Below are 57,409 nucleotides of genomic sequence, written 5' to 3'. Positions count from 1 at the left end.
TCCGGTCAAGCATATACGTTTTGGCCGTACGGAGACCAAGCTGGTGAAAAGCGGCAGGAATCTGTAAAAGCCGTTTCCAATGCGCAAATAGAGAAGAGAGATCTCTGTCATCTTCCTGATCGGAACGAAGCCATGTAAACGGATTTTTGGTCATATGCGGATCTAAGTGTGCGAGAGAAGGAACGTTGGGATTTTTCAGTGAAAATCTTTTATTAAGCGTCACAGCCATCGGCACAAAATGGATCCGCGCGTATGTACTGAACTGATAAAAATGCAGCGGAAAAGACGGGGGAATCACTAAGAAAGATAATGGCAGGTGCAGTGCGGGCCACGGATAAAGGCCGTTTGCCGCAAGCATCCACTTTGTCATGAAATGTACGTTCCGCAAGCCGCCGTTAGAGATGATAAAACGTTCGGCCTGAATCATATGCGCTTCAGAACGGTTATATAAGCCGGAAGCCAGCAAGCCGACATAGCCCTGTACAGTGGCGGTCACATTTCCCTTCCGTTCATCGGGATAATTGGCAAATGTTCCGTCCGGACGCTGCTTTGCGCGGATGCCTTTTGCAAGCTCAGCGATCAGTTCTTTATCATTGTCTCCGAGAGAAGTGAGAAGGAGGATCAGAAAGGCGTTTGTCAAAATCGGGCCTTCAAAACAAAATGACCATGAGCCGTCAGCATTTTGCTTTTCTCTTAATAGGGAGATGGTTTTCTTTTGGCGGCTTCTGACTTTTTCACGAATTGTGCTCACACTCGCTCAACTCCTTCAGAAGCATATATATTCATATGCAAAAGGCGGCATGACACAAAAAAGAAACTGCTGGCAGGCAGCAGTTTCTCGTTTTATTAATCTTCCAGACTGATCCAGACGCTTTTCACTTCTGTATAATTATCCAGCGCGTAAGAGCCCATTTCCCGTCCGAGGCCGGATTGCTTATAGCCGCCGAAAGGAGAGGCCGCGTCGAATACATTGTAGCAGTTGACCCAGATGGTGCCGGCCTGGAGACGGTCAGCAATGTAATGGGCGTTTTTCACATTCTCAGTCCAAAGTCCGGCTGCAAGGCCGTATTCCGAGCGGTTCGCACGCTCAATGACTTCATCTACCGTATCATACGGAATAGCGGCTAAAACCGGGCCGAAAATTTCTTCTTTTGCGATGGCCATGCTGTCATCCACGTCCGCAAATACTGTCGGGGAGACAAAATACCCTTCTTCAAACGGACAGCTTCCGCCTGTAACGGCTTTGGCGCCTTCTGCTTTTCCTTTTTCAATATAAGAAAGCACGCGTTCATGCTGTTCCTTACTGACGAGCGGACCGATTTGCGTATCTTGGTGAAGACCGGCTCCCTGCCGAAGCGATTTCGCATATGAAACCATTTCGCTTACGACCTCATCATATTTATCTTTGTGAATGAAGACACGGGAGCCGGCACAGCATACCTGCCCCTGATTAAACATGACCCCGTTTAAAGCGCCGGGAATGGCTTTTTTCAAGTTGGCGTCAGGCAAAATGATGTTAGGTGACTTACCGCCAAGCTCCAGCGTTACGCGCTTGATACTTTTCGCGGCCTTCTCCATAATCTTTTTGCCGATTTCTGTAGAACCGGTAAAAGCGAGTTTATCGACATCGTCATGGTTGGTCAGCGCTTCCCCGGCCGTCTCGCCGAACCCGGGAACAATATTGATGACGCCGTCAGGGAAGCCCGCCTGATCAATTAATTCAGCTAAATAGAGGGCGGTCAGCGGTGTCTGCTCCGCCGGTTTCAAAACGATTGTACATCCTGTGGCAAGGGCGGCGCCCATTTTCCACATCGCCATAAGGAGCGGGAAGTTCCAAGGGATGATTTGCCCCACGACGCCGACAGGCTCATGGCGGGTGTAATTAAAATATGAGCCGGCGACAGGAATCGTTTGTCCGGTTATCTTTGTGGACCACCCGGCATAATAACGCATATGCTCAATTGCCAGCGGAATGTCTCCATTCGTCGTTTCATTAATCGGTTTTCCGTTATCAAGTGTTTCAAGCTGCGCGAGTTCAGTCTTGTGCTCTTCCATTAAATCAGCAAGCTTATACATCAGCCTGCTTCTGGAAGCGGCCGGCATTGTGCGCCATTCGCCGTGATCAAAGGCTTTGCGTGCCGCTTTCACTGCACTGTCAATGTCTTCTGCCTGTGCCTCGTAAAGCGTCATCAAAGTTTCTCCGGTTGCCGGATTCGATGTGACAAAGGTTGATCCTGAAGCGCTCGGAACAAATTTTCCGTCAATATAAAGCTTCTTCGTGCCTTGCAAAAATGTTTCCAGCCTTTTTGTGATCTGCATCGTTAAAGAACTCATTCGTAACAAACCTCCCGAAATTTTTTATGGTCTGTTTTGAGCATCTTGATGTCCGCGCAAAGTAAGCGCATACAGTCATTCTATAATACAGACCCAGGTAAAATCAATTGATAACCGTTATTGCAATTCACAAGAAAAAACGGCTACAATAAGCTTATCGATGAAGAAAAGGAGTTTTACAGATGATTCATAATAATTGGCAGACAAAAGAAAGTGTTAAAAAGGTAAAATGCGTACATACAGATGCGAAAAAATACATTGTCAAAAACGTACTGACGCCCGGCAAAGAGTATGAAGTCAAAAATGAAACAGAAGAATTTATTTTTGTCGTGGACAACACAAATAAAGTCGGCGGCTTCTACAAAGAGTATTTTGAAGAAGTCTAAAGCTGAATGAATTAATTTTGCTTCAGCATGTTCGGAAAAAGGCACAGACAAATAAGGAACAATTGAAGATACAGATCGTTGATGTTTTGTTGAAACCGCGGCATTCAGAGGCCGCGGTTTTTTACGGCGATAAGAAAAAAACTGACTTTTCGAAAAAAATATGGTTTTCTTGAAACCTTTTCTTCTGCAAAACCGTATTACTTCATAACAGAGCACCTTTCGCGAAAAGGCTTATCCGATGAACGTTCTGAAAATGTAATCTGTTCGTAATGGTTTAAATGCTGTCTATGTCGTATTCTTATATAGGGATAAAGAACTTATTTTTTTATGTATTTGATAAAATATAGTATAGAAGCAGAAAGTGGGGTTCTTCATTGGGAATTTTTTCTGTCAGCAGATCAACCGACACAAAAAAGCTGGAGGCTTTGCTCGTTGAGGGAGAACGGATTGAAACGATTTATAAACTGCGGGTTGACCAAATATGCTTTACAAATAAACGAGTGATTTTCTTTGATAATAAAATGTTCTCCAAAAAGAAAGTGCGCGTCTTCCTTCCATATAAAACAATTGAAAGCTTCGCCATTCAAGAAGCAGGGATGTTTGATCCTGATACGGGCCTCGTATTAATGACAAGGGGAAAAACATTCGAATTGGAATTTGCAAAAGAAACGGACTTGACCGAGGTTCAAGCCATTTTAACAAAATACTTATGCAGCTAAATATGACATAAAAGCCATCCGAATGCAGGCGGATGGCTTTTTTATTAGATAATGCTTGTTTTTCCGGAGTTCGAATCAATGAGATCCGGATCAGCAATAGAACTGATGGGGATATAAATCGGCGCCAAATCACCGTTTTCTTCACCGAAGCCATAGTTAATCTTATTGGATAAAAAATAATCGATTTGCTGATACGGGCCGATCGTAATGGAAGAGCCGCGGTCGACCGCATTCACTTTAAAGCCCCCTACATTTACCAAAACCGGCGAAAACATCATAATGGGTCTCCTTTCCCGGCGGGGATTTTGCCGCATGCTGACTCGAAGGTAGACGGAGCATCAATTTGATCTCTGTCATCCACTTTCCCATTCGTGCCGAAAAAGCCGCTAGCATCCCCGAAATTCTGTCCGTACCCCTGATTCTTTTTATCGGAATTCTGCCATTCCGCCAGTAAATTCTGTCCGACATTCACCGCTGAAGCATTTTCAAAGGAATTAATTTTCAACATGAAAATATTAATATTGATATATGGAGTTGGTTGAACCACAGGCAAACCTCCTTTAATACAGGTGTATGCCGGCTGTTATGACCGTATGCTTAGACAGGAGGACGATAAAAAAATGGATTTCGACAAGATGAAGCAATGGATGGAAATGGCGCAAAACATGTCTGGCGGTGATTTTTGGAAAAACATTTTTGATGATGAACAATTGAAATCATTTCAAAACGGTCATTCTCATTTTCCCTTTCAGCAGGGAGATGGGCAAATGAGAAGAAATGAGGATGCTTTTCCTCTTATAGATATAGTGGAAACCCATGATGAACTCCAATTTTTGCTGTATCTGCCCGGCTATCGGAAACAAGATGTTCAGCTTTTGTCTTACGGAGAATATATTGTCGTAAAAGGCACGAGAAAATCCTTCTTCAATGAACAGGATTTTAAACAGAAGACCGGAAAATACGGCGATTTCGAAAAAAAACTCGACCTTCCTCATTCCGCTCAGGGAACGAAGGGGATGCAGGCGGTATTCAAAGACGGAATTTTATATATATCAATTGCTAAACATTTGGGGGATGCAAGCCATATTATTATCGAAGGCTGACCTTATTTGCGGTGCCGTCTATCAGATCTGAATCATCAATACTCATGATGGGGATAGCGACAACAGTGCAATCTCCGCTTTGTTCACCATATCCTTCATTTCTTTTATTAGCGGCAGTGCGCCTCAGTATAACGGAAGAACCGGTGTTAAAAGCCGCTCCGCTGCTGATTCCGTTTATTTTTATATGCTCAAAGTTAATAACGGATGGAAAAAACATCATCATTCACCTCCTTTTTGTATACCATGTTTATATATTCGCAATACGGGACGCCTAGAACTTTCCAAGAGTGACGGGGAAAGAAGTGATTTTCTTTGAAAAAAATAATGAAAGAGCTTTTCAAAAAAGTATGTGAAGAAGAATTAGACAGGCTTCAGAAAGTGGAACAGCAGCTTGATGAGCTGCAGAATAAATGTCATTCTGAACCGCAAACGGTTGAAGGGGAAAAAACGTATGTCCATATCGAGAGCGTCAAAGTGGACAAAGTGGAATACAACATTGACTTTGAAAAGCTGAGTATAACAGAGATGAGCGGTGTGCTGAATATCGGCGCCACATACCATACGCCGGAGCACCAGCTTAAAAAAGCCGGCGCTGAAGAATTTAGGGACAACCAGGATAATGATTCTGTGAAAGAAAAAAGACAGACAAAACAGCAGACACCGAGTGTCAACATCAGGGGGAGAACACATTGAGACCCATTGTTTCAGCCGCCTTTTTCGAGGGTATGTAATAACTGAGAGCAGCAGGAATACAGACGAAAAAGGAGATGCTGAATATGTCATTATCAAAAGAACAGCGGGACAGCCTTTATCATAAATTAATCGATTTAAAGGACGGTCTTCAAGGAGAATCAAAAGAAAAACATTCAATGAGGGAAGACACGGGAGAACTGTCAAACGGAGTAGATAATCACTTAGCTGATCACGGAAGCATTTATTTGGACAGGGTTACGAACCAAACTTTGGATGAAGTCGATCAGAATCTTTTAGATGAGGTGAATGCCGCGCTTGAGCGGATGGATAAAGGAACATACGGAATATGCGAAAAAACGGGAAAAGAAATCCCTTATGAAAGGCTTGAAGCCGTTCCGTACGCCAGAATGACCGTTGATGCGCAACGGGAAGCAGAGGGGGATGTGAAAACAGACGCCCCTTCATATGAAAGGGAATTTCATGAGCAGGTGAAAGACCTCTCAAATAAAGAAACCGTTGATCAAAAAAACTCACAAACTTACGAAATTCTGGATCGCGAGCAGGATTCACAATAATATCAGCAGGTACATTCACATGTACCTGTTTTTTTATTCCATAAAAAAATCTCAGAATCGAAATAAAAACGTTGACTTTATATAAAAAAGAAAGTAACATACTATTTGTAAGTGAATATTAAAAGATTACCGGGAGGAATTTAGAATGTCTCAAGTATTATTTGTAAAATCAAGTGACCGTACGGCTGAAGAAGGCGTATCAGTAAAATTATATGAAGCGTTTCTCGCTGCTTATAAAGAAAACAATCCGAATGATGAAGTAATTGAACTTGATCTTCATAAAGAAAACCTTCCTTACCTCGGAAGAGATATGATTAACGGAACATTCAAAGCTTCAAAAGGAATTGAAATGACAGACGAAGAGAAAAAACAAGCGTCAACAGCTGACATTTACTTAAACCAATTTGTCAAAGCTGACAAAGTCGTGTTTGCATTCCCGCTTTGGAACTTCACAGTGCCTGCTGTGCTTCATACTTATGTTGATTACCTGTCTCGCGCAGGGGTTACTTTCACATACACGCCTGAAGGCCCTAAAGGTCTGATGGGAGATAAAAAAGTAGCGCTCTTAAACGCACGCGGCGGCGTATATTCTGAAGGACCGATGGCATCTCTTGAAATGTCATTAAACTTCATGAAAACTGTTCTCGGCTTCTGGGGAGTTCAAGATCTTCACACTGTTGTCGTTGAAGGCCATAATGCTGCGCCTGATAATGCTCAAGCGATCGTTGAAAAAGGATTGCAAGAAGCGAAAGATCTGGCTGCAAAATTCTAATCTAATTGCCGAAAACTCTCACACCCCTTTAGGGTGTGAGAGTTTTTTCTATTATATATAGAAGAAACTGGTGACAGCTTTCGCAGCAATCTTATATTGATATATTGATATTTTGTCGAAAAAACAACTTTTATGGAGAAAAAAGCATTTTTTGCACAGAAAAAAGGTTTTCTGTAAAAGAATTAACCCCCTTGCCAAAATACGACTGATGGTGTAGGATATAAGAGAAGCTACATTGTTCGTATTGTTAATTAAGTTTTAACCTTTAAGCTGTAATAGGGAGTTTTATATCGAAGCTGGAATGTCATGCCTCCATTGCAGAGGACGACAGGAACGCTTCTGCAAACACCCACTTTGAGGAGTGGTGGTTTAAAACTTTCTTACTTGCGTACGGCATACGTAGCGAAAGCCATTTCCCTTGCGGAGATGGCTTTTTATTTTGACCTTGAGCAGCGTACTTTATCAGTATGATAAAATAAAAGAATCAAAGACAAAGTGAGGTTTTACGACATATGCTGGATAAAGCCGAATCCCTTCTGGCGCATTATTTTGGCTACGACAGCCTTCGCGCGGGGCAAAAACAGGCGATACAATCAGTTGCAGAGGAGAGAACAAACACGGTCTGCATTATGCCGACGGGGGGCGGAAAATCAATCTGCTATCAGATTCCCGCACTGCTGTTTGAAGGAACCACAATCGTTATTTCCCCTCTTATTTCCTTAATGAAAGACCAAGTCGACGCGCTTGAAGAAGCGGGTATCGCGGCAGCTTATATTAACAGCACTCAGACAAGCCGTGACATTCATGAGCGCCTGACCGGTTTGAAGGAAGGGGCTTACCGGCTCTTTTACATCACGCCGGAGCGTTTGACTTCTCCTGAATTCATTCACATCCTGCAGAATATTACGGTTCCTCTTGTCGCCATTGACGAAGCTCACTGTATATCGCAATGGGGGCATGATTTCAGGCCGAGTTACCGGAATATCGAAATCCTTTTTAATGAATTAAAAGAGCCGCCCGTCATCATCGCATTAACGGCGACGGCTACGCCTGAGGTTCATGATGATATCTGCAAGCAGCTTCACATCAATAAAGAACAAACTGTGTATACCGGTTTTGCCAGAGAGAATTTAACATTCAAAGTCGTAAAGGGCGAAAACAAAGACCGTTTTATCGAGCAGTACCTGGAAAGAAATAAACACGAAGCCGGCATTATTTATACAGCAACAAGAAAAGAAACGGACCGTTTATATGAGAAATTAAAACGCAGCGGCATCAATGCCGGCCGTTATCACGGCGGATTGGCGGATGATGACAGAAAAGATCAGCAGGAGCGGTTTCTTAACGATCAGATACAAGTGATGGTTGCTACGTCCGCTTTTGGAATGGGAATCGATAAGAGCAACATCAGATTCGTTCTGCACGCGCAGATTCCGAAGGATATGGAGAGCTATTACCAGGAAGCCGGGCGAGCCGGACGCGACGGCCTCAATAGCGAGTGCGTGCTCTTGTTTTCGCCGCAGGATATTATGGTGCAGCGTTTTTTGATAGATCAATCGGCTGCCGGAGAAGAAAAACAAAAGCAGGATCTCAAAAAACTGAGGCAGATGGTGGATTACTGTCATACCGAAGATTGCCTGCAGCGGTTTATTCTGAAATATTTCGGCGAGAATGAGGCGGAAGCTTGCGGAGCATGCGGCAATTGCACTGATACAAGAAGCGCGCATGACGTCACTAAAGAAGCGCAGATGGTATTGTCATGCATCATCAGAATGAATGAGCGTTTCGGAAAAACGATGGTGGCGCAAGTGCTTAGCGGGTCGAAAAATAAAAAAGTGCTGGAAAACGGCTTCAGCAGCCTGTCCACTTACGGCATTATGAAGCATCAAACCGCAGCGGAAATCAGTGATTTTATCGAATTCCTTATTTCAGATGAATACATCAGAATGGCAGACGGGACTTTTCCGACGCTTATGGTCACCCAAAAAGGCAGGGACGTTCTGCTTGGAAAACGCGCAGTCGAGAGAAAAGAAGCCTTACAGGCCGCCGCCGTCACCGAAAATGATGAATTATTTGAGATTCTCCGGCGTCTCCGCAAAGAGATCGCAGCGGAACAGGGCGTGCCTCCATTTGTCGTGTTCTCGGATCAGACGTTAAAAGAAATGTCGGCGAAACTCCCGAAAACGGATCATGATCTTCTTTCCGTAAAGGGGGTAGGGGAACAAAAACGATTGAAATACGGAGCACTTTTTTTAGAAGAAATCCGAAATTATGTAAGAGAAACAGAGTGAAAAAAAGTTTTTATAGAAATTTGCACATTGTGTTTTTCATCTGCGCCGGAAAAATCAGAAGCTTGAAAACCCTTGCTGTATCAAGGTTTCAGCAAGACTTACCAAGTGAGAGAAATGTTTCATGTAAAGGAACTGTAATCTAATTCAAATCGTTTTGTTATTGAACTGACATTTTCATATGTTACGATATCACCTGTTAGCCGCCAATAAAAAGCTAACAAGGGAGGATTTACTTATGAAGAAGACGATTATGTCCTTTGTCGCAGTTGCAGCAATTTCAACAACTGCATTCGGAGCTCACGCTTCTGCTAAAGAAATCACGGTGCAAAAGGGTGACACGCTCTGGGGGATCTCGCAAAAAAACGGAGTGAACCTAAAGGACTTAAAAGAATGGAATCAGTTATCTTCTGATTTAATCATTGAAGGAGAGAAACTGACTATTTCTTCAGTAGAAACAACCACATCTGGGCAGTACACAGTGAAGCAGGGCGACAGCCTCTGGAAAATTGCTCAGAAATTCGGAACATCAGTCGGTAATCTGAAAAGCTTGAATAACTTGCAATCAGATATCATTTACGCAGGCACAACATTAAAGGTGAAAGGTCAGGCGCAGGCTGCACAGCCGGCTCAAGCCAGCCAGCCGCAACCTGAACAAAAACCAGCTGCCGAGACAGAACAGCCGAAACAAGAAGCTGTCCAAAAAGAGCAGCCTAAACAAGAACCTGTTCAAGAACAACAACCTAAACAAGAAGTGAAGGCTGTCGAAGCAAAACAGCAGCCTGTTCAATCAAATACAAACCAACAAGAGCCTAAAAAGCAGCTGACAATGACTGCAACTGCTTACTCCGCTAACGACGGCGGCATTTCCGGTGTAACGGCAACCGGTGTTGACCTAAACAAAAACCCTGATGCAAAAGTCATCGCGGTAGACCCTAGTGTCATTCCGCTTGGCTCCAAGGTTTATGTTGAAGGTTACGGAGTGGCAACAGCAGCAGATACAGGCGGCGCAATTAAAGGAAATAAAATTGACGTATTTGTTGCAAAGAAAAGTGACGCTAACAACTGGGGCGTCAGAACAGTAAATGTTAAAGTGTTAGACTAGTTTCATATAGAGATGAAGAACACAAGGCGAAATGCTTTGTGTTCTTTTTTTCTTCCCTTTTTTGTCTGTGTATAATCGTTATATGCTGAAAAAGAAAAAGCGTTTCTCTAATATAATAAGGAATGGATGTGAAAACGGAATCTGAAGGGATGTATGAATCTGATGGAGCCGGAATTTATATGTTTGTGGAATGCCTTCACAGAATCACCGATATTTCAAGCAGGAATATGCACCGCTTGCGCCATTGTGCTCGTTATCGGACTGTCTATGCCTGCTGTCAGGCTGTTTCAGGCGCTTGACAGAGGGAGAGGAAGGCCAGCCGTTATTGAAAAGGTGAGACATACCGGCGTAATGAATAATGGCAGACACGAGCTTGTACTTATTTTAAACGTAAAAAACCAAGACGGAACGCATGATAAACGTGAACTGACACACGCCGTATATAATGAAGAGATCAGCCATTTTTATGAAGGAGCTTCCGTATGGGTGACGTCAGCGGCTGGCGGACGAATTATGATCGCTCCGCGAACGCCGCGGCATAAGACACCGAAATAATAAAAGACGGGGCTGTTTTCCCGTCTTTTTGTGTTAATGCCGGTCGATCCATATCCGTCCGCCTTCTGCGCCGGCTTCTATCCTGCATGTTCCTCCGATCGGGAATGTCATCAAAGGGGAGGTATGGCCGAAATCAGCATTTGCGATAACAGGCATGGATGACAGTTCTTCTTTTGTACGGATGACGGCACGCAGAGCCTCCTTAGACACATTTGAAGCATGCTGGAACCGTCCGATGACAATTCCTTTCACGGCTGAAAAAGCGGGAAGATGAATGAGTGACTGCAAATCCCGATCAAACATATGAATGTCAGACATATGATCATCTTCTATAAACAGAATCACTTGTTCCATCTCCGGAAAGTATTCCGTGCCTTGCAGAAGATTCAGGGTGCAGAGGTTTCCTCCGATCAGTGTTCCTTCCGCATAACCGGGTTGAATAACGAGCGGACCTGGATTCGGATAAAAACGTCTGTCCTCCTGGTTCATATACCATTTATCATCACTCCACTCGGCCGAAGGCTTTACTTCATACGGCTTATCAGAAGCGCAGCAGGCTAAGAAAGAGTCAATCGTATAGTCCAATCCTTTTTTCATGGCGAATGAAGAAAAATGGGGGCCGGAATATGTGACAAGCCCGGTTTTTTGATAAATGGCATGGCCAAGGGCGGTAATATCTGAATAGCCGCAAAGGATTTTCGGGTGCCGCTTGATGTTTCATAATCAAGATAACGGAGCAGCTGATTTGATTGGAACCCGCCGAGTGTCGTCAAAATCGCTTTGATGTCAGGATCAGCGAAAGCTTCGTGCAGATCCCGGACACGCGATTCAATGGATGATGAATCAAATTCATTTATTTCTTTCGAATGCTCTGAAAAAGAGACACAAAAACCCAGCTCCTCCAATTTTGTCTTCGCGGCATTTATATTTTCATCTGTCATAACGGACATGCTCGTTGCCGGAGAAACAATACGAATGCCGTCACCTTTTTTCAATTTTTCCGGATACAAAAAAAACCCCTCCTTATATGGTTTTATCTATTACACCATAGAAAAGGGGGTTTTTATATCACTTTTTTACAGGTCGACCCATTTAATGCCGCCTGATTGTGTATCCTTGTCAATCCAGACATCAAATTGATGCTTTTCATAAAAATGAACGAGTCTGTCGACATGATCCCAATCACGCTTAGCGATGTCGCCCGTCACTTTCGGGATATTCTGCTCCCTGGCGATATGTTTTAAAAATTTCATGCAGATCGAACCGTAGCCGTGGTTCGGCGGGCCTTTAATGTCCCCGATATGAATGGCATTTTCATAATAGGAAGCAATCAGTGAAAAACATCCTCTTCCCCGGTAGGCTGATTCACAGTCAGTCAGCATAATCTTACATGTTTGGCCATCATCAATCGAGGAAACAATGATCCAATCGTCATTGTTCGATTGATCAATACCAAGCACTCGCGCGTCTTTTGATACATCTATCAGATTCTCCCGCATTCTGAAAATCTGAAATTCAAGCTTATGAAGCTCTTTTTCCAGCTCTTTCTGATCTCTTTCTTCTGCAGTAAACAAAATCATACTCCTTTCACAGCGTAAAACGTCATAGTCAAACACAAGTATCCATTGTAGTAAATGATGTCTTGGTTTGTAAATGGGTTTTGCAAAAACTTTTTTAGAAAAGTCTGCCGTATATATGCAGATTGACGTTTTTAAGGAGGCCGGGATAGGGAAAGGAACAGGGAGAAGCGGAAAAAGGAGGAATCTATGATGGCAATTGAATCACTCATCGGCAAATTGAAGTACGTAATGACGGAATCTCCTGATAAAATGCTTTCCTTATATGTAAATACGGATATGAGAAATCCGGATCAGCAGGGGGGAGAGTGGAAAATCGCTTTAAAAACCGGTTTTCGGAGATTAAAGGAGTATCTGTCTGTCAGTGATCCAAAAGAAGAAAAATCCCTCGTCCGCATCATGGAACGTGTCTATCAATATATCGATGGGCTCGGTAAAGAAATGCCGCGAAGTCTCGTATTTTTTGCATCGGGAGAAAGCGGTATCTGGGAGACGATTGAGTTGCAGGTGCCTGTCGAAACACGGTTTTATTGGGAAGAAACGGCCGTTCTTGACCAATTGGAACTTCTCCGTGAACAATATCCGAGCACGGCTTTTATTCTCACCCAGCAAAATGAAGTGAAGATTATCGAAATCGTACTCGGAAAAATTGAAGGGGTGGAGCATTATCAATACGACGTCATCAATGAATCCTGGAAACCGCAGGATGTAAGCGAGAGCTCCGCATCAATGGCCGAAGATGCTGCCAAAGCCCACGTCGAAGAAAATCAAAACAGGCTGTATAAACGATTGGCTTCAAACCTTGATCAAAAGGCCGCATCACATAAATGGGAGCGCCTCGTAATCGCGGGAGATAAGGAAACAGCCGATATTCTCGATCAGCATATGAACAAACCGATTGATCGGGTCATTCCAAAAAATCTGTTGAATGAAAACGAACATAAGGTGATAGAAGAACTGTTGAAGGAAGCATAATATGACGAAAGGCCGGGTCTCAAACACCCGGTCTTTTTAGGGCTTAAGTTTGTCTAATTTCTGACGAAGCGGGCGAAACCGTTGACATCAAAGCTGAATTCTCATACCATTTGGATAGTCAGTAAAATTGAGAGAGGTCATAAGATGAATCAGACAGAAAACAACAAACCTAAAAGTTATACCGGTATCGTGCTGACATTGACCGTTTTGATCAACGGGTTAATTGCGGTGCTGTTTTTTATGCCGAAATCGGGTCAGGTCAGCATTGCCAATATTCATATTCTGCCGATGTTAAATGCCATTTTTAACAGCTTTACTTTTATCTTTTTGCTGGCAGCGCTCTTTATGATTAAGCAAAAAAATATTCAAGCGCATAAACGCTTTATTTTGGCGGCGTTTACGACGACTCTGCTGTTTTTGATCTGCTATGTCGTGTATCACTCAATAGCTGAGAATACTTTATTCGGCGGCCACGGCATCATTCGGGGGATTTATTTCTTTATTTTGATTACGCATATTTGCCTTTCCGCCATCATTGTGCCGCTTGCGCTGTTTACGCTGATCAGAGGTTTCAGCATGCAGGTGGAGCGCCACAAAAAAATCGCCAGATGGACGATGCCGCTCTGGCTGTATGTCAGTCTGACGGGTGTCATTGTATACTTAATGATATCGCCGTATTATTAAAAAAAAACCGTGCTTCGCGCGGTTTTTTTCTATTGAAAAAAGGCGCCTCAGACAAGGCGCCTTTTACTCTTCAAGCGTTTCAAGTGTTGTTACATTTAAGGATTGTTCAACGGTTTTTGTTTTTGCTTTTACTTTTTCTGCGTACGTGTAATCACCATAGCAGTAGGGATAACGGAAATTGCCTTTGTTCCCTCCGCAAGTGTAAAGTTTCGGATTCTTTTTGACCTGCTGCTCGGAGTATTGTTTTGCCAGTTCCTCAGTATGAGATCCTCCATGTTCAGCCACAAAATCAATATAGCCGGCTCCCATGTTGTAGCTTTGTATAATCGTATCCAAGTCTACGCCTTTTCTCTTGCCTGTTTGGTACATGAGAGTGAATTGTTTGATTCCCTGTTTGATACTGGTTTGAGGGTTTTTGATTTGATTTCGCTTTAAACCCAGAGATTCTGAAGACTGCATGGGATCATTTCCTCTTCCTTTTGACTCTTGATATATCATGCCGAGTACCAGCGATGTATATCTAGTGAGCCCTTTTTCATCCAGCTCGTCCTCCACAAGCGGTTTGTAATCCGTCAGCCGTTCAAGCACGATCGGTTTGACATCAAACGGAAGACTTTTGAGCAATTCATTATTTGAAAATAACAGGATGAGAAAGAAGGACACCATGACAAAAACACATATCATCATAAGACCCGCAGCAGCGAAACAGCCTTTTTTCTTTTTCTCCACTGTGTTTCACCCTCAATTTCAGGAGCATTATGACTTTTTCATTATGACACAGATGAATGCGCGAAACCAAGCAGAAACCCGTATTTGAAACATAAATTTAAAATAACGGTTCTTTTGTCAGGCACAGGATGTATCTGCATCAATTGACATTTGGTATAATTGGGCTACTTGAGAAAAGAAGGGTGAGGTATATGACTGAATTTCACGAATCCGGAAACATGAATGACCCCGCTGTCGATTTAGATGAGGAAACATTATTTTTGGTTGCCCAGACTTTTAAGGCGCTGTCTGATCCGACCAGAATCAGAATTCTCCATTTGCTGTCACAGGGTGAGCACGCGGTAAATGATATCGCAGAAAAGCTGAATTTACTGCAGTCTACCGTTTCTCATCAGCTGCGTTTTCTTAAAAATCTGCGCCTCGTCAAATCACGCAGAGAAGGAACATCCATCTATTATTCTCCTGAGGATGAACATGTGTTAGATGTGCTTCAGCAAATGATTCACCATACGCGGCACGATTAAAAAACATCCCTGCTTTTAGACAGGGATGTCAGCCGTATTGACTGTTATTTGTCTGGTCTCTGCTCGTTTTTAAAACATAAAAAGAGAAGCCGCTGTAATAAACAGCGATGAAATAAAAGACACTGATGGTCAGCGGATCTGCGCCGACCGTTTGGCTGTATGCCTCCGGATGGGTAAAATCCGCTGTGACCCGGTAAATTTCAATAACCCGATAAACAAATCTCGATAGGAATAACGTTAATAGAATAAGTTCAATCCACAGATGAGTCCGAAAATACATTTTTCCGCGGCGCTCTTCAAAAGAAATGTTTCGTTTGGCAAACAGAACCAGAAGCCAGCCGCAAAAAGTGCCGAATATAAGATACCCGTATAAAGCCGGGTGTGTGATGCTGAAAAACGCCAGAGCGGCGGCCAGCAATGAAAATAAAATCATTCTTGTATAAAGCCAGCGGGGTTTCAAAGGCTGAAAGCCGACGGACCGTTTCACCTTTTTATACAGAAAAAAGGCAATCATTAAGACAGGGCAGATGCTTTGAAGTGTGATATGCATGATGTGGAACTCCCCCTCCGTTGAGTAGTGTATGCTTATCCGTCTGGTTTTAGTAGTCTGATTTATTCGCAGGCTGAAAGCATCTTTTATCACAGTATGCGCGTTTCTTTTTTTGGCATGAGAGAAGCGCCCGCGTCTTTTTTAAGATTTAAACAGAAAACGCTTGATAAACTAACGGTATTAGTTATAATAAAACTAATAACATTAGTTTTAGGGGGATATTGATGAGAACCTTACAATACGGAAACGTTTGGCAGCTGACCTTTTTTCCGGTGCTTTTCCCGGTGAATTGTTATTTGGTTGAGGAGGAAGAAGGGGTAACCCTGATTGACGCCGGCCTTCCCAACAGCCATAAAGGAATCAAACAAGCTTTGCAGCAGCTTGGGAAACCGCTGAATACCATATTGCTCACCCACGCGCATGGAGATCACATCGGATCGCTTGACTCATTATCTGAGGAATTTCCGGATGCTGATGTCTGTATTTCTGAACGTGATTCTTTCTTGCTGAAAGGTGACACTTCATTATTTGAGCATGAAGCACAAACGCCGATAAAGGGAGGAGTGCCGAAAAATATTCAGACCGAACCTGATCGCCTGCTGAAAGGCGGCGAGCGGATCGGATCTTTGCTTGTCATCCCCGCTCCCGGTCATACGCCGGGGAGTCTTGCTTTTAAAGATTTGAGAGATGATATGCTGATCGTCGGAGATGCCTTTCAAGTACGGGGAGGCCTTGCGGTTTCAGGAAAGCTGAAATGGAGATTTCCGTTTCCCGCCTTTGCTACCTGGAATAAAGAAGAAGCTGTAAAAACAGCAAGAACGCTTATCGCTCATCAACCAAGCTGTCTGGCCGCCGGTCATGGAAATGTTCTCTATCATCCTGCTGAAATGATGGCTGAGGCTGCTGATGAAGCCGAACGAAGCCTGCGGGGAGGCCGATTATAATGTCACCGAGAGTCGGAATGAGCCTGGACATGATATTGAGAGCCGCAGCAGGCATCGCTGACGAAAAAGGGCTGAATGAAGTGACGCTTGCGGCCGTTGCAAAGTCCTTAAACGTAAAACCGCCTTCCCTTTATAATTTTGTCAATGGTCTTCAAGGAATTAAGACAGAGCTGGCCGTCTCCGGTTTAACCATGTTATATGAAAACATGGCGGCATCCTCAGAAGGACTGACAGGTGAAAGGGTCATGCTTTCACTTGCTGATGCCTATATCAATTTCGCTGAAGCCAATCCCGGATTATATGAAGCAACATTTCAAAAAATAAAAGACGGCCGAATGGAGAATCTGTCCAGCCAGCTTGTGAATCTTGTTGTCAGGCTGCTGACAGCAAACGGTTATGCACGTCCCGAAAACGCAATCCATGCCGCAAGAGGACTGAGAAGCCTGCTTCACGGTTTTGCTGCGCTGAGGAAACAGAGTGCATTTGAATTGACTGAATCAATTAAGGAAAGCCGGAAGTTTGCCGTTGTTGCTTTTTTAAGGGGTTTACAATTAAATAAACAATAATATTATTATGTAAACTAAAAACGAAACAGATTATCCAAAAAGGAGGGGCAAATGGATTCATTACAGAACATCGTTTGTGAGCGGCGCACTTATTCACATATTTTTGATTCCCATGTTCACACATACTGTCAAATGCTCTTTCCTCTCGAAGGACAGCTGGACTTGGAAACAGAAAGACGTGAGGTGAGATTAAAACCGGATCAAATGCTGTATATTCCGCCAGGACATGAACACCGGTTCCGTTCTTTGGAGCGAAATGAATGTCTCGTTCTTGACATGCCGGCATATTTTTTAGGAGGCTCATTTGACCCCGGTGTGATCAATAAGCTTGATTCCTTTTGGACTTCGATTCGGTTTCTGCTGACAGAAGAGGCAAAGCAGCAGTCGTCTCATTCATTGAGTCTGCTCGCAGAATATATTGCTGGAAAGATACAAGAAAGCCATACAAATGATTCAATCACGTATATCCGCCGAAATCTCTCAAAGACTTTTACTATTAAAGAGCTTGCCGCAATCGAACATTACCATCCGGCTTATTATTCAGACTGGTTTAAAAGGAAGACGGGGAAAAGCCCGCAAGCTTATATTTCCGAGCTCCGTCTGAAGAAAGCGGAACAATTGCTTATTGAAACAAAATGCCGGCTGACAGACATCAGTCATGAGGTCGGCTTTCAAAATTTGTCTTCTTTTACCAGGTGGTTTGTCAGACATAAGGGAATAACACCGCGCGCCTATCGAAACACCTTTCAAACAGATAAATAAGCCCAAAGATCGGTTAAATAAACTGTGTCTTTTTTTGGTATCATGATTGTAAAAAAGGAGTTTTTGACATGGCAGTCATCGAAGATTTTATGAAGCTTGATCTCAGAATAGGAACGGTCGTAAAAGCAGAAGAGTTTCCGGAAGCAAAGGTCCCGGCCATTAAGATGACAATAGATTTCGGCGGAGAAATCGGCATAAAGCAATCAAGCGCCCAAATTACAAAACGGTATGCGCCAGGTGATTTGACAGGCAGGCAGGTTACCGCTATTGTCAACTTTCCGTCGCGGCGGATCGCCGGATTCAAGTCAAAAGTTCTCGTTCTCGGCGGCATCCCGGAAAAAGGAGACGTCGTCCTGCTTACGCCCGAGCAGACTGTACCGAACGGAACGAAAATCGGATAATAAAAAAAGACGTTTGCAGAAGCAAACGTCTTTTGCGTATTGAGGCGATACACCACACGCCACATTCGTGTGCGCCGCAAGGGCATGTGCATCGGCTTACACAATTCAGCTCATCGCTATATGAATATAGCATGTCGGCTGTAGAAATGCAAGAGATATTTTAATATATGTTATATCTGGCTTTGTTTTGCCGATCACCATGACTACTTGGTGTAAGGTTTTGTTCAAATTCTATGATCTTGCATAAAACAGTGCGGCAAATGAAAGAGGTTCAGCTTATCTTATATCCTATGGTAAAATTTAGACGGAAAGAAGCGGAAAGAAGACGTAAATGAAGGTATTTGAAGCAGACTCGTTAATCTCAGCTGCAGAAAAGCGGGCAAAACAATACAATCAGATTAGAGAACAATTTATCAATCTCAGAAAAGCATTTCAGGGAATGGCTGATCTAGATGAAAGTGAGTTTTCAGGTAAAGGCGCTGACAACATTAAAGCTTTTTTCCAAGATCACGCTAGTGTCACAGACAGCTGGCTTGATCTGATCGATATGAAGATTGCTTTTCTTAACAGTCTTTCAGGAAAAGTAGCTGATGCCGGATTGGCCGATTCGTTTGTGGAAGAGTCATTTTTAGAACACGAGCTGATTCATGCGAAGAATAAAACACAAGCCATCATGCAGGAGCAGCGCAATGAAATGAAAGGTATCCTTGATGAAATCAGCGATATCATTCATCTTGATGTTTTCTCTACAGAAGGTGTCGATCAAAAGCTTGAGTCAGCAGATAAGAAACGGGACAATACCATACACAAGCTCGGAAAGCTTGATTATGATCTAACGAAAGAATACGCAGAAACCGAAGCGAATGAACAGTTCATTCAAGCCGACTTTCAACAGCTCCAAAATGCCACGGGTAAAGGGAAAAACGCAACACCACTTCACTATAACGCCAAGGCGTACAGAGAAAGTGGCATACATAAGAAAAAAGACGAGATTGCAAGACATTCGGATGCTTATTTGACGATTAAAAAGGAAGAAGTGAAAGAGCGGGAAATCAAGGATCTGAAGAAAAAACTCGCTGACGGTGTGACCGATCCGGAGGAATACTTGGAAATTGCGAAGAAGATCGGTTACGAGAATCTTGAACCTGCCCAGCAGCAATATGTCATTCAGCTTGAACAAGCAAAACAGATGGAAGAAGCCGGAGAAGTGACTTGGGATATTTTAAAAGGAGCTGGCGTCGGTCTTTGTGATGTCGGGAAAGACACGGTAACCGGTTTATGGGATTTCATAACCGATCCGGGAGAAACCTTGTCAGCACTGGGGAATGCAGTGCTTCATCCAGTTGAAACATACGATGCTATTGCAACAGCAATAGAAGAATCGTATCAAAAAGATATGGTGAACGGAGATGCGTATTCCAGGTCAAGATGGGTGACATATGCGGTCGGTTCAGTGGCTGTGGCCGTCGTCGGAACGAAAGGAGCAGGAGCCGTTAACAAAGCTGATGCGGCGGGGAAGGTCATAAACAAGGCAGGACAGGCAGGGAAGAAACTTAAGGATGTAAACCTTCCAGATCTGCTTCCCTATAACCCGAAGTATAAACTTGCTCTAGCTGATAACGTACCATACAATGTGGTTGACAGCCAAAACCTTAAAAATGAACTTTTGACCAATGCAAAGAAAATCCCGGATGGAACGAGAAAGCCGTTTACCGGTCAAGAAATAAACCTTCCTTGGTTAAATAAAGAAAAGTACGGTGCCTTTGAGGTTAAGGGCAAGGTAAAAGCAAAAGGAAAAGTTAAAGACATAAGCCGCAGAGTGTATACTATGAAAGATATTGATATTAACCAAAAAACAGAATTTGGCGCAACAAATCTTCAGCTTATGAAAAACGGCAATGCTCCTTATGCAAAAGATGGCACACAGATTAATTTACATCACTTGATTCAAGAAGAACCTGGCCCAATGCTTGAAATCCCAAACAGTTTACATACAAAATATAGTGATGTGATTCATAAGCTTAAGACTGATGGTGAAAGTTTTAGAAATGATAAGATTTTAAAAGCACAGTATGAAAGCTTTCGAAAGAGATATTGGAAGTGGAGAGCGAAACAATTTGAGAATGAGAATTGAGGTGTTTAAATTAAATGATTTATTCGAAGGTTGAAAACTTTATTAATGAAAACAAACAAAATGCTATATTCACAGAGGGTGCAAGCCATGAAAACATAACTCGCATTGAAGAAAAACTTCAATGCCAACTTCCTATTAGTTATAAATGGTTTTTAGAAAAATACGGTGCTGGCGGTTTATTCGGTGTTTTAGTTTTAGGCTACAACTTTGATCATGCATCAGTTGTAAATAGAACTAATGAATATAAAGAACACAATGGCCTTACTGATGGACTTGTGGTTATTGAAGATGTTGATTACTTTGCTTACTGTCTAGATACGAATAAAATGAAAGACGGAGAATGTCCTGTAGTTGAATGGGATAGGGTAATTGGTTATCAAGATACTGTTGCAGAAAGCTTTATTGAATTTTTTTATAATAAGATTCAGGAAGCGAAAGATGACTGGGAAGAAGATGAAGACTGGGACGATTAATAAAAGGAAGCTCTCTTTTAGAGAGCTTTTTTCAGGTTTTTAATTTTTTAACAGGATTTATAATGAGCAAACAGGCATTGCTCAAAATACTCGCCGCACCTATCCAAAGCAGCCATTGTGTTTCGGTCAGCCACGAGGCAGTTAGGATAAAGAGTCCAATGGCAATTGATATATAATTGCCGGCTCGGTCCAGTTTGCGTTTGCGATGAATTTTATATTTGGCATGAGAAATAAATTGATCAATTTTATCTTTCAGCTCATAGCTTTTTTCCTTTATCTTATTCTCTGCCTCTTTTACTTTTCGATAAAGCATATTATTCATCGTCTCCACTCCCGTATCGCCGTTTTGAAAATTCAGCCATGATTTTTTCCTCATAGTTATCTGAGATGAATTGAGCCTGGTCTTCAACTTTCAAATGTGCTTTTTCTTCAAAACCATCCTGTTCTTCACCATCAAAACGATAAAGTTTTTGCAATAGCCTCCAGAATGTTTCAACTTCTTCAGTTGTGAACTCATGAAACATATCCGCTAAAAAATAGGTGGATTTTTCTGAACAGGAAACTAACGCTTTTTTTCCTTCAGGGGTAATCTCAATATTGATTGCACGTTTATCCAGTTTGCTTGGCACAGTGTGAACATATCCTTTTTTCGCGAGGCTTGAAATTAGCTTGTTAGCGGTTTGTTTTGTTGTGCCCAGCTTTTTAGCGATATTCATAAGTGTGGTATCTTCCGTCGGTAAATGGGCAATAGCGATAAGAGTCATGTGCTGTCGGGAAGTCAACATTTCTAAGTATTCGTCTCCGCGAGTTTGCACCTTATTGACAACCGAAAACAGTGATGCGTAACTTTGTTGCATAAAATGCAGTTCTTTCATTAGTAAATTAATATCCATAAGTTATCTCCAATCTAAATTGTCACCATGTTGACAATTATAATATACATTGAAATGGGAAATAAGTCAATATGGTGACTAAAAGGGGGAGGTACGGCTGTTTTACAAATGTCACAGGCAGTCGGAGTGTTTTCAAAAGGTGAAATAAATATAATAAATGCGAGAAGGTGTTTGGCATGCAGAAAGTGAATTGGTCAGAACAGTATGAAAAAGACGGGCGTTTAATGGCGCTCCTTCGTCATGAGCTTGCATATGAGGAAGTCATACGGTTATATACGAAAGGGTTTTATTTGAAATCCAAAGAAGGGGATGTTTCGTTAAGTAAGAACGATATCTGTCGTATGTTTGGGGTTGAAGAGAGGCAGGGCGGCAAATCTTAATGAACGGGAAGAGGAGAACTCTCTTCCCGCTATTCACGGCAGCTGTTATTCTTTTTCCAGCATGGCAGTCAGCCATTCTCGTAATGCAGTTTTCTGTACATACCGCTTTCCGTTTCTGGTGATATGCGGAATGTCGGAAGTGTCAGGCACGATTTGTTTTGCTTCTTCCTTAGTCACTCCTAAATAATAGCCAATGTAGAAGTGAAGATCTTTTTCTTTGATGAGAATTTGGTCAGTGTGTTCATGAGGATCAGGTGATTTAAAGTTTTTTAATCCGTCTCCTATGAAATATCCGGCTAAAGCGATGCCAATGCCGGTAATAATATCCATACAGCAAACCTCCAATAAAAGTCATTATGTTTTATACGGTCAAATCCGCCGAAAGGATTCACTTTCAGTAAGACCGGGGGAGCTTATTTTTGCTTTCCGATCTTTTCCACCTGTACCTTTCCGGAGAAGAAAACAGCGCCTCCGCCCATATCTGCAAGCCGATCGGGAGTGAGTGAATTGACCAGCTGTTTTTTATCATCCGCGTCTGCCCAAAGCCCTTGGCTGACTGCAACGCCGGGAAGCACTTGTTCGCCGACTGAAGCTGTCAATTCACATTCGCCGCGGTTGTTCCAAATTCTCACGGTTTCCCCGTCTTCGATGTTCCGGCGCTCAGCATCTTTTGTATGAATAAAAAGCTTTGGCGCTTTTTCCAGTTTTACGTGTTTTTCATTATTGGAAAATGTCGAATTTAAAAAGTTATGATTCGGTCCCGGGACAAATAACAGCGGGAAATCATCATCGCTCTCAAGAGGGATGTGCGTCGGCAGCGCCGGATAACCGTCCTGTTTCATCTTTTCAGAATATAACTCAATTTTTCCGCTCGGTGTCTTGAGCTTGCCAGGAAAAAGCGGTTTTTTCCGATTGGCTCTCATGAAAGAATGAGATGAAAGCGAATCATAATCAATATCCTCGATATACGGATTGGCGGGAAAGTCCAGCGCCTGTCTGATTAATTCTTCATCGGAATCCTGAAGCTCCTGCTCGGTAAAGCCCATCGCCCCGGCAAGCAAACGGAACACTTCCGTATTCGATTTGCTGTCCCCATATGGTTCGATCACCGGTTTTTGCAGCTGAATAAAATGATGCCAGTAAGACGTGTAAAAATCCGTGTTTTCAAAGGCGGATGAAGCAGGGAGCACGATATCCGCATATTTGGCGGTTTCCGTTAAAAACAGATCGTGAACGACTGTAAATAAATCCTCCCGCTGCAGGCCTTTTCTGACTTTATTCGCTTCCGGCGCAACCACTGCGGGATTCGTACCGTAAATAAACAGGGAGCGCACGGGCGGTGTTGTTTCTAAAAGAACGCTTCCGAGCCTGTTCATATTAAATGATCTTGGCTTCCTGCCATAAAGCAGATCAGGCCGCTGGAGCGCTTGTCTGTTATAGTTTAATATCGCGCTGTTGTGCTTGATTGCGCCTCCCCCGGTGCGGAGCCACTGTCCTGTCACAGCCGGAAGGCAGGCGACGGTGCGGACGATCATTCCGCCATTGTCATGGTGCTGAATGCCGTTTCCGATCCTGATAAGGGAAGGGGAGGTTTCGCCGTATATTCTCGCAAGTCGTCTGATATCGTCTGCTTTAACGCCTGTTATAACAGAAACCGTTTCAGGATCATACTGTTTGACATGCGCTTTTAATTCTTCACTGCCTTCGGTGTACTCTGTGAGAAATGCTTCATCGTGAAGGTTCTCGGCAAATAAAACATGCATGATACCGAGAGCGAGTGCGGCATCTGTGCCGGGGCGAATGGGAATAAACCAATCGGCAAGCCGGCCTGTTTGGTTCTTATGTACATCGATAACGACAATTTTAGCTCCTTTTTTCCGGGCTTTTTGAGCAATCATGACCTGATGCATATTCGTGCTGACGGCATTGATTCCCCAGAAAATAAAGAGCTTTGCATGTATGGTCTCTTCCGGATCAGTACCTGCGCCTTCTCCCATTGTATAGTTATAGCCCTCCGATCCGGCTTTGCTGCAGATCGTCCGTTCGAGCTGGCTCGCCCCGAGTCGGTGGAAAAAACGGCGGTCCATTCCCTCTGCCGCCAGTTTTCCCATATTGCCGTAAAAGCTGTACGGGAGAATGCTTTCCGCTCCTTCTTCGGCAATAAGCTCTTTCCAGCGCGCACTGATCGTATTGATTGCTTCGTCCCATGAAATAGGCGCAAACACAGCTTTGCCTTTTTCGCCGATCCGTTTTAACGGGACGGTTAAACGTTTTTCATCATAAATGCGCTCAGCCATGTGCCGGACTTTGTTGCAAATATTCCCTGATGTGACGGGGTGATCCGGGTCTCCCTGAATGTTAACGATTTTTCCGTCTTTTTTTGTCACAAGTAAGCCGCATTGATCGGGACAGTCCAGTGAGCACACCGACTTAAAGACGCCGTTTGGCTGTTTCGCAGCAGAATTCATAGCCATTTCCCCTCTTTTTTTATATTGTAAGCATTATAACATTTCGAAATAGATCGTCAATTCAGAAAAAAAGTGTTGACATCACGGAAAGACTTATCTATGATGAGTTTATTCTTTTTAAAAGCCTGACAATTTCATCATTTTATTTTCTATCAAGAGAGGTGGAGGGACTGGCCCTATGAAACCTCGGCAACATTTATTGTGCCAATTCCAGCAAGCGTATGCTTGAAAGATAGGAAAGAATGGTCTATACATATTTGTGCGCTGCAAGCGGATAAAGACGGTATATGAATCTCTTTCCTTCTTCGGGGAAAGAGATTTTTTTGTGAAAAAATTTATGTGAAAAGGATGTTTTGCACCATGACGGTTTTAATTACCGCACCATATCACGACGAGGGGCTGAAGGAGCTGACAGATCTGTTCGGCCGGACTGTACACCTGCCGTGGAAGAAGCACGGCCGGGCCTATCGGGAAGATGAATTAATCCGGATGATTCAAGAGACAAACGCGTCGGGGCTTATTACCGAACTTGATGAGGTATCAGAGCGAGTGATTGATATATTGCCGGATTCCGCTTTTATCGGCGTCTGCAGAGGGATGCCGTCTAATGTGGATGTCGCGGCGGCGACTAAAAGAAAAATTCCTGTCTTCTATACACCGGCCCGAAATGCCCAGGCTGTTGCTGAAATGTTTATCGGAAATGTCATTTCATTTTTGCGCCACACGTATTCTTCTCATCGGTGGCTGAAGGACGGGAAGTGGAATGGTGATTATTTGCAGGCTTACGTCAAATTCAGGGGAAATGAGCTGACGGGGAAAACAGTCGGCCTTATCGGTTTCGGAGCTGTCGGACAGAGAATCGCCCGGATGTTGTCGGCTTTTGACTGCAAGGTGCTGTACTATGACCCCTTTGTTAATCATGAGAACCGGGAGTATGAAAAAACGACGATTGAACGGGTATTTTCTGAAAGTGATATTGTCTCCGTTCATTTGCCGCGCACCGAAGAAACCATCGGCCTAATCGGCGCCCGGCATTTTCAATTGATGAAGCAAGAAGCTGTTTTTGTCAATACATCAAGAGCAGCGGTTACAGACCGAAAAGAGCTGCTGCGGGTGCTGAAAGAACGGCGGATTAAAGGAGCGATCCTTGACGTGTTTTATCACGAACCGCCTGAAGCTTCTGATTATGAATTGATCTCACTGCCGAATGTGTTCGCGACTCCCCATTTAGCGGGCGCAACATTTGAGGTGGAGGATCATCATGTGAGGATTTTAAATGAGGCGCTTTTCAAATGGAAAAAAGATCAGCTCTGCTCAATACGTGAACTTTATAACAAAAGAGAACTTGAGATGGAAGGATAGAAAAAGGAGGAGGCTGTAATGGCTGAACAAAAAGGCTACCTTGTATTTGACATCGGGACAGGGAATGCGCGAGTCGCGGTTGTGACTGCCGGCGGCGACGTGACCGCACTGGAAAGGGAAGACATTGAATATGTGACGGATCCGCTTTATCCGGACGGCCGTTATTTCTCGCCGGAAAGATTATGGATGCAAATCAGCGCTATAGCAAAAAAGGCTATTGCTAAAAGCCCTCATATTACATTAATCGGAATCACCTCAACAAGCCAGAGGCAGGGAATTGTTCTGATTAATAAAGATAAAAAGGCGTTTCTCGGTCTGCCCAACATTGATAATAGAGGGCGCGAATGGGAGGGAGAGATCCAGTTAAAAGAAGAAGTGCATCAGTGCGCCGGACGCCTTCCGAGCGCTTTATTTTCCGCCATGAAACTTGTCGGGTTAAAAAAAAGACAGCCGTCATTATGGAAAGAAGTGAAGTACATCACAAGCATCAGTGACTGGGTGACATTTGAGCTGAGCGGAATTTTAAGCTATGAACCGTCACAGGCCGCTGAAACACTGCTGTTTGACGTAAGGAAAAAGGCGTGGTCAGAGAAATTATGCAGCATCTTCGGGGTGCCTTCTGCCATTCTTCCTTCACTCGTCCGATCTGGGACGGTTGTCGGAATGTTAACGTTTAAAAAAGCGGCTGTTCTCGGTCTTTCTGAAAGAGTGCCTGTGATTGCAGGCGGAGGAGACACACAGCTTGCCATTAAAAGTGCAGATGCAAAGCCGGGAGATATCGTCATCGTATCCGGTACGACGACGCCGATTACAAAGATAACAGCGGAGCCCGGAACCGAAAGTTTAGAGAATGCATGGCTGAATTGCCATACAGAAGAAGGTCAATGGCTTCTTGAAACTAATCCGGGTGTAACAGGACTCAATTATCAAAAATTAAAATCCATTTTTTATCCGAATGAATCCTACGGCGTCATGGAACGGGAAATCGCCAGTCTGCCGAAACATGATCAAGCGTGTGTTTCTGCGTTAGGCTCCTATTTATCGCCTGAAAAAAACGCACTCGCAAAAGGCGGATTTATTTTTGATGCCCCGCTATCCCAAAGTTTAAGCCGAGCGCATTTTGTCAAAGCCGCTCTGATGGAAATCGCTTTTTCAATCAAATGGAACTATGAGGCGTTAACAGAAGTGACTTCCTTTTCAAAAAATGATGTGAAGGTGTGCGGCGGCGGTTTCCAAAGTGATGCGTTGACACAGTTTCTTGCTAACCTTCTGCAAAAGAAGATTTATAAGAGAGAAGGCTTCAGCCAGGCATCCGTAATGGGGGCGGCGATGATTTGCAACGAAGCTCTCGGTGTGAAAGAAGAACTTTCGAACCGCACAAAGGTAATTGAACCGGAATCGGATCAGACGGATCTCTTCCTATATGAAGAATGGAAACATACGCAAAAATTATTTGCGCATTTTCAGCCCAGCGGTGAAAGCCTGACTTGGGGATGAGATGACAACATGAAAGATTGCTGAGGAGGAACAAAAAATGCTTAATAAAATAGGAATTCCGAAACAGCTTGCCTGGGGATTTTTAGGGGTCGTGCTGTTTATGATGGGGGACGGCCTTGAACAAGGCTGGCTCAGCCCGTTTTTAGTTGAAAACGGCTTGACGGTACAGCAATCAGCATCCTTGTTTACGGTTTACGGTATTTCTCTCGCAATAGCGTCTTGGTTTTCAGGCGTCTGTCTCGAAGCCTTCGGCGCAAAGCGGACGATGTTTATGGGGCTGTTATTTTATGTTATCGGAACAGCCGCGTTTATCGCATACGGATTTGAAAATCTTAATTTGCCGGTAATGTATGTCACGTATTTTATTAAAGGGCTGGGCTATCCGCTGTTTGCCTATTCTTTTTTGACATGGGTGATTTACCGGTCGCCGAAAAGCAAGCTCAGTACGGCGGTCGGCTGGTTCTGGATTGCTTATTGCTGCGGCATGTTTGTATTCGGTGCTTGGTATTCTAGCTGGGCCATCAAATCCTTCGGCTATTTGAATACGCTGTGGAGTTCGATTTTTTGGGTATGCCTCGGCGCGTTTTTTGCTTTGATTTTAAATAGGGACCGCTTTGAAAAGAAAAAAGCAAGTAAACAGGAAAAGGTGCAGGAATTAATGAAAGGAATCACCATCCTTGCTGAAAATCCGCGTGTGCTTTCTGGGGGGATTGTTCGGATCATCAACAGTATCGGAACATACGGATTTCCGGTATTTCTCCCAATGCATATGGCGCAGCACGGCATTTCTACAAATGTATGGCTGCAGATTTGGGGCACGATCTTTCTCGGCAATATCGTCTTTAACTTAATCTTCGGTGCAGTCGGCGATGCGTTCGGCTGGAAAAAGACTGTCATGTGGTTCGGAGGAGCGGGCTGCGGCATTTTTACCCTTTTATTATATTATGCCCCTGTTGTATCACATGGGAACTTGCTTTTCGTCAGCATTGTCGGCTTTATTTGGGGAGGGCTTCTGGCCGGATTCGTTCCGATCGGAGCTATCGTGCCGACGGCGGCCGGCAGCGATAAAGGTGCTGCCATGTCTGTGTTAAATCTGGCCGCGGGCCTGTCGGCATTTGCCGGCCCCGCGCTTGCCTGGGCGTTTATCGGGCTTGTCGGCGCACAAGGCGTAGTATGGATTTTCGCGGCGCTCTATTTCGCAAGTGCAATCCTGACAAATCAAATCAAAATACCTGAAGAAAAAACGGCAAAACACGATAAATCATTGCCTGAATATGCTTCTTAACAGAAACGCCCCGAAGGCTCGGGGCGTTTTTTACAGCTTCTGAAGAAACTCGGCAAAGCGCTGAATTTGTTCACGTAACGATTGTTTGTTTTCGTGAAATTGTTTGAAATGATGTCCGTTTGCGCCGGACGGATGCGGGAAGCCTTCCAAAATGACCGCATGATTCATCCTCCCGTTCTTCTTCAGCATGCGGCAGGCGGATTCTGCTGCTTTACCGAGAGGGACGAGCAGAATGTCCTTTTTCATTATTTCTATTTCGTCCGGAAAATATTTCAGCGCATAACGGCTGAGAAGAGCTGACCTGCTGATTAGCGGCTGATGTCCCGTATAGTTTTTCTGTTTATAAAAAACAGGGTGTTTGATAACGGATGTCGTATGAAGCAGCTCCCGTTTTGAACCAAATAAACAGGATGAATTCTCAACTCGGAGCGCGGCCGGCAGACCGCATTCATTAAGCATTTCGATCATGTGCTGCCTCATGGAACCGGAAAGCCCGGCCGCTTTTTTTGTCTCATATGCTACCACCTCAAGAGATTCGCCGTTTTTTAAAAGCTGTGCCGCTGCTTTGTAAGCCCGCTGCATCTGAAAAAAACCGGGTGTAATTCCGGAGATGACAACTGCAGCATGAGGGTTGATATACTCATTATGAGGCGAATAATACATATCCAGATCTCCGTCCTTCGCTAAATGGAACTCCGGAGTCAGCAAATCCGATTTTGTAAATTCTCCCGAAGATGATAATGCTTTAAGCTGGCGCAAAAAATGTGCAAGCCGCTCACGATTGCAAATCATATTATGCCTCCTTGAACCCGCTCATTCTCTTAGTGTCAGCAAAAACGGCGGATGACATGCAGGCTCATAAATCGCTTTTACCGGCGTTCCAGAGCATCTTCAGGACATGAGGCGTTCCTTTTGCTTCGGCAGCCGTCGTTTGCACGGCTGTTTTTTTAGTGAGAAAGTCTTCCTGCAGTTCTTTCTGCTTTTGTGATAACCGACGGGTTTCTGTTTTGATTTCTTCAACGGATGTCTGCATGGACGCTGCCGTGACGTTAATCTTCTTTATATCAGGCGCTGTGTTTCTTTTAAAACGCACGGCTGATATGGCTAAATAAACCAAGGCGGCAGCCGCAACGGCAGCACTGATATACAAAATGATAATCATCTGCTTTTCACTCCTTTTTTTCAGTTGATACCCTTTATAGAGATTGATGAATCATTTTATTTGCTAATTGTTTTTTTTCTGCTTATAATGTGAAATCGTACATAAGGACATTCAGAAAGGGTGAAAGACGTGGAAAATATACAGAACAAAACGGCTCTTATCACGGGTGCGGGCAGAGGAATCGGCCGCGCCGCCGCTATTGCTTTAGCGAAAGAAGGAGTCAATATCGGTTTAATCGGCCGCACTGAAGCAAATGTGAAAAAGGTTGCAGAAGAAGTAGAAGCCCTTGGTGTAAAGGCATCATTCGCTGCTGCCGATGTGAAAAGCCAAAAAGAGGTCGAACAAGCCGTCGCTTCTATTAAAGAAGATCTCGGTGAGATTGACATCCTGATAAACAATGCCGGAATCAGCAAATTCGGCGGATTTTTAGATCTTACGCCAGAAGAGTGGGAAGACATCATTCAAGTTAATGTAATGGGTGTATACCATGTGACACGCGCCGTTCTTCCTGAAATGATTGAGAGAAAATCAGGAGATATCATTAATATTTCCTCTACGGCCGGCCAAAGAGGCGCCGCGGCGACAAGTGCGTACAGCGCTTCGAAATTTGCCGTTCTCGGTCTGACTGAATCTCTCATGCAGGAAGTCAGAAAACACAATATCCGTGTCAGCGCAATGACTCCGAGCACGGTTGCCAGCGATATGTCAATTGAATTAAATCTGACAGACGGCAATCCGGAAAAAGTCATGCAGCCTGAGGATCTTGCAGAATATATGGTTGCTCAATTGAAATTACATCCGCGCATTTTCATCAAAACTGCCGGTTTATGGTCAACCAATCCTTAAAAAACGGGATCTGTCTTTTTAGACAGGTCTTTTTTTTGTTTCCTAAAACTGAATGAGCAGATATAAAGGATTTGTGCGAAAAAAGGAATGAAACAGAAACCGATATCAGTTATAATTAAACTAAATAAACTATGTACCAAATGTTCAATTATATTTTTTCCCGCCGCTCTAAAAAACAAATAAATACAAATTAAACTGTCCGCACAATAAAAGGGGAAACGGAATATAAAGAGAATATTTAGTACATGGAATAATTTGTTAGATGGAAGGGTGTGCACATAATGAAAGAAGAAAAAAGAAGTTCAACCGGTTTTTTAGTGAAACAAAGGGCTTTTTTAAAGCTTTACATGATTACAATGACAGAGCAGGAACGGCTTTACGGACTGAAGCTTCTCGAGGTGCTGCGCTCCGAATTTAAACCCATCGGTTTTAAGCCGAATCATACTGAGGTATACCGTTCACTCCACGAACTCTTGGATGACGGGATCTTAAAACAGGTAAAGGTCAAAAAAGAAGGAGCCAAACTCCAGGAAGTCGTTCTCTATCAATTTAAAGACTATGAAGCTGCGAAACTTTACAAAAAACAGCTTAAGACAGAGCTTGACCGCTGCAAAAAGCTGATAGAAAAAGCCCTTTCCGATAATTTTTAAATCTGTCCGGAACACACCCCGCCGCCCGGGCTCAGGCGGTGTGTTCTGTGATTCATTATACATAATAGCAGACAGGGAACAATACATATCAATAAAACCTTCAAACTTGACATTGACTCCTGACATGATAACATAAAAAACGTGTGAAAAATGCGAACAAAATACGAACAAGGGAGATGTTACCGATCTTAGATCAAAAGAAAGTTGCTTTTATAGGAGCAGGATCAATGGCTGAAGGAATGATATCAGGCATGGTCCGCGCAAAAAAAATTCCCAATCAAAACATCTGCGTGACAAACCGCCGAAATACAGAGCGACTCGCTGAATTGGAACATCAATACGGAATTCAAGGCACAGCTTTTGACAGCATGAAAACCGAAGACATTGATGTCTTTATTTTAGCTATGAAACCGAAGGATGCTGAAATCGCTCTGGAGACGCTGAAACGGCGTATTCAACCTCATCAAATCATCCTGTCTGTCTTGGCAGGCATAACAACCTCATTTATACAACAATCATTACATGAGAATCAGCCGGTTGTAAGAGTCATGCCGAACACATCCAGCATGATCGGCGAATCGGCAACAGCTGCGGCTTTCGGAGACCATATCTCTCAAAGTTCAGCACAAACTGCGGTATCCCTTCTGGAATGTCTCGGTGAAGTATATGTGATCAAAGAAGATCAGATGGACATTTTCACCGGCATCGCAGGCAGCGGACCGGCGTACTTTTATTATTTAATGGAGTTTATCGAAAAAGCAGGTGAAGAAGCCGGCTTAGATAAACAACTGTCCCGCAAAATTGGCGCGCAAACATTATTAGGCGCAGCAAAAATGCTGATGGAGACGGGGGAAAAACCGGATGTGCTGCGAGAAAACATCACCTCTCCAAACGGCACGACTGCAGCCGGCCTTGATGCGCTCAGGTCTGAAGGCGGCGGGGAAGCCATTGCCAAAGCCATTAAACATGCGACCGAACGTTCTATTGAGATCAGCAAAACAATTGAAAAAACAGCAGCACTATAAAATAAAAACAGGAGTGATACAGTGACTTCTCGGACGGAGATCAAAAGAGTCGCGGTGAAAATCGGCAGCAGCTCACTGACGAGCCTGCACGGAGAAATCAGCAGAAGAAAACTGGAGACATTGGTGGATCAAATCGCACAGCTGAAAGACAGCGGTTATGAAGTGATTTTAGTATCTTCCGGCGCAGTGGCGGCAGGTTATCGGAAGCTCGGCTTTATTCAGAAACCGGAAAGCCTCCCCGAAAAACAGGCTTCTGCTTCCATTGGGCAGGGATTATTAATGGAAGCTTATTCAAAGCTGTTTTTAGCTCACGGTTATGTCGCGTCACAAATTTTAATTACAAGAAGCGACTTTTCTGATGAATACCGCTATCATAATGTCCGCAATACGATGAATGTCCTTTTAGAACGAGGCATTATTCCGATTATTAATGAAAATGACACCGTCACAGTCAATCGGCTGAAATTCGGTGATAATGATACACTCGCGGCAAAGGTCGCAGGCTTAATTGATGCCGACATGCTTGTGATTTTATCAGATATCGACGGTTTATATGATGATAATCCGCGCAGCAACCCGGAAGCGGCACGAATCAGACATGTAAGTGACATCACCCCGGAAATAGAAGCAAGCGCGGGAGATGCCGGGAGTGAGATAGGGACCGGCGGAATGCGTTCAAAGCTGGATGCTTTTAAAATTGTGATGGCCTCCGGTATTAAAGGCTTCCTCGGGCAGGCTAACGCCCCGGACATTCTGCTTCAAGCGGTAGAAGAGGCGGCTGAAGGAACTTATTTTGAAGCGGAAGGAACCCTCCCGTTAAACCACAAAGAACAATGGCTTGCATTTAATTCCGGCCCCGAAGGCGAGATTGTGATGGAGAAGAAAAGCAGCCGCGATATAGCGAACGGAAATGTGGCGCTGTCACCGCAGGATATCGAACAGATTAACGGCAGATTCAGCAGCGGGGCGGTTGTCAGACTGCTTGATCAGCAGGGAGAGGAGCTTGGGCTCGGCATCGTCAATTATTCCTCAGCTCAGCTGAAGACATATAAAGAAACGCCGCATAAACAGACCGGCCAATCAGTCATTGATCCGGAAGCGTTTGTCTGCCACGTTGAACTGTCCATCCCGATCGGCTGAGAAAAATCAATAAAACATGGCAAAGCCCGAGGCTTCGTTTTGAAGCTCGGGTTTGTTTTTATTGATATTGTTCAAGTTTGGAGAAAAATTGAATGACAAAATGATAGAAATCATTCGCAGACGGAGCCAGTTCTCTGCCTTTTGGCTTAATAATGCCTACGGTGCGCTTCACTTGAGGGAATTCAATCGGAATTTTGACCGTGAACCGAGGTGTGGTTTCCGCAAAGGTGCTTTCAGGTAATAAAGTAACGCCCATGCCTGCGGAGACTAATCCTTTAATGGCATCTAAATCCTCGCCCTCCGTTGATACAAGCGGCGCAAAGCCAGCCTGTCTGCAAGCGTCAATCGCCATATTGCGGAGAATAAATCCTTCAGGAAATAAAACAAATTGGTCGCCGCGCAGATCAATTAAATGGATATTTTTTTGTTTGGCAAGCGGATGATGCAGCGGAACAAGCGCGTAAATCTTTTCTGTGAATAAGATATTGCCTGTTATGTCGGGAAATTCCGTCGGAACGGGGCCGAGCAGCGCCGCATCTATGTCCCTGTTTCTCACGGCTTCAATTAAAAACTTATAAGATCCTTGGCGGAGCAAAAACTCAACGTTCGGGTGCTCCTCTTTAAATGCTGAAATCACTGTCGGCAAAAGCTGACTTGCAAGGCTCGTCGGGAATCCTATTTTGACGGTTCCACGATTAGGATCAAGATATTCATCGATTTGTTCCTTCGCGTAATCAATTGCTTTCATCGCTGTTTTAACATGTTCTAAAAATTGTTTGCCGATCGGCGTTAACTTAATATTTCTGCCTTCCCGTTCAAATAAAGTGACCTTCAACTCTTCTTCAAGATTTGCAATCTGCCTGCTGATGGCGGATTGGGCGACATGAAGATGATCAGCCGCTTCTGACACATGTTCCCGTTCTGCTACCTCCATAAAATACCGAAGCTGGCGTAATTCCATTGCGTTCACACCTATCTATCTCATTTTGAGATGTATTTGATCTAAATTATATATTGTTTATATTGTTTTGAAAACTTACAATTAATTTAAAGTTGTCAGATTTTATGACCGATAATTAACGGAAACTGATCGGGGGAGAGGAATTATGACTTACAATCAAATGCCGAAAGCACAAGGTCTCTACCGTCCGGAATTTGAGCATGATGCATGCGGAATCGGCTTGTATGCCCATTTAAAAGGGAAACCTTCACATGACATTGTGAAAAAAGGACTGCAGATGCTTTGCCAGCTGGATCACAGAGGAGGACAGGGCAGTGACCCGAATACGGGAGACGGCGCCGGCCTGATGGTTCAGATCCCTGATGCTTTTTTTAAGAAGGAGTGCGGAGAAATGAAGCTGCCTGAAAAAGGCCGTTACGGGGTAGGAATGGTCTTTTTCTCGCAAAATGAAGAGGAAAGAAAAAAGATCGAGAAACAGGTGAATGCATTCATTGAGCAGGAAGGGCAGACCGTTCTCGGCTGGAGAACCGTCCCCGTTAATGTCGGAAAAATCGGAACAGTGGCACAAAGTACTTGCCCGTACGTGCGCCAAGTATTTATCGGTGCCGCAAACGATTTGAAAGACAGCCTTGCTTTTGAACGCAAACTGTATGTCATCCGGAAGCAGGCGGAAAATTGGGGCGTCCAAGAACAGCTTGATTTTTACTTCGCAAGCCTGTCAAGCCAGACTATCGTTTATAAAGGTTTGTTAACGCCTGAGCAGGTTGACGCGTTTTATTTGGATTTGCAGGATGAAACCTTCGTATCTGCATTTTCACTCGTACATTCACGGTTCAGCACAAATACCTTTCCTACTTGGGAACGTGCCCATCCGAACCGCTATCTGATCCATAACGGAGAAATCAATACGCTCCGGGGCAATATCAATTGGATGCGGGCGAGAGAGCAGCAGTTTGTTTCAGAAAGCTTCGGAGACGATCTTCATAAAGTGCTGCCGATTTTAAATGCTGAGGGCAGTGACTCATCCATTCTTGATAATGCGTTTGAATTTTTCGTGATGGCGGGACGGAAGCCGGCACATACGGCAATGATGCTGATCCCGGAACCATGGACCGAAAACACTCACATGTCTAAAGCGAAACGGGCTTTTTACGAATATCACAGCTCTTTAATGGAGCCGTGGGACGGACCGACCGCCATTTCGTTTACGGACGGTAAACAAATCGGCGCCATCCTTGACCGTAACGGCCTGCGTCCGGCACGTTACTATGTGACAAAAGATGACCATATTATTTTCTCATCTGAGGTGGGCGTTATTGAAGTGGAGCAGGAAAACATTCTTCATAAAAAACGCCTGGAACCCGGAAAAATGCTGCTCATTGACTTAGAGGAAGGCCGGATTATTTCAGATGAAGAAGTAAAAACGGAAATCGCCAATGAATTCCCGTATCAAAAATGGCTTGAAGAGGAATTGGTTCAAGTGAATCCTGATCCGGAAATCCGGGAAGAGGAACAATTCGATGATCTTCTCGTCCGGCAAAAAGCATTTGGCTATACGTATGAAGATATTCAGAAATATTTAATTCCTGTTATTAAAGAAGGCAAAGACCCGCTCGGCTCCATGGGAAATGACTCGCCGCTCGCCGTTTTATCCGACCGTGCCCAATCACTGTTTCATTATTTTAAACAGCTGTTTGCGCAAGTCACAAACCCGCCGATTGACGCGATCCGCGAGCAGCTGGTGACCTCCACGGTGACATGGCTCGGAGCTGAAGGCGATCTGCTACATCCGAGTGAAAGAAATGCCCGCCGCATTAAACTGTACACTCCTGTATTATCTAACGAACAGTTTTATGCGCTGAAAACACTTGTGCATCCTGACATTAAGAGCCAGAACATCCGCACGCTGTTTTCCGATGACCTGGAAAAAGGCCTGAAGGATTTGTTTCAGCAGGCGGAAAAAGCGATCAAGGAAGGCGTATCTCTGTTAATTTTATCTGACAGGGCAATGAGTAAAGAATTGACACCGATTCCGCCGCTTTTGGCCGTCAGTGCGCTGCATCAGCATTTAATCCGTCAAGGTCTGCGTACTAAAGCAAGCATTATCGTTGAATCAGGCGAAGCGCGTGAAGTTCATCACTTTGCGGCTCTCATCGGATATGGGGCCGATGCTGTCAATCCATATTTGACTTATGCTACGTATAAGCAGGAAATCGATGAAGGACGGCTTGATATTCCGTATGAAGAAGCTGTCAGCAAATACGGAAAGAGCGTGACAGAAGGCGTCGTGAAAGTGATGTCAAAAATGGGGATTTCAACTGTGCAAAGTTACAGAGGCGCCCAAATTTTTGAAGCGGTCGGCATCGGTGAAGACGTCATTTCCAAATACTTTACGGGAACTGCATCCCAGCTTGGCGGAATCGATATCGAAACGATCGCGCAAGAAGCAAAACAGCGTCATCAAGCGGCTTACAAGGATGATTACAGCCAAACTCTTGAACCGGGTAGTGAATTCCAATGGCGAAACGGGGGAGAGCACCACGCTTTCAATCCGAAAACCATCCATACCCTGCAATGGGCGTGCCGCAAGAATGATTACAGCCTGTTTAAGCAATATTCTCATGCAGCGGATGAAGAACGAATCGGATTTTTACGTAATCTGTTCGCCTTCAAAGAAGACCGCAAACCTTTAAAATTAGAAGAAGTCGAATCAGCTGCGTCGATCGTGAAACGTTTTAAAACAGGGGCGATGTCTTTCGGTTCATTAAGCAAGGAAGCGCATGAAGCTTTGGCAATAGCGATGAACCGGCTCGGCGGAAAAAGCAACAGCGGAGAAGGCGGAGAAGACCCGAAACGTTTTATTCCGGATGAAAATGGCGACGACAGAAGAAGTGCAATTAAACAGATCGCATCCGGCCGTTTCGGCGTAAAAAGCCATTATCTCGTCAATGCGGATGAATTGCAGATCAAAATGGCGCAAGGGGCGAAGCCGGGAGAAGGCGGCCAGCTTCCGGGCAACAAAGTATATCCTTGGGTCGCGGATGTCCGCGGTTCTACACCAGGTGTCGGGCTGATTTCACCGCCTCCTCATCATGACATTTATTCAATTGAAGATCTGGCTCAGCTGATCCATGATTTGAAAAATGCAAATCGAAACGCGCGAATCAGCGTCAAGCTCGTGTCAAAAGCCGGCGTCGGCACGATTGCGGCCGGTGTGGCAAAAGGTACGGCCGATGTCATCGTCATCAGCGGGTACGACGGCGGAACGGGTGCTTCACCGAAAACGAGTATTAAACATACAGGTCTTCCGTGGGAGCTTGGTCTTGCAGAAGCACACCAAACGCTGATGCTGAACGGTTTACGGGATCGCGTGGTATTGGAAACGGACGGTAAGCTGATGACAGGGCGCGACGTCGTGATGGCCGCCTTGCTAGGCGCGGAAGAATTCGGCTTTGCCACAGCGCCGCTCGTCGTTCTAGGCTGCGTCATGATGCGCGCCTGCCACTTAGATACATGTCCTGTAGGTGTCGCGACGCAAAATCCGGAGCTTCGCAAAAAGTTTATGGGCGATCCTGATCATATCGTAAACTACATGCTGTTTGTCGCGGAAGAAGTGCGTGAATATATGGCGCAGTTAGGTTTTAAAACGCTGGATGAAATGATCGGCCGCACAGACGTTCTTCATGTCAGCGAACGTGCAAAAGCGCATTGGAAAGCGGGACAGCTTGATTTGTCTACGTTGCTGTATCAGCCTGAAGGCGTGCGCACTTTCCGGACTGCGCAAAATCATAAAATCGGTCAGTCACTTGATATGACGGAAATTCTTCCGGCGGTGCAGGCTGCAATTGAAGCCGGTCAGGAAGCGGAAGCGGAAATCAAGATCAATAATACAAATCGCGTAGCCGGAACCGTGACGGGAAGTGAAATTTCCAAACGCTACGGAGCGGAAGGACTGCCGGATGATACGATCAGGCTCCATTTCACCGGATCAGCCGGACAGAGTTTCGGCGCATTTGTCCCTAAAGGGATGACGCTTCATTTGACCGGGGATTCAAATGACTACGTAGGAAAAGGGCTGTCAGGCGGAAAAATCATCGTGAAAGCACCTGATGCCTTCAATTGCGAAACGCATGAGAACGTTATTATCGGGAACGTCGCCTTTTACGGAGCAACAAGCGGGGAAGCATACATTAACGGGCGAGCCGGTGAACGTTTTGCGGTCCGCAACAGCGGAGTCAATGTCGTTGTAGAAGGTATCGGAGATCACGGCTGTGAATACATGACAGGCGGCCGGGTTGTCGTCCTCGGTGAAGTCGGCAAAAACTTCGGAGCGGGGATGTCAGGCGGTATCGCATACGTCCTGAGCGATGATGCCAAAGCATTTAAACGCAAATGCAACATGGAAATGATTTCATTTGAAAAACTGACGGATGAAACGGAGATCAAAGAAGTGAAAGAAATGGTCAAACGGCATGCGGCGCTGACAAACAGCAAAAAAGCCGCAGACCTCCTAGATCATTGGGAAGACGCCGCAGAGACCTTTATCAAAGTCATTCCGAAAAACTATAAACAAATGCTCCTCAGCATCGAAGAACAAAAAGCGGCGGGTTTATCAGAAGAAGACGCCATTATGTATGCTTTTGAAGCCAACACAAAGGCTCACAAAACGCCGGCCAAAGATCAAAAACAAGCGGTAGTGCAGTAAGAAAGGGGAGAGGAACATGGGGAAACCAACTGGATTCATGGAAGAAAAACGAGAAAAACCGGCTGAGCGGGACCCTCTCACTCGCTTAAAAGATTGGAAAGAGTATTCGGCTCCATTTTCAGATGAAGCGTCAAAGCGGCAGGGGGCGCGGTGTATGGATTGCGGCACACCGTTTTGCCAAATCGGCGCTGATATTAACGGTTTTACATCCGGATGTCCGATTTATAATTTAATACCGGAATGGAATGACCTCGTCTATCGGGGGCGCTGGAAAGAAGCACTGAAGCGCCTTTTGAAAACGAATAACTTTCCTGAATTCACAGGGCGGGTCTGTCCCGCTCCTTGTGAAGGATCTTGTACACTGGCCATTTCAGATCCGGCTGTTTCAATTAAAAACATCGAGCGGACGATCATTGACAAAGGTTTTGAGAACGGATGGATTCAGCCGAGAATTCCAGCGAAACGCACAGGTAAGAAAGTCGCTGTCGTCGGTTCAGGCCCGGCAGGTCTGGCAAGCGCTGATCAGCTGAACCAAGCCGGTCATTCCGTAACGGTCTATGAACGTGCTGACAGAGCCGGCGGCCTGCTGATGTACGGCATTCCGAGCATGAAGCTTGAGAAAAATGTCGTCGAACGCCGTATTAAGCTTTTGACGCAGGAAGGTATAGATTTTGTGACAAATACCGAAATCGGCGTTGACATAACGGCTGATGAGCTCAAAGAACAATTTGATGCCGTCATTTTGTGCACAGGCGCCCAAAAGCAGCGCAATCTGCTGATTGAAGGCCGGGAAGCAAAAGGCGTCCATTACGCAATGGATTATTTAACACTGGCGACGAAAAGCTATTTAGATTCCAACTTCAAAGATAAACAATTCATAGACGCTAAAGGGAAAGACGTCATCGTGATCGGCGGGGGAGACACAGGAGCTGACTGCGTAGCAACCGCGCTGCGCCAAAAAGCGCGCAGCGTGCATCAGTTCGGGAAACACCCTAAACTTCCTCAGACGCGCACGAATGACAATATGTGGCCTGAACAGCCGCACGTCTTCACCCTTGAATACGCCTATGAAGAAGCACAGGCAAAGTTCGGCAAAGATCCGAGAGAATATTCAATTCAGACGACAAAAATGGTGGCCGATAAACAAGGCCGCTTAAAAGAGATCCACACCATCCAAATGGAAAAAGTCAGAAATGAATTCGGTAAGTATGAATTTCATGAACTGCCCGGAACGGAGAAAGTATGGCCTGCTCAGCTGGTGTTTATCGCCATCGGTTTTGAAGGAACTGAACAGCCATTATTGAAGCAGTTTGGTGTCGATTCGGCAAATCATAAAATTCAGGCGGCATATGGGGATTATAAAACGAATGTTGACGGTGTTTTCGCCGCAGGGGATGCGAGAAGAGGCCAAAGCCTGATTGTATGGGCGATTAATGAAGGCCGGGAAGCAGCGCGCGAAGTCGACAGTTATTTAATGGGGAGCACTGTTTTACCGTAAATAAAGGGGATTAATTATAGAACCGGCTGGGATCAGCCGGTTTTTTCATATGTCATGGAACTGAACTGTCAGCATGATCTGCTTTCTGAAACAGAGCGCCGTATGATTTGTTCTTCCGTTCAGCAGTTTCAAATCGGTGAACGTTTAGAAGGCCTGTTTTGATAGCTGCCGCAAAACGTTACTTCAAGGATTGTGCTGACAAAAGATATCTGGAAGCGCTGTGCAAGCTCGGGCGGCGCCGTTTAAAGACACTTTTGCTGTGCATTTTATTGACGGGCATCATCGAAAAGTTTTAAAAACCGGGAAAACACTTTTTTATATTTTTGATAGAAATATATCAAGAGTATGTCAGAGCGGAGGGGTCCGCTCCTCTTTTTAGACATCTATATGAAAGCCGATATTGCCGAACTGCCGTCCTTCCTGCATTCTCTTAATGGCATCGGCTGCTTCTCTTAGAGGGTACATATGGTCAATAATGGGGCGGATGCCGCAGCGTTTTATCAATTCCAGCATTTGCGCGAATTCCTCATTGCTTCCCATTGATGTACCGAGAATATGAATCTGCGGAAAAAACAGCGAGCGAATAGGAAATCCGAGCTGATCACCTGAACTGGCACCGAATGTTACGATCCGGCCATTCGGTTTCATAATGTCAAGGTAGTGTTGATATAAAGCGGGACCGACACCATCAAGTATGATATCTGCTTTTTGGCCATTGAGCGCTTCTTTCCAGTCGCCGTAACTGTCAATTGCCCGGTCTGCACCGTATGACAGTGCGGTTTGCTTTTTGTTTTCGCTGCGGGAGGTGACGCTGACTGTCGCTCCGATTGCTTTTGCCATTCGTAAGGCGTATGTTGCCACGCCGCTCCCGATGCCCGGAAGGATAAGGTGTTCGCCCTTTTTCAATTGTCCTTTTGTAAATAAGGCGCGATAAGCGGTTAATGCTGATAACGGCAGCAAGCCCGCTTCCTCCCATGTCAGATGATCGGGTTTTACAATGGCATTTTCTGCAGGAACGATGACATAAGGTGAAAAAGTTCCGTCGCTTGGACCGCCTAAAATATCAGGGACGGCTGGTACATCCTCAACAGTCTTCCAATTCAGCACCGGGTTGATGATGACTTCCGCATGCAGTAAATGAGAACGGACGCCGTGTCCTATTTCAGTTACGATTCCCGCGCCGTCTGAACCGAGAATAAATTCACGGTTTCCGGTTTCGTGGTTTTTCATCAAAAATAAATCGCGATGGTTTAATCCGGCTGTTTTCAGCTTTATTTTGACTTCTCCGTTCCCCGGATGTTTGTCAGGTATCTGCCTGAAATGAAAGCTATTTTCGTGTATGATAATGGCATCCATTATTTTTCTCTCCTTTATGGTTGATGAGAAAAATTTTACAGGCTGTAACAGCTGCAGTAAATGAAGGAAAATTGATAGCCGGCTATCAATAAAAATCATAGCAAGAAGGTGTCCTTACATGGAAAGCGGAGACTTAAAGATTTTTCAGGCTGTCGCCCGAAAAGGCAGTATTTCAAAGGCGGCGGAAAGTCTGCATTATGTTCAATCAAATGTGACAAACCGGATTCAGCAGCTGGAACGGCAATTGCAAACACAGCTGTTTTACCGGACGAATCGGGGAATGACGCTGACGCCAGCAGGTGAAAGCTTATTGAAAGATGCAGACAGAATTCTGCAGCTGCTATATGAGGCGCAAAAAAATGCGCAAGAGGCAGGGCATCCGAACGGCCCGCTCCGCATCGGTTCTTTAGAAACGGCGGCAGCCGTCCATCTCCCTCATTTTTTCACGGAGTATTGCAGACGATATCCGAAAGTACAGCTGTCACTGTCAACCGGTGATACACATACCTTAGTGCAGCGCGTCCTGCAGTATGAGCTGGACGGGGCTTTTGTTTATGGGCCGGTCGAACACGAAGACCTTAAACAATCCGCCGTATTCCAAGAAGAATTGATCGTGGTCTCAAATGTGCGGGAAGGCAGCTTGCAAAACCTGCTGCGAGAGCCGATTCTGTTTTTTGCCGCCGGCTGTTCGCACCGCCGTAAAATAAAAAACATATTGAAAGAAGAGGCAGTGCCTGCACAGAAAATCATTGAATTCGGAACGCTGGAAGCCATTATTGGAGCGGTGCAGGCAGGGTTGGGTGTTTCCTTTTTGCCTGCGTCAGCCGCCCGTTATTTTAAAAACCGGGAAAATCTTTTTCATCATCAGCTCCCTGAACGTTTTCGGGATATGAATATATCATTCATCTACCGGCGTGATTTATTTTTGACATCGGCGTTTGAAGAACTGCTGAATGGATTAAAAGCGTTACCGAATGGAAGGTGACGTAACAGGACAGCTGAATATGCCGAATTTTTTACCGATTTTTTAAAAAAACTTTCTTTTCACGGAAATTTATGTATAATAAAAGAAATTTTTTTCGGATAATGAATCTGCAATGATAAGGACATGAGTCATTTTAACCGGCCATACAGAGAGGGGAGGCAAGGCTGAGACCTTCCCGGCACAAAGAATGAGCTTACCGCCTTTTGAGCTGTATCGGTGAACGAAAGCAGCCGATACCGTACAGCCGCGTTACGGCAACAATGAGCCGCCGCTTGAAGTGGCGGGAATTTGGGTGGAACCGCGGGTCTGACACACACTCGCCCCTTGCTTTGGGATGAGTGTGTTTTTATTTTCTTAAAAATAAAGGAGAGATCAGACCGTGAAGAAACCGCACATTGTGATTACTTTTCCTGACGGGAAACAAAAAGAATACCAAAAAGGCGTTACGTTAGAAGAGATCGCCCAATCAATCAGTCCGGCTTTGAAAAAGACATCAGCCGCCGGCAAGGTAAACGGATCGTTATATGACCTTAGAAGAAGCATTCATGAAGACGCTGAAATTGAACTGTGCAGTTTTCAATCTGAAGAGGGGCTGGGAGTGATGAGACACACAGCAGCGCATGTATTGGCGCAAGCGGTAAAACGTCTGTATCCAAAGGTCTGTTTAGGGATCGGTCCCGTTATTGAGAATGGCTTTTATTATGATTTTGACATGGATGAAACGATTACAGAAAAAGACCTGGCCGCCATTGAGAAAGAAATGAACAGAATCATTTCAGAAAATCCGGAAATCATCAGAGAAGAAATCTCCAGAGAAGAGGCAGAGCATCTGTTTGCTCACGAGCCGCTGAAGCTCGAGCTTTTAGCCGATATTCCGCAGCAGGATACAATCAATATTTACCGTCAGAGCGACTTCATTGATTTATGCCGGGGGCCGCACTTGGCGTCTGCCGGTCAGATAAAAGCTTTTTCGCTCACTCATGTGTCAGGGGCTTATTGGCGGGGCGACAGCAATCAAAAAATGCTGCAGCGTATTTATGGGAAGGCATTTTCTTCAAAAAAGGAGCTGAACAGGCATTTTCAGCTGATAAAAGAGGCGGAGAAGAGAAATCATCGAAAATTGGGAGCAGAATTACAGCTTTTTATGTTTTCAGAAGAAGCGCCGGGTATGCCTTTTTATCTGCCGAACGGTCAGTTCATCCGAAATACGCTTGAATCATTTCTGCGTTCAAAGCAGGATGCCTATCATTATCAGGAAGTGCGCACCCCTATGATGATGAACCAGCGTCTTTGGGAGCAATCAGGCCATTGGGATCATTATAAAGAGAATATGTATTTCTCAGAAGCCGATCAGCAGCGCTTCGCGTTAAAGCCGATGAACTGCCCCGGCCACATGCTCATTTTTAAAGAAAAGCTTCGTTCTTATCGCGATCTTCCGATTCGGATGGCTGAATTCGGCCAGGTGCACCGTCACGAATTCAGCGGGGCGCTCAATGGCCTGCTTCGCGTCAGGTCCTTTTGTCAGGATGATGCGCATATTTTTGTAACGCCCGATCAGATCGAGAGTGAAATCACTTCAGCGCTTCAGCTGATTCACGAGGTGTACACTGCATTCGGTTTTTCCTATGATATTGAGCTGTCAACAAGACCGGACAATTACATGGGAAGCGAACATTTGTGGGACCGGGCGGAGAGCGCATTAGAGAAAGTGTTAAAAGAACAGGGATATCGTTTTCGGTTTAATCGGGGGGATGGCGCATTTTACGGCCCGAAAATTGATATTCATATAAAAGATGCGCTGAATCGAAGCCATCAATGCGCTACTGTCCAGCTCGATTTTCAAATGCCGGAGAAATTTGATTTAACATATATTGATGAAAAAAATCAAAAAGTCCGTCCTGTTGTTATTCACCGGGCGGTATTCGGATCTCTTGACAGATTTTTCGGAATCATTACCGAACATTTCGGGGGAGCGTTCCCTTTATGGCTTGCTCCGGTACAGGCAAAAATCATCCCTGTATCAAATACCGCACACCGGGACTGCGCAGAGCAGGCACACCGGCAGCTGAAGAACGCGGGGATCAGGGCTGAGCTTGATCTGCGCGATGAAAAACTCGGGTATAAAATCAGAGAAGCACAAATGAAAAAAATACCGTATATTGCTGTTGTGGGGGATCACGAGTGCCGCCATCAATCTGTACAGGTAAGACAATACGGACGGGACGACACATTTGAAGAGAGTGTGAGTGATTTTGTTTCCCGGATCATAAATGAAACAAAACAAGAGAATCAAGTAAATCGACATTGACATATCGCAAAATCACGATATAATAAAACGTATGAAACCTATTGATGTTTTTAAAGCGTTGTCTAATGAGTCCCGGCTTGAGATTTTACAATGGCTGAAAGAGCCGGACCGTCACTTCGCCCCGCATGATGGCATTGATATGAATGAAATCGGAGTATGTGTGAGTCAGATCACCGATAAGCTTCAGATGACACAGTCAACGGCGTCTCAATATCTTTCCATCCTTCAGCGGGCGGGCCTTATCCAAACGAAACGGATCGGCAAATATACCTATTATAAAAGAGATGAAGAAGCGATAAAGGCGATGGCCGATTATTTTCAGCGCGAAATGTAGGGCTGAATCCTTTGAAGAGGGATTCAGTTTCTTTTTCTGATTACACATCGACATATTGCGATTTGTTTCTGTTTATAATCTTTTATATCGATATATCCCAATATATCTTTATATAAATCATCAATGAAGGAGTGTATCAGATGCAAAATACATGGAAGGTTTACATTTTAGCGATTATCAGCTTTTTAGTTGGGACCTCTGAATATGTGATATCCGGGGTGCTTGATAAAATTGCAGGTTCTTTGGGCGTCACTGTGGCAGCGGCAGGGCAGCTGATTACAATTTTTTCACTCGTTTATGCAATCGGAACGCCCGTCGTGATGGTTCTGACAGCAAGACTGGACAGAAGGAAGCTTATGATCTATGCTCTGGGGCTGTTTGTTATCGGAAATATCATTTCTTTCCTTGTGCAGGGATTCGGCTTATTTGCGGGAGCACGGGTGATCATGGCGCTTGGAGCGGGAAGCGTGGTGGTAACCGCGCTTACGATTGCAGCAAAAATTGCTCCTCCGGGAAAGCAGGCAAGCTCTCTTGCGACAGTCATTATGGGATTTACGGCGGCACTCATTATCGGTGTGCCGATCGGAAGAACCGTGTCTGAAGCTTTCGGCTGGAAGATGGTTTTCGCCGGTATTGCGGCACTCGGAATCATTGCCATGCTGATTATACGTTTCGCGCTGCCTGAGATAAAAGGAGATAAACCCGTGCCGCTCATTCAGCAACTTTCTTTTTTGAAGAAACGAAAAGTGGCTGTCGGCCTGGCCATCACTTTTTTTTGGCTTGGAGGCTATTCGGTTGCGTATACGTACCTTTCGCCGTTTTTACTGAACGTTACTCATATCAGCAGCGGAATGCTGAGCACATTGCTCCTTATTTTCGGGGTTGCAAGTCTTGCCGGCTCTAAAGCAGGCGGTTTCAGTGCAGACAAATGGGGGGCGCGTGTCACATTGACCGGCGGAATGGCGCTTCATGCTATCATGCTCATGTTATTGCCCTTTGTTACACATTCTGCTGCCGGAGCGGCGGCAGTGCTTATTTTTTGGTCCTTTTCCGCCTGGTCATCCGGGCCGGCTCAGCAATATCATTTGGCAACGATGGAGCCGGAATCATCAGGTGTATTACTTGGCCTCAACCAGTCTATGATGCAGCTGGCTATGGCGGCCGGGGCAGGTATCGGGGGCATTGTTGTCACTCATCTGTCTCTTGCGTCAGTGACATGGATTGGTGCAGGCGGTGTTGTCATTGCGATGTGCGGTGTGCTTTCACTTATGTTGTTAATGTCTGAAAAAACCTCATCCGAATACAGTGCCGAATAAACAAAAGCCTCGTTTCTCAGTTTGAGAAATGAGGCTTTTTGTCTTGTTATTTTTCATATTTCTTCAAGTTTACGCCGATTGCAGCTCCATTTCGGCTGGAGTCGGCAACGCCGGTGAAGGTGCCGTTTTCACGATCAATCAGGATGCTTTGCACGTTTCCGATATCAACCGGACTGCTGCCGAATTTATGCCCCATTTCGTTCAGTTTTGCGCGGGCTTCTTCCGGCACTCCTTTTTCATAACGATAGGACGTCATACTGTTTGTGTAAATTCTCGGTTCTTCGACCGCCGCTTTCAGATCCATACCGTACTCGACTTTGTTCAGGATCGTTTGCAGAACGGAAGAAATAATCGTTGCTCCGCCGGGGGAGCCGACAGTCAGGACGGGTTCGTTATTTTTAAATAAAATGGTCGGAGTCATGCTGCTGAGCGGACGTTTATTCGGCTGCACTTCATTTGCGCCGCCCGGTACTGCGTCGAAGTCTGTTAATTCATTGTTCAAAACAACGCCATATCCGGGAACCATAATGCCGGAACCGAACAGCTGTTCAATCGTTGTGGTATAAGATACAACATTGCCGAAGCGATCGGTTACTGTGAAGTGAGTCGTTTGACCCTCTTGTTTATCAGTCGGCTGTTCGACTTGTTTATAGTTTGCAGCGCCTTCCTGATAAGCCCAAGGATCACCGGCTTTCGGTTTTTTATTCACTTTATTAATATCTATCAGCTGTCTGCGGGCATTGATATAATCTGGATTCAAGAGACCTTTGAGAGGTACGTTGACGAATTCTGGATCCCCGGCAAATGCGGCGCGGTCAGCATAAGCCAAATGCATTGTTTCTGCGAGAAGCTGATATTTTTGCCAAGAACGGATATCATATTGGGAAAGCTTAAAATCATCCAGAAGGTTCAGCATTTGCAACAGGAAAACACCGCCGGAGCTTGGAGGAGGAGCAGTTGCGATATGATAGCCCTGGTAATCTCCCCAGATCGGTTCATCAATCGTTACATTGAAGTTTTTAATATCTTTTTCTGTCATTGAGCCGCCGAATTCCTGCACTGTTTCCGCGAGCTTTTTGGAGAATGCTCCGTCATAGAACGCTTTTGTGCCTTTGTACTTAATAGCTGTAAATGTTTTGGCTAAGTCTTTTTGGACCAGTGTGTCTCCTTCTTTCAGAGGTTCTCCGTTTGGAAGAAACACGTCTTTTGCAGCAGTGTGTGATAATTTGTCTTTATAATCTGAGATGGCGTCAGCTAAAACCGAATCAATCGGAAAGCCTTTTGAGGCAAGTTTAATGGAAGGGGTGATGAGTTGTTTCATGGAGCGGGTGCCCCATTTGTCGAGCGCTTTTTCAAGTCCTTTTAATGTTCCCGGAACACCGACTGCAGTCCCTTTTGTAACCCGCTCAGAGAAAGGAATGGCTTTGCCGTTTTCGTCCAGGAACATATCCGGGGTTGCGCCTTCCGGTGCGCGTTCCCGGCTGTCGATAATGGTGGTGTCTTTCGTTTTCGCATCATAAACCATCATAAATCCGCCGCCGCCGATACCCGACATCATCGGTTCGGTTACGTTTAATGCAAATTGAATGGCCACCGCGGCGTCAATTGCATTGCCGCCTTTTTTCAGCACGTCGGCACCGATTTGTGAAGCGAGAGGATGGGCGGTGGCGACCATGCCGTCTTTGCCGACATCTACCTGTTTGTAGTCATCATAGGAAAACGGGTGTTTCTTAGCCTGAGCGTGATAAGGGATGCTTCCGGCTGCGAGCAAAGTACTGAGCAGAACGATAAAACAGAGATTCATAAACTTTTTCTTTTTCATAGTCTGCCTCCTTTGTTTTCCGCTTACAATTATAGAGTAAGTAAAATGTGCTGTTTTCACAAGTGACAAACGGAATAGTCCGGTGTGCAAAAAGCCGGGGTTTCTGTGTGAATGTAATCAGTCGGAAATGGGATAAATGGGAAACCGGACAGAAAAAGCTGTGAAACAAGCATTAAGGCAAAAAATAAGCTACAATAAACAAAACAGAATTCACTCACATGACATATGAAAGGAACGTGAGCCATGTATTTAACCATTAAAGAGACAGCGGAGTTTACCAGTCTTCCTGAAGAATATGTACACAATCTTATTTTGACGAATAAAATAAGAGCGGTCCATGACGGGCAGCAATATTTAATCAACAAAGAACAATTTCAAACCCATCTTGAACAGCTGGAGAAATATAAAGAAATGATACAAGAGTTTTTAAATGAACCGCTCCCTGAAGACATTGATGTAAAAGACGAAGATTAGGACACAATTTCATATTGTGTCTTTTTTTTGCATTTCATCAGCAGTTCACAAAAAAATCGGATGCTCAGATTTCGTTTTAAGGGCGCTGTTTTCTTTTTTGAATACTAAGAGACTCCGATTCCTCAAAATCCCGTCACGGGGATATAAATGATGTTTTTGAGGACCTTTTTGAACACGGGTATCTTATTCTCCTTATGTAACACTATGTATATTATGTTACATAAGAGGCTTTATCCTTTATCATTCAATGGGTTTCAGCTATAATAGTAACATAATCCTCAATATGTTACTTTACCAATTATAAGGGGTTTTTTGATGCATATCGTACAGCCGATCCGAAGTTTGGAGAAGATCCAGGAAGTCAAACAGTATTTAATGAAGAAAAGTGAACGTGATTATTTTTTATTTATTTTCGGCATGAACAGTGCACTGCGGATTTCTGATGTTCTGCCGCTTCGCGTAAGGGATGTCAGAAACAAAGATCATGTATGGGCGACTGAGAGCAAAACGAGAAAGAAAAGAAAAATTCTGATATTGGAATCTCTAAAGGCCGACATATACGCATATACAAAAGATATGAAAGAGAATGACTATTTGTTTAAATCGAAACGGACGAATAAGCCTATTTCGCGGATTCAGGCATACAGAATATTAAAAGAAGCAGCTGCTGCGTGCGGATTGGAGGAGATCGGGACGCATACGCTGAGAAAGACGTTCGGGTATCATTTTTATCAGAGGACGAAAGATATTGCCGAACTCCAGCGGATATTAAATCATTCTTCTCCGTCTATTACGATGCGTTATATCGGAATAGATGAGGATACGACGAGAGCGGCTTATAAAGTGTTCGGCGGGCTGTAGGCTTGAAAAAAACGGCCGCCAGCGTTACTATATAAGCAGGCTCTAGTAGCACAGCGGATAGTGCAGCAGTTTCCTAAACTGCAGGTCGGGAGTTCGAATCTCTCCTAGAGCGTTTTCGGCATAAGATAGGTGCAGATTAATAATGTCGGTAGAACAGAAAAACCCTTGTCACACAAGGGTTTTTGTCGTTTTTGTAAGCTTTTTATTTTTGTGAAAACCCACTGAAAAACGATGCAATTTTATTTTTTTACACAAATTTTGCACATTTTTAAACAGATGTTTACACGTCAGGCATTTTTTCAAACAGATAAAGGGTGTTTCGTGTATCTTCTTCACGTAGTTTTTTAATTACACTCAAATAATAATTAATCCCTCATATGCTCTAAATATTTCGTGACATGAAAAGCCTTTCCACGCCATTGCATCATTCAAAAAAGCCCGCTAAAAGCGGGCTTTTCTTTATATAACAGCATCAAATTGATTGACTTTCCAAATGTTGTTTTCTTTTACGAATGTAACGTCGCGTTTTGCTGACGGAGAACCGTCAAGAGTCGGTACAGTGAAGCGGTACGTTTGGACGCTTCCTTTTTTAGAAAGAAGGGTCATTTTTGCTTTTTTCCAATTCAGGAGGTTATCCCCGTCGCCGACCGGAACAGCCAATTTGCCGTCTTTTACGGTGAAGTGGTACTCTTTAAGCCCTTTATCAATCGCCTGCTTTGTAAAAGCGGGTGTCAGATATTTTACGGCTTTCGCTTTTGTTCCGAGTTCTTTGCACATGAATACATATTGAAGATTTTGATATTCGAACTGCTCGGATGTGCAGTTTGCTTTTGACTTAAGCGTTCCTCCGCTCATGGTGTTCCAAAAATGTTCTCTTGCTGACAGAGCCAGCTGAAGTGCTTGTTTTTGTGTTAGGTCATTAGGCGTATTTTTGGCAGTCGCCGCAGTGCCCAGTGATAGAATCAATGTAATAGTAGTGAGGAATAATAGCCATTTTTTCATGATATAATCTCTCCTTCAACGAATCTCTTTCTCTTATGTTACAAATGTTACAATAATTACGGTAAGATTACAATACCTTTTCAGAAATATTTTCCGCACTTTTTATTTTTATGATTTATTTCCATGTAAGACGGACGAAAAAGATAAAGAGTTTCATTGAACAAAAGGTTTTTACAAGCTGTCTGCTGAATAATAAAATGGAAGAAAATCAAAAAAGGAGTCCTACATATGGAGGTACAAGATAATCTGGAGACAGCGGAAGGCCCCGGCCAGTCTGTCTGGCGGTCTATGTCATTATTTTTAGTCCCGCTGCTATTAAGCAACGTATTGCAATCTGTCGGCCAGTTGGTCGGAATGGTGTTTGTCGGGAGGTGGCTCGGAGTCGATGCGCTTGCCGCCGTATCGTCTTTTTTTCCGCTGTTTTTCCTGCTGATTTCCTTTACAATCGGAATCGGTTCAGGAAGTTCCATTCTGATCGGGCAGGCTTACGGCGCGAAAAACGAAGAGAGAATGAAAGCGATTGTCGGCACTACGCTGACGTTTACCTTTATGCTCGGTATTGTTCTGGCAGTTGTCGGCAGTGTGTTTACGCTTGATATTTTGCGGCTGATGGGAACGCCGGAAAACGTAATAGATGTCAGTGTCCGATATGCGCGCATTCTGTTTTGCGCGATGCCGCTGATGTTTTTATATTTTGCTTATACAACATTTTTACGCGGAACGGGAGATTCAAAGACCCCGTTTTATACGTTAATCGTCAGTACGGTCATTAACATCGGGCTTTTGCCTTTATTGATTCTCGGACTTTTCGGGCTTCCGAAGTTCGGCATTTACGGATCAGCGTATGCAACGGTCATTTCAAACATCGTGACATTTATCGTGCTGATGGTTTATTTGCGGAAAAAGAAGCACCCGCTTGCATTTGACCAGACTGCGTTCCGCTCTCTTAAAATGGACAAAAAGCTGCTCGCGCTTTTACTGCGGCTCGGTATTCCGTCGAGCATCAATATGATTCTCGTATCGCTTTCTGAAATCGCGGTCATCTCTTTTGTGAATCATTACGGATCAAATGCGACGGCTGCTTACGGGGTTGTCAACCAAGTGGCGAGTTATGTGCAGATGCCGGCGGTAAGCCTCGGTATCGCCGTTTCAATTTTTGCCGCCCAATCCATAGGAGCCAATCAATTCGGCCGGCTGAAGCAGGTCATCAAAGTCGGCATCGGCCTGAATTATTTGATCGGCGGGGTTTTGATTGTGCTGATTTACACCTTCTCCCGGCAGATACTGGCTTTGTTTTTAACCGATCAGGATACGCTTCATATTGCCCGCAATCTTATTATGATTACACTTTGGAGCTATCTGATTTTCGGTCACGCTCAGATCGTTTCAGCGACAATGCGGGCGAGCGGTACGGTATTATGGCCGACTGTTATCAGCATTTTTGCAATTTGGGGAATTGAGGTGCCTATCGCCTTTATACTATCTCATTACACGAAACTCGGCATTCTCGGCATTTGGGTCGGTTATCCGGCAGCTTTTGTCATCAGCCTGCTGCTGCAGTACGGCTATTACCGGTTTGTATGGAAGAAAAAACAGATTACGCGGCTGATTCAATAAGGTTTTACCGCACATCGCTCAGTTCATACGGGCGATGTTTTTTTCAGAGAAGGAAAATGAGTTTAGAAAATGGAATTCCTATACATGCTAGAAAACAAGGAAAGGGCAGGTGCTTATGACGATTGAACATACGACTTATTTAGGGGCTTCGGCCGTAAAAGCGGAAACTGAACAGGCTGAATGCATCATTGTGCCGGAATGGGGCTCACATGTCATTTCGATCCGGGATAAAAGAACCGGTATGCAGATTCTGAGAGAACCGGAAACCGCGGAACAATTTCGCGAAAAACCGATGCTGTACGGTATTCCCGTTTTATTCCCGCCGAACAGGATTACGGACGGGACGTTTCGTTTTGACGGCCGCACGTATCAATTTGACATAAACGAAGAGGATAAACATAATCATATTCACGGCTTTCTTCACAACCAGCATTGGAAGTTGGCAGCGGCGAAAGAAGAGGCGGATGAACTGACAGTCGAAACAGAAATTGATCTTACAGAAATTCCTCGTGTCCATAAACAATTTCCGCACGATGTCATTGTCCGGATGACTTATACATTAAAAAACAATGTGTTTACGCAGCGGGCGCTGATTATCAACAAAGGAACGGAGGCTTTTCCTTGGGGACTGGGCTATCATTCAACTTTTGTTTTCAATGAAGAGCGATCACGTCTTTTTCTGACGGCTGACCGCATGTGGGAATTAAATGAACGTTTCGTGCCGACGGGCCGTTTATTGGATGTGCCTGATAAAGAAGCGTTCCGTAACGGAATGTCTTTGAAAAATAAGCAGTTTGACGATGTTTTTCTTTCTTCCGGACGGAATGGCGGCAATAACGAAGCTGTTATTTATCATCCTGATGAGCAGCTATCCGTTTTGTATCAGGCAGACACGTCTTTCAAGCATTGGGTGGTATATAACGGTGACGGAAAGCAAGGGTTTGTCAGTCTTGAGCCTTATACCTCCGTTACAGATGCATTTAATCTGAATCAGCCTGCATCACTGACGGGGCTACAGATACTGAAACCGGGCGAAGAAGCGGCCGCGTCATCCCGGATCACCATTTTGCATGACGAAGAATAAGAAAGAGGCGGGGATAACATTGAAAACATATGTCAAACGCTTGGCCGCGGTGTTTCTCCTTTTGGTCATAGCCGCCGTTCCTTATATTGATGATTCCGCCCAAGCGGCCGAACAAAAAAATGCGTTGCAAAAAGAGCTGGAACACATTCTGAATGAAGAACCTGCCTTAAAGGGCGCCGCGGCAGGCGTCAGTGTCCGATCGGCAAAAACAGGGGAGGTGCTGTTTGGCAGCCGGGAAGATATGAGACTGAGGCCTGCATCACTGATGAAGCTGCTGACGGCATCTGCGGCGCTTTCCGTTCTTGGAGAAGATTACACCTTTAAAACAGAAGTACGGGCAGACGGCGCCGTGAAAGGAAAACAGCTGCGCGGAAACCTTTATCTCAAAGGAAGTGGCGATCCGACCCTATTGGCTTCTGATTTTGAGAAGATGGCTAAACAAGTCAAAGCCAGAGGCATCCGTGTCATTCAAGGAGATCTGGTCGGGGATGATTCACGGTATGACGATATCAGGTATTCAGTTGATCTTCCGTGGAGTGATGAAGGCCAATATTATGGCGCGCAAGTATCAGCTCTTACCGCTTCACCGAATGAGGATTATGATACCGGAACGGTGATTGCGGAAATCAGCCCGGCGGAACAGCCCGGTAAAAAGGCGCGTATTACGATTTCTCCCCATACGGACGTCGTACGTGTGAAAAATGAAGTGAAAACCGTCGCTTCTGATGAAAAGAAAGATTTGACGGTTGAACGGGAGCATGGGGGCAATGTGATTACGGTAAAGGGAACCATGCCGGCGGGCGCGGCAAAGGCAAGAGAATGGGCGGCAGTGTGGGATCCGTCGTCCTATGCGTTAGATTTATGGAAACAAGCACTTACTAAACAGGGCATCACTGTAAAAGGGAAGGCCAAAGCCGGGCGCATGCCGCATCACACCCAGCCAGTCACATCACGGACATCCATGCCTCTTTCGGAATTATTGATCCCGTTTATGAAACTGAGCAACAATGGGCACGCCGAAATTCTGATCAAGGAAATGGGGAAAGTGAAAAAAGGCGAGGGCAGTTGGGAAAAGGGTTTGGACGTGATGAAATCGGAGCTCAAATCGTTCGGGCTGAATCCGGATGAATTGATTGCCAGAGACGGATCCGGCGTTTCTCATATTAACGGCGTATCCGCCGAACAAATCGGAGAGCTTTTGTATGCCGTTCAGAAAGAAAAGTGGTACCCGGCTTTCCTTCGTTCGCTCCCTGTCGCCGGTGCAAGTGACAGAATGACGGGAGGCACACTTCGGAACCGGCTGAAGAATACTCCGGCAGAAGGCAAAATTAAAGCGAAAACCGGGTCACTAACCTCAGTCAGTTCAATTGCCGGCTATGCGGAAACAAAAACAGGGGATACGCTTATTTTTTCCGTGCTTCAAAACGGATTGCTTGACGAAGATGACGGAAAGGACATTGAAGACAAAATCGCAGTCGTGCTGGCAAATCAATAAAAAAGCCGATCCTTATAGGATCCGGCTTTTTTTGATGGAAAACGAATATTATATTGCTATTATGAAACAATCTCTTCAAAAAGTAATATCTTCAATATTCCGACTTTTTGACACTTTCTTATCTTATGTGTCACCGATTTTTCATTTTTATTATAAAAACTTTTTTCCGGGAGGCAAAATCTTTTTAAAGATGCGATTTATTATACATTTTATTCCTTGTTATAGTATTTAAGAACCAGTTTGTGATGTGCATACATACCGTTTTACATGGTATAAAAATTATAGAAATGAAGGATATAAGTAAGTACAATATACTATATTCTAAAAAATGTTAGAGAAAATTTAATTTTTTATTGTGATTTCTAAAATATGTTTTAAAATAATGCTATATGGATGATTTAGTCATATGATGTCGAATTTTAATTGTAATTATTTCACTTTCTTATCCTCTTAAATTGAAATGGAGGGATTCCATTGAAGAACACTGTTTATTCTTTAACTCACGCCCAAAGAAGAGTCTGGTTTACAGAGCTGCTCGAGCCGGGCACAAGTATCTGCAATCTCGCGGCGTGCGTCAAATTCAGGGGGAATATCGACTTTGACGTATTGCGCCGTGCTTTAGATTTCTCTATCTTGCAAAATGATTCGCTCAGGTTTCAACTGACGGAAGGGGACGGCTCAGAACCCCAGCTGTATCTGGCGGGGCATCGGCCGATTTCTTTAGAGACCGTTGATTTTACTCATATTGATCAATCAGAGCGGGATGCATGGATTGACACACAGACGCGTGTTCCGTTCAAGCTGTTTCATTCACCGCTGTATCAATTTACTCTGCTTGTCATGTCAGACGAAGAAGTTTGGCTTTATTCAAAATTTCACCATATTATCATGGACGGTATCTCGCTCAATCTGCTCGGCAATCAGCTCATTGAAATCTATCAAAAAATCATGCGAAGCGAGGATTTGGCCGACCATCAAAGCCCATCCTATCTCAGCTACATGGAAAAAGAACAGCAATATTTACAATCTTCCCGTTTTCAAAAAGATCGTTCATTTTGGACTGAAACGTACCGAACTGTTCCTGAACACCTTTCACTTGCGGAACGAACCTCTCATCTTAGACAAAGCACTGCAGCTTCAAGAGATACAATCACTCTTTCCCACTCCTTAGAACAATCAATCCGGCGTTTTTGCAAAGATCATAATGTCAGCATCATCTCTCTGTTTATGGCTTCGTTATACATATGCATCAGCCGTCTGACGGCTAAAAAGGATATTGCCATCGGTACTTATTACGGAAACCGGGGTTCCAAGCTCGAAAAGGATATGCTCGGCATGTTTGTCAGCACGCTGCCGATCAGAATGACGGCAGATCCGGATGCGGAGTTCCTGTCTTTTGTCCGCAGTGTAGGAAAACAGCAGCTGTCTGTTATGCGGCACCAGAAATATCCTTACAATCTTTTTGTCAATGAATTAAGGCAGGTTCATCACGATCTGCAAAATATCATCGGGATTTCGATGCAATACCAGCCTCTCGCATGGCGTCAGGCGGAGGGTTTCGATTATGAAACGGCGATGTTTTTCAGCGGGCATACGGCAAATGAGCTGTCCATTTTAATTAAGGAGCGGACAGATACGGGATTGATTGAGCTGAATTTTGATTATCAATCCGCTTTATTTACTGAAACATCGATAAAACGGATTCAAACTCATTTGCTGACGATCGTTGAAAATGCCGTTAGAAATCCAAACCGGCTGATTCGGCATATTGATATGGCGGATGAAAAAGAAAAGAAACGGGTGTTAACTGCGTTTAACCGTACAGAAACGGTTGAACTGCCGGCTCCTACGCTTCACGGGCTGTTTACCCGCCGCGCTGCGCTTTCGCCGCATCGTCCGGCGCTACGTTTCCCAGACGGTATGCTGACGTACGCCGAGCTTGACCGGTACACAGACAGGCTCGCTGTTCGCCTCCGCCAAAAAGGCGTCCGCAAAGAAAGCATGGTCGGCGTGCTCGCTGAACGCTCGCCGGAG

General features: G+C 44.6%; 56 protein-coding genes, 1 tRNA gene, 1 other RNA gene, 1 pseudogene and 1 riboswitch (1 of these 60 cut by a window edge). Of the genes and pseudogenes, 40 read left to right on the top strand and 19 right to left on the bottom strand.

Annotated elements, in window-relative coordinates; genetic code table 11:
* Both Y79_RS0104420 and Y79_RS0104415 read right to left on the bottom strand, forming a co-directional pair.
* Positions 1-751, bottom strand: the start of a protein-coding gene (locus tag Y79_RS0104420; RefSeq protein WP_016936602.1) for a terpene cyclase/mutase family protein. 1,133 nt of this gene lie to the left of the window's left edge; only the first 751 of its 1,884 coding nucleotides appear in the window; its start codon is at positions 749-751; its stop codon lies off the left edge, out of view.
* A 95-nt stretch (positions 752-846) separates the two neighbouring features.
* Positions 847-2,334, bottom strand: a complete 1,488-nt coding sequence (locus tag Y79_RS0104415) for an aldehyde dehydrogenase family protein (protein ID WP_016936601.1) — start codon at positions 2,332-2,334, stop codon at positions 847-849.
* A 182-nt stretch (positions 2,335-2,516) separates the two neighbouring features.
* Here Y79_RS0104415 and Y79_RS0104410 point away from each other — a divergent pair, with 182 nt between their 5' ends.
* A complete protein-coding gene (locus Y79_RS0104410; protein WP_007407979.1) occupies positions 2,517-2,720 on the top strand; it encodes a DUF6501 family protein in 204 nt (67 codons plus the stop codon).
* A 374-nt stretch (positions 2,721-3,094) separates the two neighbouring features.
* On the top strand, positions 3,095-3,439 hold the full coding sequence (locus Y79_RS0104400) for a PH domain-containing protein (protein ID WP_003153783.1): 345 nt from the start codon (positions 3,095-3,097) through the stop codon (positions 3,437-3,439).
* 44 nt (positions 3,440-3,483) lie between these two features.
* Here Y79_RS0104400 and Y79_RS0104395 read toward each other — a convergent pair whose 3' ends face one another.
* A complete protein-coding gene (locus tag Y79_RS0104395) occupies positions 3,484-3,717 on the bottom strand; it encodes a hypothetical protein (RefSeq protein ID WP_003153785.1) in 234 nt (77 codons plus the stop codon).
* Complete coding sequence (locus Y79_RS0104390) at positions 3,714-3,986, bottom strand: hypothetical protein (protein WP_016936599.1); 273 nt, start codon at positions 3,984-3,986, stop codon at positions 3,714-3,716. Before Y79_RS0104390 ends, Y79_RS0104395 begins: the two co-directional genes overlap by 4 nt.
* A 73-nt stretch (positions 3,987-4,059) precedes the next feature.
* Between Y79_RS0104390 and Y79_RS0104385 the strand changes: the two genes are divergently transcribed.
* Entirely contained in the window at positions 4,060-4,542 is a 483-nt protein-coding gene (locus Y79_RS0104385; protein WP_016936598.1) for an Hsp20/alpha crystallin family protein, read from the top strand.
* Here Y79_RS0104385 and Y79_RS0104380 read toward each other — a convergent pair.
* The gene (locus tag Y79_RS0104380) at positions 4,529-4,762 is read right to left on the bottom strand and encodes a hypothetical protein (protein ID WP_016936597.1); all 234 of its coding nucleotides are present in this window, start codon (positions 4,760-4,762) and stop codon (positions 4,529-4,531) included. The genes Y79_RS0104385 and Y79_RS0104380 overlap by 14 nt on opposite strands.
* Positions 4,763-4,854: 92 nt before the next feature.
* Between Y79_RS0104380 and Y79_RS0104375 the strand changes: the two genes are divergently transcribed.
* From Y79_RS0104375 to Y79_RS0104350, 7 genes are all read left to right on the top strand, one after another.
* On the top strand, positions 4,855-5,235 hold the full coding sequence (locus Y79_RS0104375) for a hypothetical protein (RefSeq protein ID WP_016936596.1): 381 nt from the start codon (positions 4,855-4,857) through the stop codon (positions 5,233-5,235).
* 83 nt (positions 5,236-5,318) lie between these two features.
* Positions 5,319-5,810: a TraR/DksA family transcriptional regulator gene (locus Y79_RS0104370; RefSeq protein ID WP_016936595.1), complete on the top strand. Its 492-nt coding sequence runs from the start codon at positions 5,319-5,321 to the stop codon at positions 5,808-5,810.
* A 145-nt stretch (positions 5,811-5,955) separates the two neighbouring features.
* Positions 5,956-6,582: an FMN-dependent NADH-azoreductase gene (locus Y79_RS0104365; RefSeq protein ID WP_016936594.1), complete on the top strand. Its 627-nt coding sequence runs from the start codon at positions 5,956-5,958 to the stop codon at positions 6,580-6,582.
* A gap of 224 nt (positions 6,583-6,806) precedes the next feature.
* A non-coding RNA gene (gene ssrS, locus Y79_RS1000000120620) (6S RNA) lies at positions 6,807-6,992 on the top strand.
* Between the two features lie 102 nt (positions 6,993-7,094).
* A complete protein-coding gene (gene recQ, locus Y79_RS0104360; protein WP_016936593.1) occupies positions 7,095-8,873 on the top strand; it encodes a DNA helicase RecQ in 1,779 nt (592 codons plus the stop codon).
* A gap of 235 nt (positions 8,874-9,108) precedes the next feature.
* On the top strand, positions 9,109-9,975 hold the full coding sequence (locus Y79_RS0104355; protein ID WP_016936592.1) for a 3D domain-containing protein: 867 nt from the start codon (positions 9,109-9,111) through the stop codon (positions 9,973-9,975).
* Positions 9,976-10,137: 162 nt separating this feature from the next.
* Positions 10,138-10,530, top strand: a complete 393-nt coding sequence (locus tag Y79_RS0104350) for a hypothetical protein (protein ID WP_029575224.1) — start codon at positions 10,138-10,140, stop codon at positions 10,528-10,530.
* 33 nt (positions 10,531-10,563) lie between these two features.
* Here Y79_RS0104350 and Y79_RS1000000120330 read toward each other — a convergent pair.
* Positions 10,564-11,540: pseudogene (locus Y79_RS1000000120330) on the bottom strand (S66 family peptidase).
* Between the two features lie 66 nt (positions 11,541-11,606).
* On the bottom strand, positions 11,607-12,110 hold the full coding sequence (locus Y79_RS0104340; protein ID WP_395941011.1) for a hypothetical protein: 504 nt from the start codon (positions 12,108-12,110) through the stop codon (positions 11,607-11,609).
* Positions 12,111-12,299: 189 nt separating this feature from the next.
* Between Y79_RS0104340 and Y79_RS0104335 the strand changes: the two genes are divergently transcribed.
* Both Y79_RS0104335 and Y79_RS0104330 read left to right on the top strand, forming a co-directional pair.
* Positions 12,300-13,082 (top strand): VLRF1 family aeRF1-type release factor, encoded by a 783-nt coding sequence (locus Y79_RS0104335; RefSeq protein WP_016936590.1) that lies wholly within the window; start codon positions 12,300-12,302, stop codon positions 13,080-13,082.
* Between the two features lie 144 nt (positions 13,083-13,226).
* The gene (locus Y79_RS0104330; protein ID WP_016936589.1) at positions 13,227-13,766 is read left to right on the top strand and encodes a DUF420 domain-containing protein; all 540 of its coding nucleotides are present in this window, start codon (positions 13,227-13,229) and stop codon (positions 13,764-13,766) included.
* A gap of 63 nt (positions 13,767-13,829) precedes the next feature.
* On the opposite strand, the gene Y79_RS0104325 is transcribed toward Y79_RS0104330, so the two are convergent.
* Positions 13,830-14,495 carry a lysozyme family protein gene (locus Y79_RS0104325; RefSeq protein ID WP_016936588.1) on the bottom strand — a complete coding sequence of 222 codons (666 nt, stop codon included), beginning with the start codon at positions 14,493-14,495 and terminating at the stop codon, positions 13,830-13,832.
* 218 nt (positions 14,496-14,713) lie between these two features.
* Here Y79_RS0104325 and czrA point away from each other — a divergent pair, with 218 nt between their 5' ends.
* Complete coding sequence (gene czrA / locus Y79_RS0104320; RefSeq protein ID WP_173363131.1) at positions 14,714-15,019, top strand: Zn(II)-responsive metalloregulatory transcriptional repressor CzrA; 306 nt, start codon at positions 14,714-14,716, stop codon at positions 15,017-15,019.
* Positions 15,020-15,047: 28 nt separating this feature from the next.
* Here czrA and Y79_RS0104315 read toward each other — a convergent pair whose 3' ends face one another.
* Positions 15,048-15,569 carry a CcdC protein domain-containing protein gene (locus Y79_RS0104315; protein WP_016936586.1) on the bottom strand — a complete coding sequence of 174 codons (522 nt, stop codon included), beginning with the start codon at positions 15,567-15,569 and terminating at the stop codon, positions 15,048-15,050.
* A 224-nt stretch (positions 15,570-15,793) separates the two neighbouring features.
* On the opposite strand from Y79_RS0104315, the gene Y79_RS0104310 reads away from it, so the two are divergent.
* The 6 genes from Y79_RS0104310 to yobK all read left to right on the top strand — a co-directional run bounded on the left by Y79_RS0104310 (position 15,794) and on the right by yobK (position 20,849).
* The gene (locus Y79_RS0104310; protein ID WP_016936585.1) at positions 15,794-16,513 is read left to right on the top strand and encodes an MBL fold metallo-hydrolase; all 720 of its coding nucleotides are present in this window, start codon (positions 15,794-15,796) and stop codon (positions 16,511-16,513) included.
* Positions 16,513-17,079, top strand: coding sequence for a TetR/AcrR family transcriptional regulator (locus tag Y79_RS0104305; RefSeq protein WP_016936584.1), 567 nt, complete (start codon positions 16,513-16,515; stop codon positions 17,077-17,079). Before Y79_RS0104310 ends, Y79_RS0104305 begins: the two co-directional genes overlap by 1 nt.
* A gap of 51 nt (positions 17,080-17,130) precedes the next feature.
* Complete coding sequence (locus Y79_RS0104300) at positions 17,131-17,841, top strand: AraC family transcriptional regulator (protein ID WP_016936583.1); 711 nt, start codon at positions 17,131-17,133, stop codon at positions 17,839-17,841.
* A gap of 68 nt (positions 17,842-17,909) precedes the next feature.
* Complete coding sequence (gene csaA, locus Y79_RS0104295) at positions 17,910-18,242, top strand: chaperone CsaA (RefSeq protein WP_016936582.1); 333 nt, start codon at positions 17,910-17,912, stop codon at positions 18,240-18,242.
* 331 nt (positions 18,243-18,573) lie between these two features.
* Positions 18,574-20,376, top strand: a complete 1,803-nt coding sequence (locus Y79_RS0104290; protein ID WP_016936581.1) for a T7SS effector LXG polymorphic toxin — start codon at positions 18,574-18,576, stop codon at positions 20,374-20,376.
* 14 nt (positions 20,377-20,390) lie between these two features.
* On the top strand, positions 20,391-20,849 hold the full coding sequence (gene yobK, locus Y79_RS0104285) for a type VII secretion system immunity protein YobK (protein WP_016936580.1): 459 nt from the start codon (positions 20,391-20,393) through the stop codon (positions 20,847-20,849).
* Between the two features lie 31 nt (positions 20,850-20,880).
* On the opposite strand, the gene Y79_RS0104280 is transcribed toward yobK, so the two are convergent.
* Both Y79_RS0104280 and Y79_RS0104275 read right to left on the bottom strand, forming a co-directional pair.
* A complete protein-coding gene (locus tag Y79_RS0104280; protein ID WP_016936579.1) occupies positions 20,881-21,171 on the bottom strand; it encodes a hypothetical protein in 291 nt (96 codons plus the stop codon).
* The gene (locus tag Y79_RS0104275; protein WP_016936578.1) at positions 21,164-21,742 is read right to left on the bottom strand and encodes a MarR family winged helix-turn-helix transcriptional regulator; all 579 of its coding nucleotides are present in this window, start codon (positions 21,740-21,742) and stop codon (positions 21,164-21,166) included. The genes Y79_RS0104280 and Y79_RS0104275 overlap by 8 nt, the downstream gene beginning before the upstream one ends.
* 176 nt (positions 21,743-21,918) lie before the next feature.
* Here Y79_RS0104275 and Y79_RS0104270 point away from each other — a divergent pair, with 176 nt between their 5' ends.
* Positions 21,919-22,122 carry a hypothetical protein gene (locus Y79_RS0104270; protein WP_016936577.1) on the top strand — a complete coding sequence of 68 codons (204 nt, stop codon included), beginning with the start codon at positions 21,919-21,921 and terminating at the stop codon, positions 22,120-22,122.
* A gap of 45 nt (positions 22,123-22,167) precedes the next feature.
* Here Y79_RS0104270 and Y79_RS0104265 read toward each other — a convergent pair whose 3' ends face one another.
* Together Y79_RS0104265 and Y79_RS0104260 are read right to left on the bottom strand one after the other, a co-directional pair.
* Positions 22,168-22,452 (bottom strand): hypothetical protein, encoded by a 285-nt coding sequence (locus Y79_RS0104265; protein WP_016936576.1) that lies wholly within the window; start codon positions 22,450-22,452, stop codon positions 22,168-22,170.
* A gap of 83 nt (positions 22,453-22,535) precedes the next feature.
* Complete coding sequence (locus Y79_RS0104260; RefSeq protein WP_016936575.1) at positions 22,536-24,590, bottom strand: molybdopterin oxidoreductase family protein; 2,055 nt, start codon at positions 24,588-24,590, stop codon at positions 22,536-22,538.
* Positions 24,591-24,736: 146 nt separating this feature from the next.
* A riboswitch (SAM riboswitch) is annotated at positions 24,737-24,829 on the top strand.
* A gap of 121 nt (positions 24,830-24,950) precedes the next feature.
* On the opposite strand from Y79_RS0104260, the gene Y79_RS0104255 reads away from it, so the two are divergent.
* Genes Y79_RS0104255 through Y79_RS0104245 form a run of 3 tightly spaced genes read left to right on the top strand, consistent with a single transcriptional unit; the run spans position 24,951 to position 28,734 of the window.
* Positions 24,951-25,952 carry a 2-hydroxyacid dehydrogenase gene (locus Y79_RS0104255; protein WP_016936574.1) on the top strand — a complete coding sequence of 334 codons (1,002 nt, stop codon included), beginning with the start codon at positions 24,951-24,953 and terminating at the stop codon, positions 25,950-25,952.
* A gap of 18 nt (positions 25,953-25,970) precedes the next feature.
* Positions 25,971-27,449: an FGGY-family carbohydrate kinase gene (locus Y79_RS0104250; protein ID WP_016936573.1), complete on the top strand. Its 1,479-nt coding sequence runs from the start codon at positions 25,971-25,973 to the stop codon at positions 27,447-27,449.
* Positions 27,450-27,486: 37 nt separating this feature from the next.
* Positions 27,487-28,734 carry an RbtT/DalT/CsbX family MFS transporter gene (locus Y79_RS0104245; RefSeq protein WP_016936572.1) on the top strand — a complete coding sequence of 416 codons (1,248 nt, stop codon included), beginning with the start codon at positions 27,487-27,489 and terminating at the stop codon, positions 28,732-28,734.
* Between the two features lie 30 nt (positions 28,735-28,764).
* Here the strand turns inward: Y79_RS0104245 and Y79_RS0104240 are convergent, their stop codons facing one another.
* Both Y79_RS0104240 and Y79_RS0104235 read right to left on the bottom strand, forming a co-directional pair.
* A complete protein-coding gene (locus Y79_RS0104240) occupies positions 28,765-29,526 on the bottom strand; it encodes a hypothetical protein (RefSeq protein WP_016936571.1) in 762 nt (253 codons plus the stop codon).
* 64 nt (positions 29,527-29,590) lie between these two features.
* Positions 29,591-29,896, bottom strand: a complete 306-nt coding sequence (locus Y79_RS0104235; protein WP_016936570.1) for a DUF948 domain-containing protein — start codon at positions 29,894-29,896, stop codon at positions 29,591-29,593.
* A gap of 129 nt (positions 29,897-30,025) precedes the next feature.
* Here Y79_RS0104235 and Y79_RS0104230 point away from each other — a divergent pair, with 129 nt between their 5' ends.
* The 4 genes from Y79_RS0104230 to proB all read left to right on the top strand — a co-directional run bounded on the left by Y79_RS0104230 (position 30,026) and on the right by proB (position 33,557).
* Complete coding sequence (locus Y79_RS0104230) at positions 30,026-30,742, top strand: 3-ketoacyl-ACP reductase (RefSeq protein ID WP_016936569.1); 717 nt, start codon at positions 30,026-30,028, stop codon at positions 30,740-30,742.
* Between the two features lie 281 nt (positions 30,743-31,023).
* On the top strand, positions 31,024-31,392 hold the full coding sequence (gene rtp / locus Y79_RS0104225; RefSeq protein ID WP_016936568.1) for a replication termination protein: 369 nt from the start codon (positions 31,024-31,026) through the stop codon (positions 31,390-31,392).
* 176 nt (positions 31,393-31,568) lie between these two features.
* Positions 31,569-32,417, top strand: a complete 849-nt coding sequence (gene proC / locus Y79_RS0104220) for a pyrroline-5-carboxylate reductase (RefSeq protein ID WP_016936567.1) — start codon at positions 31,569-31,571, stop codon at positions 32,415-32,417.
* Positions 32,418-32,438: 21 nt separating this feature from the next.
* Complete coding sequence (gene proB, locus Y79_RS0104215; protein ID WP_016936566.1) at positions 32,439-33,557, top strand: glutamate 5-kinase; 1,119 nt, start codon at positions 32,439-32,441, stop codon at positions 33,555-33,557.
* 58 nt (positions 33,558-33,615) lie between these two features.
* Here the strand turns inward: proB and gltC are convergent, their stop codons facing one another.
* The gene (gltC, locus tag Y79_RS0104210) at positions 33,616-34,518 is read right to left on the bottom strand and encodes a glutamate biosynthesis transcriptional regulator GltC (protein ID WP_016936565.1); all 903 of its coding nucleotides are present in this window, start codon (positions 34,516-34,518) and stop codon (positions 33,616-33,618) included.
* Positions 34,519-34,663: 145 nt separating this feature from the next.
* Between gltC and gltB the strand changes: the two genes are divergently transcribed.
* Both gltB and gltD read left to right on the top strand, forming a co-directional pair.
* The gene (gene gltB, locus Y79_RS0104205) at positions 34,664-39,223 is read left to right on the top strand and encodes a glutamate synthase large subunit (protein ID WP_016936564.1); all 4,560 of its coding nucleotides are present in this window, start codon (positions 34,664-34,666) and stop codon (positions 39,221-39,223) included.
* A gap of 16 nt (positions 39,224-39,239) precedes the next feature.
* Positions 39,240-40,721 (top strand): glutamate synthase small subunit, encoded by a 1,482-nt coding sequence (gene gltD, locus Y79_RS0104200; RefSeq protein WP_016936563.1) that lies wholly within the window; start codon positions 39,240-39,242, stop codon positions 40,719-40,721.
* 375 nt (positions 40,722-41,096) lie between these two features.
* Here gltD and Y79_RS0104185 read toward each other — a convergent pair whose 3' ends face one another.
* The gene (locus Y79_RS0104185; RefSeq protein WP_016936560.1) at positions 41,097-42,077 is read right to left on the bottom strand and encodes a zinc-binding dehydrogenase; all 981 of its coding nucleotides are present in this window, start codon (positions 42,075-42,077) and stop codon (positions 41,097-41,099) included.
* Between the two features lie 118 nt (positions 42,078-42,195).
* On the opposite strand from Y79_RS0104185, the gene Y79_RS0104180 reads away from it, so the two are divergent.
* The 4 genes from Y79_RS0104180 (at position 42,196) to Y79_RS0104165 (ending at position 47,020) form a co-directional block, all read left to right on the top strand.
* Positions 42,196-43,062 (top strand): LysR family transcriptional regulator, encoded by an 867-nt coding sequence (locus tag Y79_RS0104180; RefSeq protein WP_016936559.1) that lies wholly within the window; start codon positions 42,196-42,198, stop codon positions 43,060-43,062.
* A 379-nt stretch (positions 43,063-43,441) separates the two neighbouring features.
* Entirely contained in the window at positions 43,442-45,370 is a 1,929-nt protein-coding gene (thrS, locus tag Y79_RS0104175) for a threonine--tRNA ligase (RefSeq protein ID WP_016936558.1), read from the top strand.
* A 31-nt stretch (positions 45,371-45,401) separates the two neighbouring features.
* Positions 45,402-45,704, top strand: coding sequence for an ArsR/SmtB family transcription factor (locus Y79_RS0104170; RefSeq protein ID WP_007407355.1), 303 nt, complete (start codon positions 45,402-45,404; stop codon positions 45,702-45,704).
* A gap of 140 nt (positions 45,705-45,844) precedes the next feature.
* Entirely contained in the window at positions 45,845-47,020 is a 1,176-nt protein-coding gene (locus tag Y79_RS0104165; protein ID WP_016936557.1) for an MFS transporter, read from the top strand.
* Positions 47,021-47,066: 46 nt separating this feature from the next.
* On the opposite strand, the gene ggt is transcribed toward Y79_RS0104165, so the two are convergent.
* On the bottom strand, positions 47,067-48,842 hold the full coding sequence (ggt, locus tag Y79_RS0104160; protein WP_016936556.1) for a gamma-glutamyltransferase: 1,776 nt from the start codon (positions 48,840-48,842) through the stop codon (positions 47,067-47,069).
* A gap of 243 nt (positions 48,843-49,085) precedes the next feature.
* Between ggt and Y79_RS0104155 the strand changes: the two genes are divergently transcribed.
* The 3 genes from Y79_RS0104155 (at position 49,086) to Y79_RS0104145 (ending at position 50,289) form a co-directional block, all read left to right on the top strand.
* Positions 49,086-49,316 carry an excisionase family DNA-binding protein gene (locus Y79_RS0104155; protein WP_016936555.1) on the top strand — a complete coding sequence of 77 codons (231 nt, stop codon included), beginning with the start codon at positions 49,086-49,088 and terminating at the stop codon, positions 49,314-49,316.
* A 315-nt stretch (positions 49,317-49,631) separates the two neighbouring features.
* Entirely contained in the window at positions 49,632-50,177 is a 546-nt protein-coding gene (locus tag Y79_RS0104150; protein ID WP_016936554.1) for a site-specific integrase, read from the top strand.
* A 39-nt stretch (positions 50,178-50,216) separates the two neighbouring features.
* A tRNA-Arg gene (locus tag Y79_RS0104145) sits at positions 50,217-50,289 on the top strand.
* A gap of 347 nt (positions 50,290-50,636) precedes the next feature.
* On the opposite strand, the gene Y79_RS0104140 is transcribed toward Y79_RS0104145, so the two are convergent.
* Positions 50,637-51,179, bottom strand: a complete 543-nt coding sequence (locus tag Y79_RS0104140; RefSeq protein ID WP_016936553.1) for an IseA DL-endopeptidase inhibitor family protein — start codon at positions 51,177-51,179, stop codon at positions 50,637-50,639.
* Between the two features lie 228 nt (positions 51,180-51,407).
* Between Y79_RS0104140 and Y79_RS0104135 the strand changes: the two genes are divergently transcribed.
* The 4 genes from Y79_RS0104135 to Y79_RS0104120 all read left to right on the top strand — a co-directional run.
* Positions 51,408-52,796, top strand: coding sequence for an MATE family efflux transporter (locus Y79_RS0104135; RefSeq protein ID WP_016936552.1), 1,389 nt, complete (start codon positions 51,408-51,410; stop codon positions 52,794-52,796).
* Positions 52,797-52,911: 115 nt separating this feature from the next.
* Entirely contained in the window at positions 52,912-53,880 is a 969-nt protein-coding gene (locus tag Y79_RS0104130; protein ID WP_029575223.1) for an aldose 1-epimerase, read from the top strand.
* Between the two features lie 19 nt (positions 53,881-53,899).
* Positions 53,900-55,375 carry a D-alanyl-D-alanine carboxypeptidase/D-alanyl-D-alanine endopeptidase gene (gene dacB / locus Y79_RS0104125; RefSeq protein WP_016936550.1) on the top strand — a complete coding sequence of 492 codons (1,476 nt, stop codon included), beginning with the start codon at positions 53,900-53,902 and terminating at the stop codon, positions 55,373-55,375.
* A gap of 474 nt (positions 55,376-55,849) precedes the next feature.
* Positions 55,850-57,409 (top strand): condensation domain-containing protein (locus tag Y79_RS0104120; RefSeq protein ID WP_029575222.1); only part of this gene is annotated, 1,560 nt, incomplete at its 3' end.

Origin of the sequence: Bacillus siamensis KCTC 13613 (assembly GCF_000262045.1) — a bacterium.
GTDB lineage: Bacteria > Bacillota > Bacilli > Bacillales > Bacillaceae > Bacillus > Bacillus siamensis.
This window is presented reverse-complemented; position numbering and strand designations above follow the sequence as displayed.

Bases quoted from the DNA above. Each gene is read 5' to 3' on its own strand.
- Y79_RS0104415 (WP_016936601.1), bottom strand. From the start codon at position 2,334: ATGAGTTCTTTAACGATGCAGATCACAAAAAGGCTGGAAACATTTTTG.
- Y79_RS0104410 (WP_007407979.1), top strand. From the start codon at position 2,517: ATGATTCATAATAATTGGCAGACAAAAGAAAGTGTTAAAAAGGTAAAA.
- Y79_RS0104395 (WP_003153785.1), bottom strand. From the start codon at position 3,717: ATGATGTTTTCGCCGGTTTTGGTAAATGTAGGGGGCTTTAAAGTGAAT.
- Y79_RS0104385 (WP_016936598.1), top strand. From the start codon at position 4,060: ATGGATTTCGACAAGATGAAGCAATGGATGGAAATGGCGCAAAACATG.
- Y79_RS0104380 (WP_016936597.1), bottom strand. From the start codon at position 4,762: ATGATGTTTTTTCCATCCGTTATTAACTTTGAGCATATAAAAATAAAC.
- Y79_RS0104370 (WP_016936595.1), top strand. From the start codon at position 5,319: ATGTCATTATCAAAAGAACAGCGGGACAGCCTTTATCATAAATTAATC.
- Y79_RS0104365 (WP_016936594.1), top strand. From the start codon at position 5,956: ATGTCTCAAGTATTATTTGTAAAATCAAGTGACCGTACGGCTGAAGAA.
- recQ (WP_016936593.1), top strand. From the start codon at position 7,095: ATGCTGGATAAAGCCGAATCCCTTCTGGCGCATTATTTTGGCTACGAC.
- Y79_RS0104355 (WP_016936592.1), top strand. From the start codon at position 9,109: ATGAAGAAGACGATTATGTCCTTTGTCGCAGTTGCAGCAATTTCAACA.
- Y79_RS0104350 (WP_029575224.1), top strand. From the start codon at position 10,138: ATGGAGCCGGAATTTATATGTTTGTGGAATGCCTTCACAGAATCACCG.
- Y79_RS0104340 (WP_395941011.1), bottom strand. From the start codon at position 12,110: ATGATTTTGTTTACTGCAGAAGAAAGAGATCAGAAAGAGCTGGAAAAA.
- Y79_RS0104335 (WP_016936590.1), top strand. From the start codon at position 12,300: ATGGCAATTGAATCACTCATCGGCAAATTGAAGTACGTAATGACGGAA.
- Y79_RS0104330 (WP_016936589.1), top strand. From the start codon at position 13,227: ATGAATCAGACAGAAAACAACAAACCTAAAAGTTATACCGGTATCGTG.
- czrA (WP_173363131.1), top strand. From the start codon at position 14,714: ATGAATGACCCCGCTGTCGATTTAGATGAGGAAACATTATTTTTGGTT.
- Y79_RS0104315 (WP_016936586.1), bottom strand. From the start codon at position 15,569: ATGCATATCACACTTCAAAGCATCTGCCCTGTCTTAATGATTGCCTTT.
- Y79_RS0104310 (WP_016936585.1), top strand. From the start codon at position 15,794: ATGAGAACCTTACAATACGGAAACGTTTGGCAGCTGACCTTTTTTCCG.
- Y79_RS0104305 (WP_016936584.1), top strand. From the start codon at position 16,513: ATGTCACCGAGAGTCGGAATGAGCCTGGACATGATATTGAGAGCCGCA.
- Y79_RS0104300 (WP_016936583.1), top strand. From the start codon at position 17,131: ATGGATTCATTACAGAACATCGTTTGTGAGCGGCGCACTTATTCACAT.
- csaA (WP_016936582.1), top strand. From the start codon at position 17,910: ATGGCAGTCATCGAAGATTTTATGAAGCTTGATCTCAGAATAGGAACG.
- Y79_RS0104290 (WP_016936581.1), top strand. From the start codon at position 18,574: ATGAAGGTATTTGAAGCAGACTCGTTAATCTCAGCTGCAGAAAAGCGG.
- yobK (WP_016936580.1), top strand. From the start codon at position 20,391: ATGATTTATTCGAAGGTTGAAAACTTTATTAATGAAAACAAACAAAAT.
- Y79_RS0104280 (WP_016936579.1), bottom strand. From the start codon at position 21,171: ATGAATAATATGCTTTATCGAAAAGTAAAAGAGGCAGAGAATAAGATA.
- Y79_RS0104275 (WP_016936578.1), bottom strand. From the start codon at position 21,742: ATGGATATTAATTTACTAATGAAAGAACTGCATTTTATGCAACAAAGT.
- Y79_RS0104270 (WP_016936577.1), top strand. From the start codon at position 21,919: ATGCAGAAAGTGAATTGGTCAGAACAGTATGAAAAAGACGGGCGTTTA.
- Y79_RS0104265 (WP_016936576.1), bottom strand. From the start codon at position 22,452: ATGGATATTATTACCGGCATTGGCATCGCTTTAGCCGGATATTTCATA.
- Y79_RS0104260 (WP_016936575.1), bottom strand. From the start codon at position 24,590: ATGAATTCTGCTGCGAAACAGCCAAACGGCGTCTTTAAGTCGGTGTGC.
- Y79_RS0104255 (WP_016936574.1), top strand. From the start codon at position 24,951: ATGACGGTTTTAATTACCGCACCATATCACGACGAGGGGCTGAAGGAG.
- Y79_RS0104250 (WP_016936573.1), top strand. From the start codon at position 25,971: ATGGCTGAACAAAAAGGCTACCTTGTATTTGACATCGGGACAGGGAAT.
- Y79_RS0104245 (WP_016936572.1), top strand. From the start codon at position 27,487: ATGCTTAATAAAATAGGAATTCCGAAACAGCTTGCCTGGGGATTTTTA.
- Y79_RS0104240 (WP_016936571.1), bottom strand. From the start codon at position 29,526: ATGATTTGCAATCGTGAGCGGCTTGCACATTTTTTGCGCCAGCTTAAA.
- Y79_RS0104235 (WP_016936570.1), bottom strand. From the start codon at position 29,896: ATGATTATCATTTTGTATATCAGTGCTGCCGTTGCGGCTGCCGCCTTG.
- rtp (WP_016936568.1), top strand. From the start codon at position 31,024: ATGAAAGAAGAAAAAAGAAGTTCAACCGGTTTTTTAGTGAAACAAAGG.
- proC (WP_016936567.1), top strand. From the start codon at position 31,569: ATGTTACCGATCTTAGATCAAAAGAAAGTTGCTTTTATAGGAGCAGGA.
- gltC (WP_016936565.1), bottom strand. From the start codon at position 34,518: ATGGAATTACGCCAGCTTCGGTATTTTATGGAGGTAGCAGAACGGGAA.
- gltB (WP_016936564.1), top strand. From the start codon at position 34,664: ATGACTTACAATCAAATGCCGAAAGCACAAGGTCTCTACCGTCCGGAA.
- gltD (WP_016936563.1), top strand. From the start codon at position 39,240: ATGGGGAAACCAACTGGATTCATGGAAGAAAAACGAGAAAAACCGGCT.
- Y79_RS0104185 (WP_016936560.1), bottom strand. From the start codon at position 42,077: ATGGATGCCATTATCATACACGAAAATAGCTTTCATTTCAGGCAGATA.
- Y79_RS0104180 (WP_016936559.1), top strand. From the start codon at position 42,196: ATGGAAAGCGGAGACTTAAAGATTTTTCAGGCTGTCGCCCGAAAAGGC.
- Y79_RS0104170 (WP_007407355.1), top strand. From the start codon at position 45,402: ATGAAACCTATTGATGTTTTTAAAGCGTTGTCTAATGAGTCCCGGCTT.
- Y79_RS0104165 (WP_016936557.1), top strand. From the start codon at position 45,845: ATGCAAAATACATGGAAGGTTTACATTTTAGCGATTATCAGCTTTTTA.
- ggt (WP_016936556.1), bottom strand. From the start codon at position 48,842: ATGAAAAAGAAAAAGTTTATGAATCTCTGTTTTATCGTTCTGCTCAGT.
- Y79_RS0104155 (WP_016936555.1), top strand. From the start codon at position 49,086: ATGTATTTAACCATTAAAGAGACAGCGGAGTTTACCAGTCTTCCTGAA.
- Y79_RS0104150 (WP_016936554.1), top strand. From the start codon at position 49,632: ATGCATATCGTACAGCCGATCCGAAGTTTGGAGAAGATCCAGGAAGTC.
- Y79_RS0104140 (WP_016936553.1), bottom strand. From the start codon at position 51,179: ATGAAAAAATGGCTATTATTCCTCACTACTATTACATTGATTCTATCA.
- Y79_RS0104135 (WP_016936552.1), top strand. From the start codon at position 51,408: ATGGAGGTACAAGATAATCTGGAGACAGCGGAAGGCCCCGGCCAGTCT.
- Y79_RS0104130 (WP_029575223.1), top strand. From the start codon at position 52,912: ATGACGATTGAACATACGACTTATTTAGGGGCTTCGGCCGTAAAAGCG.